Source organism: Streptomyces siamensis (genome assembly GCF_039543605.1).
GTDB classification, from domain to species: domain Bacteria; phylum Actinomycetota; class Actinomycetes; order Streptomycetales; family Streptomycetaceae; genus Streptomyces; species Streptomyces siamensis.
Genome location: NZ_BAABKB010000002.1, coordinates 57,672 through 115,342 on the forward strand (window position 1 = coordinate 57,672; position 57,671 = coordinate 115,342).

At 71.3% G+C, this 57,671-nt stretch carries 46 protein-coding genes, 1 tRNA gene and 1 other RNA gene (1 of these 48 only partly in view); 38 read left to right on the forward strand and 10 right to left on the reverse strand.

The features are described from left to right. The 4 genes from ftsX to ssrA form a co-directional block, all read left to right on the forward strand. A protein-coding gene (gene ftsX / locus ABEB03_RS03010; RefSeq protein WP_345640753.1) for a permease-like cell division protein FtsX crosses the window boundary here: on the forward strand, positions 1–82 show its end. 836 nt of this gene lie to the left of the window's left edge; the window shows 82 of its 918 coding nt (coding positions 837–918); its start codon lies beyond the left edge, outside the window; its stop codon occupies positions 80–82. 67 nt (positions 83–149) lie between these two features. Further along, a complete protein-coding gene (locus ABEB03_RS03015) occupies positions 150–1,325 on the forward strand; it encodes a S41 family peptidase (RefSeq protein ID WP_345640757.1) in 1,176 nt (391 codons plus the stop codon). Between the two features lie 69 nt (positions 1,326–1,394). Continuing rightward, positions 1,395–1,940, forward strand: a complete 546-nt coding sequence (gene smpB / locus ABEB03_RS03020) for an SsrA-binding protein SmpB (protein WP_078629443.1) — start codon at positions 1,395–1,397, stop codon at positions 1,938–1,940. 127 nt (positions 1,941–2,067) lie between these two features. After that, positions 2,068–2,437: a transfer-messenger RNA gene (gene ssrA / locus ABEB03_RS03025) on the forward strand. A 112-nt stretch (positions 2,438–2,549) separates the two neighbouring features. On the opposite strand, the gene ABEB03_RS03030 is transcribed toward ssrA, so the two are convergent. The 7 genes from ABEB03_RS03030 to ABEB03_RS03060 all read right to left on the reverse strand — a co-directional run bounded on the left by ABEB03_RS03030 (position 2,550) and on the right by ABEB03_RS03060 (position 13,514). After that, the gene (locus ABEB03_RS03030) at positions 2,550–5,459 is read right to left on the reverse strand and encodes a glycoside hydrolase family 3 C-terminal domain-containing protein (RefSeq protein WP_345640764.1); all 2,910 of its coding nucleotides are present in this window, start codon (positions 5,457–5,459) and stop codon (positions 2,550–2,552) included. Positions 5,460–5,505: 46 nt separating this feature from the next. After that, positions 5,506–6,516, reverse strand: a complete 1,011-nt coding sequence (locus ABEB03_RS03035; protein ID WP_345640766.1) for a LacI family DNA-binding transcriptional regulator — start codon at positions 6,514–6,516, stop codon at positions 5,506–5,508. Further along, positions 6,516–8,771 (reverse strand): alpha-xylosidase, encoded by a 2,256-nt coding sequence (yicI, locus tag ABEB03_RS03040; protein WP_345640768.1) that lies wholly within the window; start codon positions 8,769–8,771, stop codon positions 6,516–6,518. The genes ABEB03_RS03035 and yicI overlap by 1 nt, the downstream gene beginning before the upstream one ends. Before the next feature lie 11 nt (positions 8,772–8,782). Beyond that, entirely contained in the window at positions 8,783–9,649 is an 867-nt protein-coding gene (locus ABEB03_RS03045) for a carbohydrate ABC transporter permease (RefSeq protein ID WP_345640772.1), read from the reverse strand. Continuing rightward, positions 9,646–10,614 (reverse strand): carbohydrate ABC transporter permease, encoded by a 969-nt coding sequence (locus ABEB03_RS03050; protein ID WP_345640775.1) that lies wholly within the window; start codon positions 10,612–10,614, stop codon positions 9,646–9,648. The genes ABEB03_RS03045 and ABEB03_RS03050 overlap by 4 nt, the downstream gene beginning before the upstream one ends. Beyond that, a complete protein-coding gene (locus ABEB03_RS03055) occupies positions 10,611–11,906 on the reverse strand; it encodes an ABC transporter substrate-binding protein (protein ID WP_345640778.1) in 1,296 nt (431 codons plus the stop codon). The genes ABEB03_RS03050 and ABEB03_RS03055 overlap by 4 nt, the downstream gene beginning before the upstream one ends. Before the next feature lie 222 nt (positions 11,907–12,128). Further along, entirely contained in the window at positions 12,129–13,514 is a 1,386-nt protein-coding gene (locus ABEB03_RS03060) for an MFS transporter (RefSeq protein WP_345640781.1), read from the reverse strand. A gap of 83 nt (positions 13,515–13,597) precedes the next feature. Between ABEB03_RS03060 and ABEB03_RS03065 the strand changes: the two genes are divergently transcribed. The 13 genes from ABEB03_RS03065 to ABEB03_RS03125 all read left to right on the forward strand — a co-directional run bounded on the left by ABEB03_RS03065 (position 13,598) and on the right by ABEB03_RS03125 (position 28,806). Then, the gene (locus ABEB03_RS03065) at positions 13,598–14,587 is read left to right on the forward strand and encodes a LysR family transcriptional regulator (RefSeq protein ID WP_345640784.1); all 990 of its coding nucleotides are present in this window, start codon (positions 13,598–13,600) and stop codon (positions 14,585–14,587) included. A 163-nt stretch (positions 14,588–14,750) separates the two neighbouring features. Next, the gene (locus ABEB03_RS03070) at positions 14,751–15,839 is read left to right on the forward strand and encodes a hypothetical protein (RefSeq protein ID WP_345640786.1); all 1,089 of its coding nucleotides are present in this window, start codon (positions 14,751–14,753) and stop codon (positions 15,837–15,839) included. Then, on the forward strand, positions 15,839–18,049 hold the full coding sequence (locus ABEB03_RS03075; protein WP_345640788.1) for a glycosyltransferase: 2,211 nt from the start codon (positions 15,839–15,841) through the stop codon (positions 18,047–18,049). The genes ABEB03_RS03070 and ABEB03_RS03075 overlap by 1 nt, the downstream gene beginning before the upstream one ends. After that, positions 18,046–19,353, forward strand: coding sequence for an acyltransferase family protein (locus ABEB03_RS03080; protein ID WP_345640790.1), 1,308 nt, complete (start codon positions 18,046–18,048; stop codon positions 19,351–19,353). The genes ABEB03_RS03075 and ABEB03_RS03080 overlap by 4 nt, the downstream gene beginning before the upstream one ends. A 332-nt stretch (positions 19,354–19,685) precedes the next feature. Then, positions 19,686–20,009, forward strand: coding sequence for a hypothetical protein (locus ABEB03_RS03085; protein ID WP_345640792.1), 324 nt, complete (start codon positions 19,686–19,688; stop codon positions 20,007–20,009). Next, on the forward strand, positions 20,006–21,349 hold the full coding sequence (locus ABEB03_RS03090; RefSeq protein ID WP_345640795.1) for a hypothetical protein: 1,344 nt from the start codon (positions 20,006–20,008) through the stop codon (positions 21,347–21,349). Before ABEB03_RS03085 ends, ABEB03_RS03090 begins: the two co-directional genes overlap by 4 nt. Positions 21,350–21,493: 144 nt before the next feature. Then, positions 21,494–22,060 (forward strand): hypothetical protein, encoded by a 567-nt coding sequence (locus ABEB03_RS03095; RefSeq protein ID WP_345640797.1) that lies wholly within the window; start codon positions 21,494–21,496, stop codon positions 22,058–22,060. Between the two features lie 20 nt (positions 22,061–22,080). After that, complete coding sequence (locus tag ABEB03_RS03100) at positions 22,081–22,755, forward strand: hypothetical protein (protein ID WP_345640800.1); 675 nt, start codon at positions 22,081–22,083, stop codon at positions 22,753–22,755. 211 nt (positions 22,756–22,966) lie between these two features. Continuing rightward, complete coding sequence (locus ABEB03_RS03105; protein WP_345640803.1) at positions 22,967–23,623, forward strand: hypothetical protein; 657 nt, start codon at positions 22,967–22,969, stop codon at positions 23,621–23,623. Beyond that, on the forward strand, positions 23,611–24,645 hold the full coding sequence (locus ABEB03_RS03110; protein ID WP_345640806.1) for a hypothetical protein: 1,035 nt from the start codon (positions 23,611–23,613) through the stop codon (positions 24,643–24,645). The genes ABEB03_RS03105 and ABEB03_RS03110 overlap by 13 nt, the downstream gene beginning before the upstream one ends. 184 nt (positions 24,646–24,829) lie before the next feature. Next, complete coding sequence (locus ABEB03_RS03115) at positions 24,830–25,924, forward strand: hypothetical protein (protein ID WP_345640809.1); 1,095 nt, start codon at positions 24,830–24,832, stop codon at positions 25,922–25,924. A 176-nt stretch (positions 25,925–26,100) separates the two neighbouring features. Continuing rightward, positions 26,101–27,483, forward strand: coding sequence for a nitrate/nitrite transporter (locus tag ABEB03_RS03120; protein ID WP_345640812.1), 1,383 nt, complete (start codon positions 26,101–26,103; stop codon positions 27,481–27,483). Between the two features lie 171 nt (positions 27,484–27,654). After that, complete coding sequence (locus ABEB03_RS03125; protein WP_345640815.1) at positions 27,655–28,806, forward strand: uroporphyrinogen-III synthase; 1,152 nt, start codon at positions 27,655–27,657, stop codon at positions 28,804–28,806. On the opposite strand, the gene ABEB03_RS03130 is transcribed toward ABEB03_RS03125, so the two are convergent. Next, on the reverse strand, positions 28,755–29,315 hold the full coding sequence (locus tag ABEB03_RS03130; protein WP_345640818.1) for an anthrone oxygenase family protein: 561 nt from the start codon (positions 29,313–29,315) through the stop codon (positions 28,755–28,757). The genes ABEB03_RS03125 and ABEB03_RS03130 overlap by 52 nt on opposite strands. Before the next feature lie 236 nt (positions 29,316–29,551). Here ABEB03_RS03130 and ABEB03_RS03135 point away from each other — a divergent pair, with 236 nt between their 5' ends. The 6 genes from ABEB03_RS03135 (at position 29,552) to ABEB03_RS03160 (ending at position 36,904) form a co-directional block, all read left to right on the forward strand. Continuing rightward, a complete protein-coding gene (locus tag ABEB03_RS03135; protein WP_345640821.1) occupies positions 29,552–30,139 on the forward strand; it encodes a CGNR zinc finger domain-containing protein in 588 nt (195 codons plus the stop codon). Positions 30,140–30,526: 387 nt separating this feature from the next. After that, positions 30,527–31,054: a sigma-70 family RNA polymerase sigma factor gene (locus ABEB03_RS03140; protein WP_037766446.1), complete on the forward strand. Its 528-nt coding sequence runs from the start codon at positions 30,527–30,529 to the stop codon at positions 31,052–31,054. 38 nt (positions 31,055–31,092) lie between these two features. Further along, the gene (locus ABEB03_RS03145; RefSeq protein WP_028804710.1) at positions 31,093–31,875 is read left to right on the forward strand and encodes an anti-sigma factor family protein; all 783 of its coding nucleotides are present in this window, start codon (positions 31,093–31,095) and stop codon (positions 31,873–31,875) included. 83 nt (positions 31,876–31,958) lie between these two features. Beyond that, entirely contained in the window at positions 31,959–34,427 is a 2,469-nt protein-coding gene (locus tag ABEB03_RS03150) for a HelD family protein (protein ID WP_345640830.1), read from the forward strand. A gap of 402 nt (positions 34,428–34,829) precedes the next feature. Further along, positions 34,830–36,254, forward strand: a complete 1,425-nt coding sequence (locus ABEB03_RS03155) for an NAD-dependent malic enzyme (RefSeq protein WP_345640833.1) — start codon at positions 34,830–34,832, stop codon at positions 36,252–36,254. A 368-nt stretch (positions 36,255–36,622) separates the two neighbouring features. After that, complete coding sequence (locus ABEB03_RS03160) at positions 36,623–36,904, forward strand: HU family DNA-binding protein (RefSeq protein ID WP_007382399.1); 282 nt, start codon at positions 36,623–36,625, stop codon at positions 36,902–36,904. A 110-nt stretch (positions 36,905–37,014) separates the two neighbouring features. Here the strand turns inward: ABEB03_RS03160 and murA are convergent, their stop codons facing one another. After that, a complete protein-coding gene (gene murA, locus ABEB03_RS03165) occupies positions 37,015–38,355 on the reverse strand; it encodes a UDP-N-acetylglucosamine 1-carboxyvinyltransferase (RefSeq protein ID WP_345640836.1) in 1,341 nt (446 codons plus the stop codon). 281 nt (positions 38,356–38,636) lie between these two features. On the opposite strand from murA, the gene ABEB03_RS03170 reads away from it, so the two are divergent. The 12 genes from ABEB03_RS03170 (at position 38,637) to ABEB03_RS03225 (ending at position 52,123) form a co-directional block, all read left to right on the forward strand. Next, positions 38,637–39,209, forward strand: coding sequence for a YqgE/AlgH family protein (locus tag ABEB03_RS03170; RefSeq protein WP_028804714.1), 573 nt, complete (start codon positions 38,637–38,639; stop codon positions 39,207–39,209). 29 nt (positions 39,210–39,238) lie between these two features. Then, positions 39,239–39,535 carry a DUF3039 domain-containing protein gene (locus ABEB03_RS03175; RefSeq protein WP_028804715.1) on the forward strand — a complete coding sequence of 99 codons (297 nt, stop codon included), beginning with the start codon at positions 39,239–39,241 and terminating at the stop codon, positions 39,533–39,535. 320 nt (positions 39,536–39,855) lie between these two features. Continuing rightward, positions 39,856–41,157: an extracellular solute-binding protein gene (locus tag ABEB03_RS03180; protein WP_425589169.1), complete on the forward strand. Its 1,302-nt coding sequence runs from the start codon at positions 39,856–39,858 to the stop codon at positions 41,155–41,157. A 4-nt stretch (positions 41,158–41,161) separates the two neighbouring features. Next, entirely contained in the window at positions 41,162–42,142 is a 981-nt protein-coding gene (locus ABEB03_RS03185; protein ID WP_345640844.1) for a carbohydrate ABC transporter permease, read from the forward strand. Next, positions 42,139–42,993 (forward strand): carbohydrate ABC transporter permease, encoded by an 855-nt coding sequence (locus ABEB03_RS03190; RefSeq protein ID WP_345640847.1) that lies wholly within the window; start codon positions 42,139–42,141, stop codon positions 42,991–42,993. Before ABEB03_RS03185 ends, ABEB03_RS03190 begins: the two co-directional genes overlap by 4 nt. A 5-nt stretch (positions 42,994–42,998) precedes the next feature. Continuing rightward, positions 42,999–44,648 (forward strand): beta-N-acetylhexosaminidase, encoded by a 1,650-nt coding sequence (locus ABEB03_RS03195; RefSeq protein WP_425589170.1) that lies wholly within the window; start codon positions 42,999–43,001, stop codon positions 44,646–44,648. A 280-nt stretch (positions 44,649–44,928) separates the two neighbouring features. Next, entirely contained in the window at positions 44,929–45,822 is an 894-nt protein-coding gene (locus ABEB03_RS03200; RefSeq protein ID WP_345640850.1) for an FAD binding domain-containing protein, read from the forward strand. After that, positions 45,819–47,315, forward strand: coding sequence for a 2Fe-2S iron-sulfur cluster-binding protein (locus ABEB03_RS03205; protein ID WP_345640852.1), 1,497 nt, complete (start codon positions 45,819–45,821; stop codon positions 47,313–47,315). Before ABEB03_RS03200 ends, ABEB03_RS03205 begins: the two co-directional genes overlap by 4 nt. After that, complete coding sequence (locus ABEB03_RS03210) at positions 47,312–49,618, forward strand: xanthine dehydrogenase family protein molybdopterin-binding subunit (protein ID WP_345640854.1); 2,307 nt, start codon at positions 47,312–47,314, stop codon at positions 49,616–49,618. Before ABEB03_RS03205 ends, ABEB03_RS03210 begins: the two co-directional genes overlap by 4 nt. Beyond that, positions 49,615–49,776 (forward strand): hypothetical protein, encoded by a 162-nt coding sequence (locus tag ABEB03_RS03215; RefSeq protein WP_345640856.1) that lies wholly within the window; start codon positions 49,615–49,617, stop codon positions 49,774–49,776. The genes ABEB03_RS03210 and ABEB03_RS03215 overlap by 4 nt, the downstream gene beginning before the upstream one ends. A gap of 161 nt (positions 49,777–49,937) precedes the next feature. Beyond that, the gene (locus ABEB03_RS03220; RefSeq protein ID WP_345640859.1) at positions 49,938–51,299 is read left to right on the forward strand and encodes an SUKH-4 family immunity protein; all 1,362 of its coding nucleotides are present in this window, start codon (positions 49,938–49,940) and stop codon (positions 51,297–51,299) included. Between the two features lie 164 nt (positions 51,300–51,463). After that, positions 51,464–52,123: an NADPH-dependent FMN reductase gene (locus ABEB03_RS03225; RefSeq protein ID WP_345640862.1), complete on the forward strand. Its 660-nt coding sequence runs from the start codon at positions 51,464–51,466 to the stop codon at positions 52,121–52,123. A 168-nt stretch (positions 52,124–52,291) separates the two neighbouring features. Here the strand turns inward: ABEB03_RS03225 and ABEB03_RS03230 are convergent. Further along, positions 52,292–52,366 (reverse strand) — tRNA-Cys (locus tag ABEB03_RS03230). Between the two features lie 417 nt (positions 52,367–52,783). On the opposite strand from ABEB03_RS03230, the gene ABEB03_RS03235 reads away from it, so the two are divergent. The 3 genes from ABEB03_RS03235 (at position 52,784) to ABEB03_RS03245 (ending at position 57,605) form a co-directional block, all read left to right on the forward strand. After that, complete coding sequence (locus ABEB03_RS03235) at positions 52,784–54,217, forward strand: MFS transporter (protein WP_345640866.1); 1,434 nt, start codon at positions 52,784–52,786, stop codon at positions 54,215–54,217. A 294-nt stretch (positions 54,218–54,511) separates the two neighbouring features. After that, the gene (locus tag ABEB03_RS03240; RefSeq protein WP_345640869.1) at positions 54,512–56,311 is read left to right on the forward strand and encodes a DEAD/DEAH box helicase; all 1,800 of its coding nucleotides are present in this window, start codon (positions 54,512–54,514) and stop codon (positions 56,309–56,311) included. 652 nt (positions 56,312–56,963) lie between these two features. Continuing rightward, on the forward strand, positions 56,964–57,605 hold the full coding sequence (locus ABEB03_RS03245; RefSeq protein ID WP_028804724.1) for an IclR family transcriptional regulator: 642 nt from the start codon (positions 56,964–56,966) through the stop codon (positions 57,603–57,605). Positions 57,606–57,671 lie beyond the last annotated feature (66 nt).

The following is a 57,671-nucleotide window of genomic DNA, read 5'->3' on the forward strand; positions in this document are numbered from 1 at the left end:
GCTGCCGCTCATCCTCGCGACAAGTCTGCTGATGCCCGCGCTGGCCGCGTTCTTCGCGTTGCGCAAGTACCTGAAGGTGTGACACATGCCAAGAGGGCCGTACCGTCAACCGGCGGTGCGGCCCTTCGCCTTGTCCTAGACTCACCGGCATGTCAGGCCGTGACCTGTTCTGTGAGCCCCGCCGCATCCGCCGCGGGGCGGCCCTGACATTGGTGTTCGCGAGCGTCCTCGTCGCCGGAGCGGCGACCGGATCCTTCTCCGACGCCGGCCGCGGACCGCGCACTCCCGGCTCCTCCGACGCCCGTTCCACGCCGGCCGCCCACCACGAGGACGTCACCGCGGCCGCCGCCGAGGCGATGGCCGACGGCAAGTCCCCCATGGAGGCCGCCGAGCGCGCCGTCAGCCGCAGCGGGGACCGCTGGGGCGCGGTCTACTCCCAGGGCGAGTACGAGGAGTTCGAGGAGGCGCTCGACGGCCAGTACACCGGCGTCGGGCTGTCGGCCCGGCGCGAGCGCGACGGACACATCGAGGTGACGCGCGTCCGGACCGGCTCGCCCGCGGCGGGCGCCGGCATCCGCGAGGGCGACCGGCTGCGCAGTGTGGACGGCGAGAAGGTCGACGGCCTGCCCGTCACCGAGGTCGTGTCCTTACTGCGCGGCGACGCGGACGACGCGGCGGCCGGCACAGAGGTCTCCCTCGGCCTGGAACGCGGCACCCGCGAATGGACCGAGACCCTGCGCCGGGCCAGGCTCTCCACGGATCCCGTGACCGTGCACCGGCTCCCCGGCGGCGTCGTCGTGATCAAGGTCGCCGCCTTCACCAAGGGCGTCGGCGACCGGGTACGGACCGCCGTCACCCAGGCACCGAGCGAGGCGGGCATGGTCCTCGACCTGCGCGGCAACTCCGGAGGCCTGGTCTCCGAGGCCGTCACCGCCGCCTCCGCCTTCCTCGACGGCGGCCTCGTCGCCACGTACGACGTGGACGGACGTCAGCGCGCCCTGCACGCCGAGTCCGGCGGCGACACCGCCAGACCCCTGGTCGCGCTCGTCGACGGCGGCACGATGAGCGCGGCCGAGCTGCTCACCGGCGCCCTCCAGGACCGCGGCCGCGCGGTCGTCGTCGGCTCCAGGACCTTCGGCAAGGGCTCGGTCCAGATGCCGAGCCGGCTGCCCGACGGCTCCGTCGCCGAGCTGACCGTCGGGCACTACCGCACCCCGTCCGGGCGCGGTGTCGACGGCCGGGGCATCACCCCCGACCTGGAGGCGGACAAGCAGTCGCTGGAGCGGGCCGAGACCGTGCTGAGTGGTCTCGGGGACGCCCGCTGAGCTGCTGCTCGCGGTCCGCGTAATCGGCTTTCCCCCACACCCCTGTGTGGTGCGAAAATGGCCAGCACTATGAGCAAGGGAATGTACGTACCGAAGGAGTCCCAGCCGAAGCAGGGCGGGGGCGGCTCCGCCAAGGCCAAGGACGGCAAGCGCAAGATCGTCGCGCAGAACAAGAAGGCGCGCCACGACTACGCGATCATCGACACCTACGAGGCCGGGCTCGTGCTGACCGGCACCGAGGTGAAGTCGCTGCGCCAGGGACGTGCCTCGCTGACCGACGGCTTCGTCCAGATCGACGGGAACGAGGCGTGGCTGCACAACGCCCACATCCCCGAGTACAGCCAGGGCACCTGGACCAACCACACCGTGCGGCGCAAGCGCAAGCTGCTGCTGCACCGCGAGGAGATCGACAAGCTGGAGTCGAAGTCGCAGGAGACGGGTCACACGATCGTGCCCCTCGCCCTGTACTTCAAGGACGGTCGTGCCAAGGCGGAGATCGCCCTCGCCCGCGGCAAGAAGGAGTACGACAAGCGGCAGACACTGCGTGAGAAGCAGGACCGGCGGGAGTCGGACCGCGCGATCGCGGCGGCCAAGCGGAAGCAGCGGGGCGCCTAGGCCGCCGCCCGCAGGAATAGGCTGGCATCGTCGTGCGTTGGTCACGTACGATGGCAACGCACCTCACAGAGGGTGCGCGGACCGAAAGGTCCAGGGGCCGGAAGGTCCCGGTTTGAAAAAACAACATGGGGATGATCGGTTTCGACAGCGGCTGTTGAAGCAGGGGAAGCGTGTCGAGGAAGCGGCAATGATCTCGTAAACCATATGTCGCAAAAAATAATCGCCAACACCAAGCGCGATTCCTTCGCCCTCGCTGCCTAAGTAGCGACTTGCGAAGTGTCAGCCCGGGGCTGTTCCCGACCCGGATCCTGGCATCAGCTAGGGAACTAAACTTCTGAACCCGGTCGCGGGGTGCAGAAGGAAATCAAACAGTGACTGAGCCCGTCGGCGACTTGTTCGCGTGATCGCCGGGGCTGAGAAAATCACAGCGAACTGCACACGGAGAAGCCCTGATTTTGCACCGTTGGACGCGGGTTCGATTCCCGCCATCTCCACTCATCCCATGTTTGGACACAGAGGAAAGGCCCCGCTGCCACGGCAGCGGGGCCTTTCCTTCAGGTGGCCCGGGCGGCGCCCCCGGACCTCAGCGGATCACCTCGTCGGGCCGGCTCACCGCAGCGTGAACGACGACAGGCGCAGACCGCCGCTCAGTACGAGGTAGACGTCCTCGCGTCCCGTGGCGGCGGCCATGGTGGCGGACACCGTCTCGTAGGAGTACGGGGACGCCGTGCCGTCCGTGTGCGCGGTGCCGAGCAGGGTGCCCGTCGGAGCGCCGAGGCGCACCTCGACCGTGCCCGCCGTCCCGGCCACCCGGGCGGTGAACCGTCCGGTGCCCGGTCCGAGCCGGGCGTCCGCGAACTTCAGCCAGGCACGGTCGCCGGTGGCGCCCACCGCCGTACCGCGCACCTTGGACTCGTCGACCAGCCGCACCCCGGCGTAGTCGTCGAAGTTCTCGGCTCGCGTCGCCCTCGTCAGGTCCCGCGGCGGGATCGTCTCGCCCCGCACCGCGAGCGAGGCACGGGCGCGGATGTCGGACGAGGACGCCCCGACCAGTACGTCGTACGTGCCGCTCTCCACCACCGGGCGCGAGCGCGTGACGTCCCAGTGGGCGAGGTCCTCGGTGCGCAGCCCCAGCCGCACCGTCTTCGTCCCGCCCGGCTTCAGCGACACCCGCGCGTATGCCTTCAGCTGCTTCAGCGGTTGCTTGTCGCGCGAGGTCCGCTGGTGTGTGTACAGCTGCACGACCTCGTCGCCCGCCCGGGCACCGGTGTTCGTGACGGAGACCTCGTAACCGCCGTCGACACGCTTCAGCCCGCCGTAGCGGAACGACGTGTAGGAGAGGCCGTGGCCGAACGGGTAGAGCGGCCGGCCCTTGAAGTACTGGTACGTGCGGTCGGACTTGATGATGTCGTAGTCCAGGATCGACGGGAGGTCCGACTCGGAGGCGTACCAGGTCTGGGTGAGGCGGCCGGCCGGGTTCGCGTCCCCGTACAGCAGGTCGGCGAGCGCGTTGCCGGTCTCCTGGCCCGCGTGCGTCGTCCACAGCACGGCCGGGACCTTCTTCTGGAGGGCGCCGAGCGTGGTCGGGTAGCTGTTCTCGACGACCACGACGGTCTTCGGGTTGGCCGCGCGCACCGCCTCGACCAGGGCTTCCTGCGCGGGTGCCAGACCCATGTCGGTGCGGTCGTGGTCCTCGCGGCCGTTGATCGACGGCATCGAGCCGACCACGACCACCGCGGCGTCCCGGCCCTTCACCGCGGCCACCGCCTCGTCGACGCCGCTGCGCACGACGTCCTTGTCGTAGTGGGCGGCCCGTTCCTTCGGCACCAGGCCGAGGGTGCCGTCGTCGCCGGTCGGACCGAGGTAGACGGGGTTCGACCACCAGGACTCGGCGGTCTCGTATCCCGCGTACCGCAGGAGGCTGCTGCCGTCGTCCTGCCGTTCCAGCACGAACTGCTGCTGCACGTACCAGCCGTTGGGCTGGACCTGGTCGTTGACGAAGCCGGACCAGTTGTAGCCGACGTACTTGCCGTTGGCGGCGGAGCGCAGCGTGACGATGCCGGATCCCCAGTCGAAGACGTCGAACCGGGACGCGGTGCCGTTCTCGGCGCTCTCCTTCAGGGCCGCCCCGTCGGCCGTCGCCCCCGCGGTGACGTACCGGCCGGTCGCCGTGTTCCTGAGGGTGATGCGGTCCGCGCCCTCACTGCTCGCCACCGGGGTGCCGAGCTTCGCCGCGATGCCGTCCTGCGGGGTGACCGCGTACGGCAGCGTCCCCGAGTACCAGTCGGTGTAGAGGGTGTCGGCGAGCGGGCCGACGACGGCGACGTTCCTGGCCGACGCCTTCAGCGGCAGCGTCTTGTCGTTCTTCAGCAGGACGGCGGCCTTCGTCGCCGCCTCGCGGGCCAGCTTCCGGTGCGCCGGGCTGTCGATCACCGAGCTGTCGATCGAGCCGTACCGGCCGCCGCCCGGATCGAACTCGCCGAGCCGGACACGGACGGCGAGGATGTGGGACACCGCCGTGTCCACGTCCGACTCCTTCAACAGGCCCTGTTCCAAGGCGGACTCGACGGCCGTCGTGGTCGGACCGGGGTCGGCGCTGTTGTCGGTGAAACTGTCGATGCCCGCCTTCAGCGCGGCGGCGTCGCCCTCGGTGAGCGTGGGGTAGTAGTCCTGGTTGCCGGGGAGCAGATTGCCGGGGGCGAAGGCGTCGGTGACGTTGAGGAGATCCTTGTCCGTCCAGCCGCGCACGACGTCGTCCAGGTCGGGATCGACCGTGTTGGGACGGCCGTTGACCAGGTTGTAGGAGGACATCACCCCCGTCGCCGCGTCCGCCGCGATCGCCGGCCGGAAGGCCGCCTCGTCGTACTCGTGCAGTACCCGCGGGCGCAGGTCGGACGAGGTCGTCGTGCGGTGCGCCTCGTTGTTGTTGGCGAGGTAGTGCTTGAGGGTGGGTGCCGTCTTGAGGTGGTCGGGGTCGCCACCGGTGAGACCGTCGCCGTACGCGGTGGAGATCGACCCTGTCAGGTACGGGTCCTCGGAGTAGCCCTCCTCGTTGCGTCCCCAGCGCGGGTCGCGCAGCAGGTTCACCACCGGTGCCCACAGGTTCAGGCCCCAGCCGTCGGGGCGCTCCTGCTGGAAGCCGCGCGCCTCGTCGCCGACCGCCGAGCCGACCCGTCCGATCAGGGCCGGGTCCCAGGTCGACGCGAGCCCGACCGCCTGCGGGAACACCGTCGCCTTCCCCAGCCAGGCGACTCCGTGCAGGGCCTCGGTGCCGGTGCGGAACGCCCCGATGCCGAGGCGGGGGATCGCCGGCTCGTACTGGTGCAGCAGCGAGACCTTCTCGTCGAGGGTGAGCCGGGCGAGCAGGTCGTCGACGCGCGCGGCCACCGGGAGGTCCGGGTCGCGGAACGCGGGAGCGGCGTCGGCGTCGGCGTGGGCGGGTGGGCAGACGCCGGGGACCGCGAGCAGGGCCAGCGCCACGACGAGGGCGGCGCCGGGTCTTCTTCTCGTGCCTTTCATGTCAGGGCTCCTTCGGATAGGGCCTTGCACGGGGCGTTCGGGACGTTCAGGGGGCGTTGCGCGGTGCGGTGCTCGCGCGCTCCGTCAGCCGGGGCGCCAGCAGCGTCGCCCCGGGCACGTCGGCGCCGTCCAGCTTCCGCATGAGCAGTTCCACGGCCCGCGCGCCGACCTCGGCGGACGGCAGGGCGATGGAGGTGACGGGCACCCGCAGGCTCTCGGCGACCTCGTCCGGGCAGATGGCGGTGACGGAGAGATCGCCGGGAACCCGCAGCCCGAGCTGCTCGAACGCGTCGATCAGCGGTTCCAGGACCGGCTCGTTGTGGACGACGACGCCCGTCAGCGCCGGGTGCTCGCGCAGCAGTTGCTCGGCGATCCGGCGCGCGGCGGCCGGCGAGGCCTCGCAGGGGTGGACGGACGACGACAGACCGTTGCGGTGTGCGGCGGCCGTGAACCCCTCCACCACCCGCTGGGCGAACGCCGTCCCCCGCACGTACACCTCGGGCGGCGAGCCGACCAGCGCCACGACCCGGTGCCCGAGCCCCGCCAGCCGCTCCACGCAGAGCTCGCCCGCCGCCTTGAAGTCCAGATCGATGCAGGTGAGCCCCTCCGCGGCGGCGGGGAAGCCGATGAGCACGGAGGGCCGGTCGAGCGCGCGCAGCAGCGGCAGCCGGGCGTCGTGCAACTGGACGTCCATCACGATCAGCGCGTCCACCAGAGCGGTGTCGGCGACCCGCCGCAGCCCCTCCTCGCCCTCCTCCTGGGTGAGCAGCAGGACGTCGTGGTCGTGCCGGCGGGCCGCCGTCACCACGGACACCGCGAACTGCATCACGACCGGCACATGGATGCCCGTCCGCAGCGGCACCACCAGCGCCAGCACGTTGGAGCGGCTGCTGGCCAGCGCCCGCGCGCCCGCGTGCGGCCGGTAGCCCAGCTCGCGGATGCTGGCCTCGATGCGCTGCCGGGTCTCCTCGGAGATCGGGCGCTTGCCGCTCAGGGCGTAGGAGACGGTGCTCGGGGACACCCCGGCGTGCCGCGCCACATCGGTGATCTTGACCATCAGTCGGACTCCAGCTCCAGCGACAGGAACCCGGTGCCGGCCCGCGCCCGCACCTCGCGCCCCTGCGCCGCGAGCCCCCAGGGCGCCGCCGGATCGCTCGACGAGGCGCGGAGTGTGTTCCCCTCCCGTACGACGGTGAAGGTGACGCCGCCGACCGCCACCGTGACCTGGGTGCCACGGCCCAGGCCGTACGCGCGCAGGGTGACGTCGTCGGCGTGGTCGTACTCGGGCCGGTCGTCCACGGCGCCCACCGGGATCACCGCACCGGGCCGGACCAGGAGCGGCACGCTCAGGAACCCGTGCCGCTCGCGCACCCAGCGCGGCCCGGTCACCGTCCGCCCGCTCAGGAAGTGGGTCCAGGTGCCCTCCGGCACGTAGTACGACACGTCGCCGTCGTCGCTGAAGACCGGCGCGACCAGCAGATCGGGGCCGAGCATGTACTGCCGTTCCAGGTGTGCGCACCCCGGATCGTCGGGGAACTCGAGGACCATCGCCCGCATCACCGGCACGCCCTCCGCGTGGGCGGCACGCGCGGCTTCGTACACGTACGGCATGAGGCTGAGCTTCAGCCGTGTGAACAGCCGCAGGACGTCGACGGCCTCCTCGTCGAACAGCCACGGCACGCGGTACGACGACGATCCGTGCAGCCGGCTGTGCGACGACAGCAGACCGAAGGCGATCCACCGTTTGAACAGCGCCGGCGACGGCGTCCCCTCGAACCCGCCGATGTCATGGCTCCAGAACCCGAACCCCGACATGCCGAGGCTGAGCCCGCCGCGCAGCGACTCCGCCATCGACTCGTAGGTCGCCTCGCAGTCGCCGCCCCAGTGCACCGGGAACCGCTGGCTGCCGGCCGTCGCCGAGCGCGCGAAGACGACTGCCTCCGCCTCGCCCCGGTGCTTGCGCAACACCTCGAAGACGGTCCGGTTGTAGAGGTAGGCGTAGTAGTTGTGCATCCGCTCGGGGTCCGAGCCGTCCGCGTACGCCACGTCGACGGGCACCCGCTCGCCGAAGTCGGTCTTGAAGCAGTCGACGCCCTGCGCGAGCAGCGCCTCCAGCTTGGCCGCGTACCAGTCCCGGGCGTCCGGGCTGGTGAAGTCCACCAGCGCCATGCCGGGCTGCCACAGGTCCCACTGCCACACACTGCCGTCGGGCTTGCGGAGCAGGTGCCCGAGCGCCTTGCCCTCCGCGAACAGGGGCGAGCGCTGCGCGATGTACGGGTTGATCCACACGCAGATGCGCAGGCCCTTCTCCTTCAGCCGGGCCAGCATGCCCTGCGGGTCCGGGAAGACCCGGGGGTCCCACCGGAAGTCGCACCAGTTGAACTCGCGCATCCAGAAGCAGTCGAAGTGGAAGACGGAGAGAGGCAGTTCGCGCTCCCGCATGCCGTCGATGAAGGAGGTGACGGTCTCCTCGTCGTAGGAGGTGGTGAACGACGTGGACAGCCAGAGTCCGAAGGACCAGGCGGGCGGCAGCGCGGGACGCCCGGTGAGGGCCGTGTACTTGCGCAGGATGTCCTTCGGGGTCGGGCCGTGGATGACGTAGTACGTCAGCTGCTGGCTCTCCACGCTGAACTGCACCCGGGACACCGCCTCCGAGCCGACCTCGAAGGAGACCCGGCCCGGGTGGTCGACGAAGACTCCGTAGCCCGCGTCGGTCAGGTAGAACGGCACGTTCTTGTAGGCCTGTTCGGTCGCGGTGCCGCCGTCGGCGTTCCACATGTCGACGACCTGGCCGTTCTTGACCAGCGGGCCGAAGCGCTCGCCGAGACCGTAGACGCTGGTGCCCACCCGCAGGCCGAGCTGCTCGCGCAGGTAGTGGGAGCCGTCGGCGTCCCTCATGATGCCCATGCCTTTGGGGCCGCTGCTGGTGAGCGTGCGGCCGTGGGCGAGGAAGTCGACGTGCCAGGATCCGCCGCGGGCGACCCGGACGGACAGCGCGCCGGACGTCAGCGTCGCGTACTCCTCGTCGTACGACACCTGGGCGGCGCCCTCCTCGGCCCGCACCTCGAACTCGGGGCCGCGCGGCTGCTCGCCCTCGAAGTGCGTCAGGGTGACACCGATGACGTCGGGCATCGGCGCATGGGCGGTGATCGTCACGACCGGTCCCTTCAGCAGGTCGCCGCGGTGGCGGATGGGCTGGGTCGGCGCGTGGATCTCCAGGCCGCCGGGTCCGGAGGTCACGTCGAGGACCTCGACCGGATGGGCCGCGGTGACGCCCTCGCGCAGCAGCCAGTAGCCGTCCGTGAACTTCACTGTCGTACCCCTTACTTCACTGCGCCGGCGGCGATGCCGCGGGTGAGGGTCCGCTGGAAGACGAGGAAGAAGACGATGGCGGGCAGGACGCCCAGGAGAGCGGCCGCGTTCGTCATGGTGGCGTCCATCAGGCGCTGGCCCTGGAGGACGCCGAGGGCCACCGACACCGTCTGGTTGTCGTTGGAGATCAGCATGACCAGCGGCAGCAGGAACTCGTTCCACGTCCAGATGAAGAAGAAGACGAGGAGCACGCCGATGGTGGGGCGGCTGACGGGGACGACGATCCGCCACAGCACCTGCCACTTGTTCGCCCCGTCGATCCGGGCGGCCTCGATGATCTCGCGCGGGAACCGGCCGAGGACGGAGGCGAGCAGATAGGTGCCGAAGGCCGCCTGGATCACCGTGAAGACGATGATCACGCTGAGCCTCGTGTCGTACAGGCCGGCCTGCTTGCTCAGGTAGTAGACCGGGTAGACCAGCGCCTCCTGCGGCAGCATGTTCGCCAGCACGAAGAAGGCGAGCACCCAGGTGCGGCCCCTGATCCGGCCGATGCCGATCGCGTAGGCGTTGAGGACGGACAGGACGGCGGCGCCGACCGCCACCGACCCGGAGATCAGGACGGAGTTGACCAGCTTGCGGCCGAAGTCGACGCGGTCCCAGAAGTCCTCGATGCCGTCGAGGTACAGGCCGCGGGGCAGGCTGAGCGGCCCGTTCTCCGCGTACTCGGCGGGCGACTTGACGGCGTTGACCGCCACGACGAGGAACGGCAGCACCATGAACAGGGCCGCGATCACCAGGGCGACGAGGACCGGGTAGCGGGCGAGGACACCGCGGGCGGGACCGCGCGTCCTGACCGCGCCGGTGCGGACGGCTGTCATGTGCGGACCCCTTCCTCCGCGTCCTCCGCGCGGGTCTGGAACTTCAGCCCGGCCAGGGCCAGGACGAGGATGATCACGGTGAGCACGGTGGAGATTGCGGCGCCGTAGCCGACCTGCGTCTTCTCGAAGAAGGTCGTGAAGGAGAAGTACGAGGGGACGTCGGTGGCGCCGCCCGGTCCGCCCTTGGTCAGGACGTACACCGCCCCGAACACCTTCAGCGCGGCGATCGTGCACCACAGCAGCACCACGTAGATCTCGGGCCTGATCTGCGGCAGCGTGACGTGCCAGAAACGCCGCCACCAGCCCGCGCCGTCCAGCTCGGCGGCCTCGTGGAGCTGCGGGTCGACGCGTTGCAGGCCCGCCATGAAGACGACGAGCGGGAAGCCGAGCTGCACCCACACCATCACGCCCATGACGCTGTACAGGGCGAGGTCGGGGTCGCCGAGCCAGTCCTGCTGCCAGGAGCCGAGACCGACGGCCTTCAGCAGTTCGTTGAGCGAGCCGTTGTCCGGTGCGAGGATCCAGCTCCAGACGATGCCGGCGACCGCGATGGGCAGCACCTGCGGCAGATAGAAGCAGGCCCGCAGCACGGAGGCGACCCTGCCGCCGAAGTGCCGGCCGACGAAGTCGAACAGTGCGGCGGCGAGGACCAGGCCGAGCACGGTGGGTACGGCGGCCATGGCGACGACCATGAACAGGCTGTGCCGGAACGACGCCCAGAACTCCGCGTCGTCCATCAGCTCGCGGTAGTTGGCGAGCCCGGACCACCTGGGACTGCCGACGCCCTGCCAGTCGGTGAAGCTGACACCGGTGTTCATCAGGAACGGGACGACGACCACCGCGAGGAAGGCGAGGACGCCGGGCAGCAGGAAGGGCAGGTAGGAGTCGCGGGGGCGGCGCGGGCGCGGTGCGCCGCCGTGCTGCTTGCGGACGACCCGGCCGCCCCGCTCGACGGTGACCGTCATGTCTTCGGTACGCCCTTGTCGTACGCCTTCTGCAGTGCGCTCAGATAGGCGTCCGGCTTCTCGCTCCCGGTGATCAGCTTCTGGGTCTCCGAGACGAGTACGTCGTAGAAGCCGGCGACGGGCCAGTCCGGGTAGAAGGCCAGTCCGTCCTTGCCGGAAAGGGTGTTGAAGTCGGCGATCAGCGTCTTGGCCTGCGGGTCGATGATGGCGGCGGGGTCGGCGGCCACCGGGATGCCGCCCTTGTTGCCGAGCAGGTTCTGGATCTTCTTCGACATGGTGATGTCGATGAAGTCGTAGGCGAGTTCCTTGTTCTTGGCGCCCTTGGGGACGACCCAGAGGTTGCCGCCGGAGCCGAGCGTGAGATTGCTGCCCGGCCACAGGAAGGTGCCCCAGGCGAACTTGTTCTCCTCCTTGAAGCGGCCGTACCACCAGCTGCCGCTGAACAGGATGGGGCTCTTGCCCTGGATGAAGGAGACGCCCGCGTCCTCCGCCTTCACACCCGTCGACTTCTTGCTGATGTAGCCCTTCTTCACCCAGTCGGCGAAGGTCTCGGCGGCATACGTCCAGGCGGCGTCGTGGAAGTCGGTCTTTCCCTTGTAGAGCTCGTACGCGTCGACCCAGGAGCGGTCCGCCTTGGAGAGCGCCAGCTGGTAGAGGTACTGCTGGGCGATGTACTCGGCGCCGCCGTTCGCGAGCGGGGTGACGCCCTTGGCGACGAAGGTGTCCATGGCGGAGGTGAGTTCGCCGAGCGTGGTGGGTTCGGCGACCCCGTACTTCTCGAAGAGGTCCTTGTTGTAGTAGACCATCGTGTACTCGGCGTAGTTGGGCACGCCGTACCACTTCCCGGAGCCCATGACTCCGTCCGTGTCGTACTGGCTGATGGTCCGCACCCCGCCGCTGACCTTCTTGTCCCAGCCGTGCCGGGTGACCTCCGCGGTCAGGTCGGTCAGCAGTCCCTGCTGGGAGAGCTTGCCCGCCGTCGCGTTGCCCTTGTTGTACTCCATGAGGTCCGGCGCGTCGCCGGAGTTGAGGACCATCGGGGCCGTCTTCTGGATCTGTTCGAAGCCCTTCTCCTCGAACTTCACCTTCACGCCCGGGTGTTTCGCCTCGAACTCCTTGATGGCCTCGTTCCAGGCCACTCCCATCGCGCTGTTCGGCGCCTCGTAGTGCCACAGCCGCAGCGTCTTGCCGTCCTCGGCCCCGCTGTCCGAGCCGCCGCAGGAGGCCAGCAGCAGGGAGCCCGCCAGGGCCGCCGCCACCGTCGCCGCCGTGCGCCTTCGTTTCGTCGACATCCATTGCCTCCGGGGGAGTTGGATGGGTCACGGAAGCGTCACGCAGCAATCGTCGAATCGTTTCGATGCGTGACGTCGAAGCGCTTCGACGGGGGAAGGTATGTGGGGGCCGGGGGCGCGTCAATGGGGTGCGCCGGAATTGGGGCGCGGGTTCGACGGGCCGGACGACACGGCGCTCGATCGCGGTCGGGCGGCGTGTCCCGCACGTGGTGGGCCGCCGACCTACGCGTGGTGGGCCGACCCGGCCCGCCGGTGCGCGGCGCGACGCGCGTGCAGGACGGCACCGGCGGCAGCGATCAGGAGCGCCGTCGTCGCCGCGGCGAGCGGAACGCCGTAGCCCGCGGTCGCCGACACACGCTCCACCACCCACCCGCCCGCCGCCGAACCCCCGGCGATCCCGCCCAGCAGACCGGTCACCGCGAGGGTCATGCCCTCGTTCAGCCGGCCCTCGGGCGTGCGGGCCTGGACCAGGGTCATGCCGGTGACCATGGTCGGCGCGGTGGCCATCCCCGCGACGAGCAGCGCGCCCGCGAGGACCGGCAGCGAACCGGTCAGCCAGGCCGCGAGCAGGGGCAGCGTCAGCAGGGCCGCCATCGCGGCGACGCAGCGCGGGAAGAGCCGCTCGGCGGGGCCGGCCGGCCGCACCGTGCCGAACAGCAGACCCGCCACGCACGACCCCGCCGCCTGGAGCGCCAGGACCGCGCCCGCCGCCGACTTGTGCCCCTGGGCGTCCGCGAATGCGATCGTGACCACCTCCATCGAACCGAAGACCGCACCGGTGGCCAGGAAGCACAGCAGCAGTGGGGGCATGCCGGGCGACAGCACCGGGGACGGGGCCTTCGTGCGCCGCTGGGGCGGCGGCTCCGTGGCGCGCTGTGCCGCGAAGACCAGCACGCCCGTGATCAGCAGGGCGCCGCCGACCAGCGTGCCCGCCTCCGGGAAGAACGTCCCGCACAGGAACGCCGCGAGCACCGGCCCCAGCATGAAGCACAGCTCGTCCGCGGCCTGTTCGAAGGAGTTCGCGGTGTGCAGCGCGGCCGGGTCGCCCTTGAGGAGATGCGCCCAGCGGGCCCGGGACATGCCGCCCGTGTTGGGGGTCGTGGCCGTGGCGGCGTACGCGGCGAAGAGCGTCCAGTCGGGTGCGCCGCAGCGCACGCACAGCACCAGCGCGATGCCGCCCAGCAGGGCGAACAGGGTGGCGGGCACGGCCACCCGGGCCTGCCCGTGCCGGTCGACGAGACGCGCGGTCCAGGGGGCGACCACCGCGGTCGCCGCCAGCCCGGTCGCGGTCACCGCGCCGGCCAGCGCGTACGAGCCGCGCGAGCCCGCGATCATGATGACCGCGCTCACGCTGAACATCCCCATGGGCAGCCGGGCCAGCAGGTTCCCGACGGTGAAGGCACGGGCGCCCGGGACGGCGAAGAGACGGTGGTACGGGGTGCGGCCCCGGGGCGTCCGCGTCCGGGCGGACCGGTTCGGCGCGTGGTCGGCGGCGGGCGAAGGCGGCGCGGGCAGGGGGTCGAGGGCGGGCGAAGGCGGCGCGGGCAGGGGGTCGAGGGCGGGCGAAGGCGGCGCGGGCGTCGGACCGGGGGCGGGCTGGTGCGGCATGGATCAACCGTCGCTCGGAGCGGATCACGAGGTCCAACACCTTGTCCGTGGTGATTGACGCACCTGGGTTGTAGGTTCGCGTGATGTCTGTCCAGTCACCCGCCGGCGGTCATCTCGACCCGCGCCTGCTGCACGCCTTCCTCGCCGTCGCCGAGGAGCTGCACTTCACCCGCGCCGCCGCCCGGCTGTACGTGGCCCAGCAGGCACTGAGCCGGGACGTCCGGCGGCTGGAGCGGGAACTCGGCGCGCAGCTGTTCTCCCGGACCACGCGGCAGGTGACGCTGACCGCGGACGGGGAGCGCCTGCTGCCGTACGCGCGACGGGTGCTCGCCGCGCACGAGGCCCTGCTGTCCGCCTTCGCGCGCGGACAGGACCAGCGTCCGCTGCTCGTCGACGTCAACACCCCGGGACTCGCCACGGGCCGCGTCCTCGACCGGGCTCGTGAACTCGCGCCCGACCGTGAGCTGATGGCCCGATTCGAGAGCGGCCTCACGGGCGCGGCGCAGGATTTGCTCACCGGCCGGCTGGACGCGTCGTTCGGCCGGTTCGCCGGGCTCGACCCCGCGGTGCGGGCCCGTCTGGAACAGCAGCCCGTACGGTACGAGCCGATGGCCGTCCTGCTGCCCGAGGACCACCCGCTGGCCGCGCTGGAGGCGGTCCCGCTGGCCGCGCTCGCGGGCGAGACCGTGTACGCGGGGGCGGGCAATCCCCGGACGCTGGAATGGACCGACCTGGCCCATCACCTGTTCGAGGGACGTGGCATCGCGCTCGCGCCGCCCGCTCCGATGGCCGTGGGAGCCGAGGAGTTCCGGCGGATCATGGCCAAGAACCGGAACCCCGTCCTCGCCGTCGTGGAGTTTCCGGCCATGCCTGAAACGGTGCTGAGACCTCTGGTCGACCCCGTTCCCCTGTCACCCCTGTCGCTGGTGTGGCGGAAGGGGCTGGTGCATCCCGGGATCGACGCGCTTCGACGAGCCGCCGTCGAACTCGCGGCCGAGGAAGGGTGGCTGCATCGCCCCGAGAATGGGTGGATTCCGGCCACGGATGCACTCATCATGATGAGCCATACATGAGCTGCAAGCGCACGTCTCCGCCACGTGCGCTACATTCTTCCTCCGGGCACAGTGTGATAAGGGGGGCGCTCGGGCTGGGTGGGGGCCCGGTCCGACGGCGAACGTGGAGTGCCCGGAGTCGTTGCGCACCCGAGAACTGTCCCGTGGGGGGATGTGCGTGCGCGTGGAAAACTGGCGGAAAGATGCCCAACCGGGTCGGCGTGACGTCGATCAGGGCGAGGGGCACGGAACCGATCCGTCACCCGGGGCAGCGGCCGACGACGCCGTCGTCTGGCCCGACGCGGCCGGCAGAACGGCGTCCTGGCCGGGAGCGACCGGCACCACCTCGTCCTGGCCCGCGACCCGCGGTGTCAGCCCGTTCCCGTCCGGCGCCGCGCACTCCATGAGCGACGAGCCGGAGACCCGACGGCTCCCCTCCGCCGCCCCCGGCGGACCGGACCGCCCGCTCACGGCCCGGACCGACGACCGGACGTCCTGGGAACACCCCGACGACCCCGGCCACACCCACGACCCGCACGAGGTCACCGTCCAGCTCGACGGCGCCGGACGGCAGTTGGAGGAGTGGCTCGTCAAGCAGGCCAAGGACGCCCCCGGCGCCCAGGACGGCTCGGACGGTCCCGTCTTCGTCGACGAGTCGGGCCGCCGCAGCCGCCGCTTCCGCCGCCTCGGCATCCTCGTGGGCCTCGCCTGCGCGGTCTACGCCGTCGTCATCGTCGCGACGCTCCTGTCGGGCAGCTCCGACGCGCCCTGGCTCCCCGTGCCGGGCCAGGCGGACGACCCGCCGGCCGGGCAGGTCGACAGCTCACCGCTGCCCACCGGCTCGGTGGACCCGTCCGGCACCGGCAGCGTCTCGCCCGGCGCGAGCGCCACGGCGAGCGACGGCACCACGCCGTCCGCGGGCGTGAGCCCGACGCCGGGCGCCTCGGGCAGCGCGGCCGCCCCCGGCGCGTCCGCCGACCCGGACCCCACGACGTCCACGACCAAGAAGCCGGGCTCCGGCACCAGCACCACCAAGAAGCCGGACCCGGACCCCGATCCGACCGACCCGGTCGTCGAACCCACGACCCCCGGCCCGACGGACACCGGCGGCCCCACAGCCGATCCGACCGAGACCGCCGGCGGCGCCGGTGCCGGCACCGACGCCGTCGCCCACGGTGCTCCCGCGTCCCTCGAACAGACCTCCCCGGAGCTCGGGCAGCAGGCTGCCGACAGCTCCTCGTACGCCTTTTCGTCCCCGGAGAACGTCCTCTGATGGCATCCCGCACCAGCCGTCACGGCCCCGCACGCACCTCGCGTCGCGCGGCCCCCCAAGCCCGGCGCCGCCGCATTCCCCTGCGCCTGCTGCTGCCGCTGCTCCTCCTCGTCGCCCTGATGGCGATGCTGATGCTGCGCGGCTACGTCCACAGCGAGATCCTCGCCGACCACCGCGTGCGGCCCGAGGCCGCCACCGACAAGGTGCCGGAGAAGATCCTCGAGGGCGGCCCGGTCATCGACACCCGCAGCGGCCGCGAGACCAGCATGAGCGTGCCGGACCACCGGCTCGTCCTCACCTTCGACGACGGCCCCGACCCCGAGTGGACGCCCAAGGTCCTGGACGTCCTCAAGGCGCACCACGCGCACGCCGTCTTCTTCGTCACCGGCACGATGGCCTCGCGTTATCCCGAACTCGTGCACCGCATGGTGGAGGAGGGCCACGAGGTCGGCCTGCACACCTTCAACCACCCCGACCTCTCGTACCAGTCCAAGAAGCGCATCGACTGGGAGCTGTCCCAGAACCAGCTGGCGCTGGAGGGCGCGGCGGGCATCCGCACCTCCCTCTTCCGCCCGCCGTACTCCTCCTTCGCCGACGCCATGGACAACAAGTCCTGGCCGGTGACGCAGTACATCGGCACGCGCGGCTACATCACCGTCGTCAACAACACCGACAGTGAGGACTGGCAGAAGCCGGGCGTCGACGAGATCATCCGCCGGGCCACCCCCAAGGGCGGCAAGGGCGCGATCGTCCTGATGCACGACTCCGGCGGCGACCGCCACCAGACCGTGCAGGCGCTCGACCGGTTCCTGCCTCAGCTCCAGAAGCAGGGCTACGAGTTCAAGAACCTCACCGAGGCGCTCAACGCGCCCAGCGCGCACACCCCGGTCACCGGCCTCGACCTGTGGAAGGGCAAGGCGTGGATCTTCCTGGTCGGCGCCTCCGACGGGATCACCGACGCCCTCGTCGTCGGCATCGCGATCACCGGTGTCCTCGTCTTCACCCGCTTCGGCCTGATGCTCCTGCTGTCCGCCGCGCACGCGCGCCGGGTGCGGCGCCGCACCTTCCGCTGGGGCCCGATGCCGATCACCGAACCGGTCTCGGTCCTGGTCCCGGCGTACAACGAGGCCAAGTGCATCGAGAACACCGTGCACTCACTGATGGCGAGCGAGCACCCCATCGAGGTCATCGTCATCGACGACGGTTCGAGCGACGGCACGGCGCGGATCGTCGAGAACCTGCGCCTGCCGAACGTACGGGTCGTGCGCCAGCTCAACGCGGGCAAGCCCGCCGCCCTCAACAGGGGTCTCGCGAACGCCCGGTACGACATCATCGTGATGATGGACGGCGACACCGTCTTCGAACCGGCCACCGTCCGTGAACTCGTCCAGCCCTTCGCCGACCCCCAGGTCGGCGCGGTCGCCGGCAACGCGAAGGTCGGCAACCGCGACTCGCTGATCGGCGCGTGGCAGCACATCGAGTACGTGATGGGCTTCAACCTCGACCGCCGCATGTACGACATCCTGCGCTGCATGCCCACGATCCCGGGCGCGGTCGGAGCCTTCCGCCGCTCCGCCCTGGAACGGGTCGGCGGGATGAGCGACGACACACTCGCCGAGGACACCGACATCACCATGGCGATGCACCGCGACGGGTGGCGCGTGGTGTACGCGGAGAAGGCACGCGCCTGGACGGAGGCTCCCGAGTCCGTCCAGCAGCTGTGGTCCCAGCGCTACCGCTGGTCGTACGGCACCATGCAGGCGATCTGGAAGCACCGCAGGGCCCTGATCGAACGCGGTCCGTCGGGCCGCTTCGGCCGGGTCGGCCTGCCGCTCGTCTCGCTCTTCATGGTGCTGGCCCCGCTGCTCGCCCCCCTGATCGACGTCTTCCTCCTCTACGGCGTGGTCTTCGGCCCGACCCAGAAGACGATCATCGCCTGGCTGGGCGTCCTGGCCGTCCAGGCGGCCTGCGCCGCGTACGCCTTCCGGCTGGACAGAGAACGCATGACACACCTGATCTCCCTCCCCCTCCAGCAGATCCTCTACCGGCAGTTGATGTACGTGGTGCTGCTCCAGTCCTGGATCACCGCCCTCACCGGAGGCCGTCTGCGCTGGCAGAAGCTGCGGCGCACCGGAGTGGTGGAGGCGCCCGGGGCGATCCCGCGGCAGCGGGCGGCACACAGCGGTGACGATCGGAGGCCGGTGGGATGACGACGCACGAGTACACGACGGGAGCCACCCCGACGCCGCCGCTCGGCGCGCCGCGGGTCTCCATCCCGCACCAGCCGTCGCACCAGCAGCCCGGACCCCCGGCGCAGCCGGAGTCGCCGGCACCGTCCGCGCCGCGCCGCCCGGGCCGCGACCGCTACCTGGACCTGCTGCGCTCCATCGCCCTGGTCCGCGTGGTCGTGTACCACCTCTTCGGCTGGGCGTGGCTGACGGTCCTGTTCCCCTCCATGGGCGTGATGTTCGCGCTGGCCGGATCCCTGATGGCGCGTTCGCTGAACCGCCCGGCGTTCAGCGTGATCCGCGGCCGTGTCCGCCGACTGCTGCCGCCCCTGTGGGCGTTCAGCGCGGTGGCGCTCGTCCTGATGTTCGCCGGCGGCTGGAGCGTGACCGAGGACCCCGACCACGGCGGCACCTGGGGCCTGGTCGAGATGATCAACTACGTCTTCCCGTTCGGCGCGCCGCCGTTCCCCTGGCACATCGGGGACAAGGCGGGCCTTCTGGAGGACACGTGGGCGGTCCAGGCGGTCGGCCCGCTCTGGTACCTGCGGGCGTACCTGTGGTTCGTGGTGGCGTCGCCGCTGCTCCTGTGGGCGTTCCGCCGGGTGCCGTGGGCGACGCTGTTCTTCCCGCTCGCCCTCACCGCTGTCGTCGGCACCGGCATCGTGACGATCCCCGGCGAGACGGGCAACACGATCACGGACTTCGCCGTGTACGGCGGCTGCTGGGTCCTCGGGTTCGCCCACCACGAGGGCGTCCTGCAACGTGTGCCCCGCTACGTCGCCGTGTCCTGCTCGGCCCTCGTCATGGCCTTCGGCCTGTGGTGGGCCTCGGGCCACCTCGGCCCGGACGGCTGGGACCTGAACGACATCCCGCTGGCCCAGGCCACGTGGTCGTTCGGCTTCGTCGTCATCCTGCTCCAGTACTCGCCGTCCTGGCAGGAACTCCCCGGCCGCCTGGCCAAGTGGGACAAGCTCGTCACCCTGTCCAACAACCGGGCCGTCACGATCTACCTGTGGCACAACATGCTGATCATGGCCACGGTCCCGATCATCGACCAGGTGTACAACCTCCCCTTCATGGAGAGCGAGCGCGCCACGGCGGCCCTGGACTCGACATACATGCTGTGGATGTTCGTCCTCGTCTGGCCGTTGATCGGTCTGACGATCCTCGCCTTCGGCTGGATCGAGGACATCGCGGCGAAGCGGAGTCCTCGGCTGTGGCCGAACGGGGCGAAGAAGGGCCGCTCCCGGGGCCGGGCCGGCCGCGTGGCCTCGCACCGGGGGTAGGACGGACCCGGCGGTGTGGCCGGGGGCCGGTGTGGCCCGGGGGCGAGGAGGCCCGGGGCTGGGGTGATCTCCGGTCGAGGGGACCGGGGCCGAGATGACCCGGGGCTGAGGTGACCTGGGCCGAGGTGCCCGGGACTGAGATGACCGGATGCCGAGGGGTGGGACGCCATGTCCCGCCCCTCGCTTCGTGTCACCCGATCGAAGGTTTCCCACCTGGTATTACTCGCACTCTGCGGTGAATTGCCCGACTTGTCGTTCGCGTCGACGTGACCTGCTCTGGTGTCGTTCCGCGTGTCCCGAAAGCGGACCCTTCCCGCAGAGAGGAAGCACGCGTGGCGGAGCGGTTGGCTGTCGACGGCGACGAACTGGCGCACTTCATGAAGATGCTCAGGAAGTCGGGCGACTCGCTCAAGGGGCTGCGCAGAGCCCTGGAGGACGCCACGGTCACGGGCCTGGGCACCGACAACCTCGACTCCGCCTGCGAGGACTTCCAGGACGACTGGAAGTACGGCGCCGACCGGATCGGCGAACAGACCGAGGACCTCGCCGAGATCATCGGCAAGAGCAAGGACAGCTACCGCGAGGTGGACAGGGCGCTGGAGGAGGCCCTGCGGAAGTCCCGGACCGGCGGGACCGGCGCCGGGGGCGGGCGATGACGCACGGGCCCGCCGGGGGATCGGGAGCGGCCCTCGACCCGCGCTCCCGGGCCGACCTCGGCCGGCCGCAGGGACTCAAGTCCGCCCCGCGCATCCCCCACCCCGACCATCCGCACCTCGGCTTCAACCCGGTGCCGGGCAGCACCGGCACCGTACGCGGCCTGCGCAAGAAGCTCGGCGGCTGCGCGAAGGTGCTCGAAGAGACGCACGAACTGGTCACCAGGCTCATGGAGGGCAGCTACTGGCAGGGCGACGCCGCCGTCGCCTTCCGCGAGCAGCTCGACGGAGGCCCGCTGCCGCTGAACCTGAAGAACGCCGCGCACTCCATCCGCAAGGCGGCCCGGCAGCTCGACCGCTGGGAGGGCGAACTCGACGACTTCCAGCGCCGGGCGAGGCGGCTGGAGGAGGACGCCGGGGAGGCGCAGGCCGCCGTGGACCGGGCGAAGGGCCACGCCGCCACGGCCGGCACCAGCCCCGACCTGCAAGCAAAGGGTGCCCGCCGGGACGAGGCCCAGAAGGCCCGCACCAAGGCGAACGCCGCCGTCGAGCACGCCGAGGCCGAACTCGAAAAGATCCGCGCCCGCGCCCGGAAGCTCGCCGCCGAACACGAACACCAGGCCCAGCACCGCGCCTTAAAGATCCGCGCCGCGACGAACAAACTCGCCCCTCACGAACCGGGCGCCTTCGATCAGGCGCTGGAGTGGGTGGGCGAGAACCTGCCGGACATTCTCAGCACCGTGGGCGCCGTGATCGGACTGGCGGCCCTGTTCGTGGTGTCGGGCGGGACGGCTGCGGCGGTTTTGTTGATTGCGGCTTCGGTCTTGAGCGGCGCGTCGCTGGCGATGAGGGCGATCGGTGATCCAGCGATGCGCGCTTCGCTGTGGGACGGCTTTACCGAGGGGGAGCTCGACACGGACTTCTGGAGCAACCTGGTCACCGTCGGGGGAGATGCTCTGGGCCTGATGCCTGGGGTCGGCGCGGCGGGCAAAGGAGTCGAGACCGCCCTGCGGGCCACAGGCGAGACGGGGGAGGTTCTCACGCTCGGTCAGCGTCTGGCCCGTGTCGGGAGCAGCACGCTGGAGCAGGCGAAGTCCATCTCGGGCCTGGACAACGCACTGCTCGGCGTCACGGTGCGAGGTGCCCGGGCGGCACAGATCACCAAGGCGATCGAAGCCACCTCCGCCACCACCGGTGTCACCACGGCAGGTTTCGGCCTGGCCATGACCGCCGTGGACACCGACGACGACGGGATCAAGGACGGCTCAGTGGCAGGCGTCGACGGATCCCGGCTCGGCCTCGACGCCGGCGGGATCGTCAGTCTCGCCCGTCATGTCTTCTGAGCTCAGGAACGGAGAGGAGTACGCATGCATCCGACCGAATACCCCTCGGCCTGGCATCATCCACCCACGAGACGGGCGTGGGTACAGCACATGGTCTTGATCGTTGTGCGCTCGGTCGGATGGGTCGCCACTTGGCTGGGAAGCTTGTTCCTCGTTGTGGCCACACCACGCTGGATCGGTTGGGCCTTCCTCCTCCTGCTTGTGTACGCCACCTTCCGCGCCGTCCTCCAACTCGCCCACATCGGACCGTCGATCCAGATGCAGCGGGTCCTCTGGCAGTACCCGTGGCAGTTCCTCACGGATGTTCCCCGTGGCCGCAACAAGCACCCTGGGCTCCAGGACGACGCGATGTGGTTCGAACTGCCCAACCCGGAGGATCCCGAGGAGCGGATTCCGCTGCCGTTCCTGTCGACGATGCGCACCTTCTGGTGGATGCGGCGCTTCGGAACGACCCGTACGAAGCCGGAGCTGAAGGCTCAGATCGAACCGCTCTGGTTCGCCGGAGACCCTCGTTTCGTCGCGGTCGTCGCGGCCCCCGGCCGAGGCGGCAAGGGGCCCAAGAGGCTGCACCTGCTCTATCAGCGCGCGGCTGCGGGCCGCCGGGGTGCAGATCCGGTGCACTGGAACGCCTGCCCCGCCGCACTGGAACGCGCCCGCCGGGCCGGAGCGCACGTGCCCGAATCCGTACCGCCGTTTCCGCGTCCGAACTGATCTGCGATGGACAGGACTTCATGACCACGGCTTCCTTCGTCACCGTTGCCGATTCGGCCAGGGACCCCGATGTCGACGTCTGGTTCGCGGAGCCGGCGGGTTTCGTGGCCGTTCCCATGGGCGCCCTGCTCTCCGCGCCCGACGTCCGCGACGAGAACGTACGCAGGGCCCTCGCGCCCTTTCTCGACGCGGCGCCCGACGAGATGGCTCGCCAAGTGTTCCTCGCCCACTTGGCGCAGGGGCAACAACTGCTGGGCGCGCTGTGCGAGGTCGGCACCGTGCACTGCTCGATCGGCCTGCACCGTGACGATGTCGCAGGGGGTGGCCCGCCGTTGCTGTCCCTCTTCACGGTCTCGTGGAAGCAGACGGCCGTCGCGTCGAGGGGTGCCACGGCGGCACGTGCCGTGGCCACCGCCGAGGGGCACACGCACATCGAGTACGTCGAACTGCCCTGCGGACCGGCGGCGCTGAGCGAGACCACGCTCACTCCTTCTGCTTGCAGTCGCCTCCCCCGAGTAGCGCTGCTCCAGGTTCATGCCTATGTGCCGCACCCGGACTGCAGACGTCTGGTCGTCCTGACGCTGAGCACGACGGCCACGGCCCGCCGGGAGCAGTACCGCTTGATCCTCCGGCAGATGGCGGAGCTGGTCAGTTTCGACGATCCGCTGGAACGAGGGCCGGGCACGACGGAGTGACGGCGCAGCCCTTTGCGGTGGCCAACTCTCCGTCGACGCCTGGTCGTTTACGTCACTCAGGGGGTGGTTTCGGGGCTGCATTGGGCATGGTGCGGGGGACTTTGAGTGGCTTGTTCCCTCCGTGTATGCAATTCGCTCTGGTGTCGCCTCACGCGTCACCGATAGCGTGTCGCTGCTCTCCAGACCCCATACGCCCCATCAGGAGCCCGCTGTGAATCGCCGTCCTCGCCTGCTCACCACAGCCGCCGTCGGTGCGGCTGCGGCTCTCCTCCTCACCGCCTGCGGCGGGAGCGACGGCAGCTCGAAGGACAACGACAAGATCGCCGGGGCCGACACGGGGAGCGAGACGTCGGCGTCGCCGAGCGCGAGCGCCACGGCTGCCGCGGGGCGACCGAAGATCACGTTGCCTTCCGACCTGACGCTGACCTTTGAGACTCCGCAGGGCGGGGACGCCGTCAAGGAAGCCGTGCTCGCCGACAATGCCGAGCGCATGCGGGCGGTCGATGCGGCGATCACCGGGACGGACGCCAAGGGTGAGGCGCTCGCCTACTACAACACGGGTAAGGCACTCGAAGCGGCGCTGACCTGGGTCAAGCAGTTCAAGGATGCCGACGCCACGCTCACCGGCGAGGCGCGCTACTACGAGCGCACCGTGACTCTCAAGAACAAGACGACGGCCTCGCTCACCTTCTGTGCGGACGAGAGCAAGGGCTTCAGCAAGGACAAGGAGACGAACAAGGTCGCGAAGACGCCTGTCACCAAGAACAGCTACGTCTTCTACAACACACGCCTGGACAAGAACTCCGAAGGCGTGTGGCAGACCTCGCAGATCATTTCCACTCGGGGGGCAGCGCAGTGCCAGCCATGACCAGGAACGCCGCTGGAGTCGCTCTGCTCGCCGGCGTTCTCGTGCTCGTCAACTGTTCTAATGCCTGGGCGGACTTCACACCGGGCGGCAAGGGTACGGGTTCCGAGACGCAGGTCGACGGACAGCAGAAGGACAAGACGCTGTCGGCGACCGCCGGAGCCGTGGTGTTCGATCGTTCGAAGAACGGCTCCGGCGATTCCGCTGGACCCGTGGTCTCCACGACGACGTGGACTCCGCCCGCCTGCTACTACGCCCCCAAGTACTCCCCGGACCAGCTCCAGAAGTACCTGGAGCCGATCTGGAGTGCCGAGTCGACCGGCTCTCAGTGGGACTTGGAGCAGCGCAATCGCTATGTGAACGGGGAGCCGTACAAGGACTTCAACAAGGACAAGGCCGACAAGGGCTACTGGTGGGACTCGTACGTCACCCAGGGGCGTGAGGGCGACCCCGGCGCGCTCGACTGCGACAAGCCCATCTTCTGGGTGGACAAGGGCGATCCCCCACCCGCGAACATCCCCGAGGCCATCACGCCCAAGATGCTGGCGCAGCTCGCGTACGCCGAGATCCGGGTCCCGTCGACGAAGGTGGATCTGGCCCCGGCGGGTACGACAAAGGTGAATCTGCCGACCTGGGCATGGCTGGACACGGCGGAGTTCAAGCCGGTGTCCGTCACGGCGCGGGTACCGCTGCTCGGCGTCTCGGCGACCACCACCGCGGAGCCCGTCTCCCTGAAGATCGAACCCGGCACCGAGGACGCCACCACCTACCCGGCCTCCGGTGTCTGCGAGATCAAGGGCGGCCGGATCGGGGAGGCGTACGCGAAGGGGAAGTCGGACGAGACGCCGCCGTGCGGGGTGCAGTACCTGCGCTCGTCGGGCGACGGCTCGTACAAGCTCAGGGCGACCATCACCTGGAAGATCCACTGGACGGGCACCGGCAACACCGGAGACGACCTCCCGGACGGCACGTTCGGCGCGGAACAGGACGTCGTCGTCCAGGAGATCCAGGCCGTCAATCGCTGAGCGAACCGCATCCTCAGACGCGCCTCGTCGGATTCAAAGACGCAAGTCAAGGGCCGGTCAACGTCGTCGGTCCGCTGTTCCGTCGCGGCGCGCCGCTGTGGAAGACTGCCCGAGTTGCGGAAGTGAACAGTGTGACCCGGCGGTGGGGGAGTGAACGCGGGTGAGTAGGCGTCAGGTTCGCAAGATGCTCCAGCTCATGTCCGGCGGAGAGCCCGTGCAGCTCACCAGCGGCATGGCCTCCGTGAAGAAGCTCGCCCGGCTCGCCTTCGTCGCCCAGCAGTTCGGCTACGAGTACGCGGACGTGCGGCAGGGGAGCGGGCGGAACAACGCGCTCACCATGCTCATCGTGCCCGACCACAGCCCCCAGGCGCAGGCGCGCGCCGCGCAGAACCGGGCGCAGTTCCCGAAGGCGGCCGACGGGGAGTCGCTGCCGCCTGTCGTCCCCGACGCGCTGGAGCTGCTCAAGGCCCGGATCAACTTCGATCTGACCGGCAGGCACGCCGAGAAGCGGATGCTGTACGGGGCGGTCGGCGCCACCGTCGGGTGTGTGGTCCTGGGCGTGCGCGCGGGCGGGGACTCCGTCGCGTTCACCGTGGCCGGAGCGCTGTGGGCGCTGCTCATGGTCGTCCTCGGCATCGGCCTGGTCGTCACGCGCAAACGCAACGCGAAGTTCGCGGCCCGGCTCCAGAACGCCGGGTTCACGCCGGTGACGGAGGAGGGCGGCCGGGTCCGGTACCTGCCGCCGGCGCCGTACGCCGCACAGGCCGCGGCAGGGGCAGGGGCATGGACAGGAGCGGGACCAGGCCCCTACGCCCAGGCTCCCGGCGCTTCGTACAAGCCCCAGCCGGGGACCCCGTACCCGTCCCAGCCGGGAACGGGAACCCCGTACGCCCCCCAACCGGGAACCCCGTACGCCCCCCAACCGGGGACCCCGTACGCGCCTCAACCGGGAACCCCGTACGCCGCCCAGCCCGGGACCCCGTACTCCCAGCCCCAGCCCCAGCCCCAGACCCCCGGCCCCTACGGCAGCCCGCACCCGGCCCCCGCCCCGCCCTACCCGGCTCCCGGGGCCCAGCCGGCCACCCCGTACGCCCAGCCCCAGCCCCAGGCTCAGCCGCCCCACTCTCAAGCCCCTGGCGCCCAGCCGGCGTCCCCGTACGCCCAGCCTCAAGCCCCTGGCGCCCAGCCCCCGAACCCGTACGCCCAGCCCCGGTCGCCCCAAGCCTCCCAGCCGCCCCAGGCCCCCCAGCCCCCCGGCGGTCAGCCCCCGCAGGTCTGAGCCGGGCGGGGCCTCACCGCCGGCCCCGGGCGGGGCCTCACCGTCGGCCCCGGCCCCGAGTGAGAGCAAAGTTCCCTTCCGGTCACTCATGGCCACAGGCCGGAAACGCGTCCTCCCTACCTTCGGTTGTCATCCCCAGGACGACACGCGCACCGCACCGGAACCGTGGAGGCGTCATGACAGCCCCTAATACAGCCCCCGCACCGAGCAGGGGAGGCCGTTGGATCGAGCAATGGGATCCGGAGGACGAGGCCTTCTGGCAGGAGAAGGGCGAGAAGATCGCCCGGCGGAACCTGCTCTTCTCGGTGCTCTCCGAGCACATCGGCTTCTCGATCTGGACCATGTGGTCGGTCCTCGTCCTGTTCATGGGGCCGGAGTACGGGCTCACCCCCGCGGACAAGTTCCTGCTCACGTCGGTGGTGACGCTGGTCGGAGCGGCCGTGCGCGTGCCGTACACCTTCGCCGTGGCGATCTTCGGCGGCCGGAACTGGACGATCGTCTCGGCGAGCCTGCTCCTTGTGCCGACGGTCGCCGCGTTCATGGTGATGAAGCCGGGGACGTCCTTCGACACCTTCCTGCTCGTCGGTCTGCTCGCCGGCATCGGCGGCGGCAACTTCGCCTCCAGCATGACCAACATCAACGCCTTCTTCCCGCTGCGGAAGAAGGGCTGGGCGCTCGGCCTCAACGCGGGCGGCGGCAACATCGGCGTGCCCGTCATCCAGCTGGTGGCGCTCGCCATCATCGGGGCGAGCGGCGGACCGCGTGTGCTCCTCGGGATCTACATCCCGCTCATCCTGGTGGCCGCGGTGCTCTCCGCCGTCTTCATGGACAACATCGCCTCCGTCAAGAACGACACCGGCGCTGCCAAGGACGCCGCACGCGACGGGCACACCTGGATCATGTCCTTCCTGTACATCGGGACGTTCGGGTCGTTCATCGGCTACAGCTTCGCCTTCGGTCAGGTGCTGACCAACCAGTTCGGGCGCACGCCCCTCCAGGCGGCGTACCTCACCTTCATCGGCCCGCTGCTCGGCTCGCTGATCCGGCCCGTCGGCGGCTGGCTCGCCGACCGCTACGGCGGCGCCCGGATCACCCTGTGGAACTTCGTGGGCATGGCCGCGGCGACCGCCGTCCTCGTCGTCGCCAGCATGCAGAAGTCGCTCCCGCTGTTCGTCGCGGTGTTCGTCGTGCTCTTCGTGCTCAGCGGGCTCGGCAACGGATCGACGTACAAGATGATCCCCGGCATCTTCCAGGCGAAGGCCCTCGCCCTGGGACTGAGCGCGGAGGAGGCGGCCGCGCACGGGCGGCGGCTGTCCGGCGCGTCCATGGGACTCATCGGCGCGGTGGGCGCGCTCGGCGGCGTCGGCATCAACCTCGCCTTCCGGCAGTCCTTCCTCTCCTACGGCTCCGGCACCGGCGCCTTCGTCACCTTCCTCGCCTTCTACGCGGTGTGCTTCGTGGTCACCTGGGCCGTATACCTTCGCCGCCCGGCCGCCGCCGGGGCGCCGGCCACGGCCACCACGGAGGCGAAGCCCCAGCTCAGCTACGCCGAGGTCTGACGTAACACGCCCGACATCAAGCTGATCCGAGCCTGTCACGGCACGTTGACAGGCTCGGATCAGCCACACGCGGACGGCAGCGGGCCGCCGCGGACGAGAACGGGCCGCCGGGACGACGGCACCGGGCAGCACATCCCCGCACGACGACTCGACGAGCGCGAGACGAGAGCCATGTACGACGAACAGCAGCGACCGGACAACGGTCCCCTCGCCGGATTCACCGTGGGCGTGACCGCCGCGCGCCGGGCCGACGAGCTCAGCGCGCTGCTCCAGCGCCGCGGTGCCTCGGTGGTGCACGCGCCCGCCCTGCGGATCGTGCCGCTCGCCGACGACAGCGAACTGCTCGCCGCCACCAAGGAACTGCTCGACCAGGCACCCGACGTCGTCGTGGCCACCACGGCCATCGGCTTCCGGGGCTGGATCGAGGCCGCCGACGGATGGGGCCTCGGCGAGGACCTGCTGGGCAGACTGCGCGGAGTGGAGCTGCTCGCCCGAGGCCCCAAGGTGAAGGGCGCGATCCGGGCCCAGGGCCTGACCGAGGAGTGGTCCCCGTCGTCCGAGTCCATGGCCGAGGTTCTGGACCGGCTGCTGGAGGAGGGCGTCGAAGGTCGGCGCATCGCCATCCAGCTGCACGGTGAGCCGCTGCCCGGGTTCGTGGAGTCGCTGCGTGCCGCGGGCGCGGAGGTCGTCGGCGTCCCGGTCTACCGGTGGCTGCCGCCGGAGGACCTCGGACCGGTCGACCGGCTGCTGGACGCGGCCGTCACCCGCGGTCTGGACGCGCTCACGTTCACCAGCGCGCCGGCCGCCGCCTCCCTGCTGACGAGAGCGGAGGACCGGGGGCTGCTGCCCGAACTCCTCGACGCCCTGGGCCACGACGTGCTGCCCGCCTGCGTGGGGCCCGTCACCGCCCTGCCGCTGCAGGCCCGCGGCATCGACACGGTCCAGCCCGAGCGCTTCCGGCTCGGCCCCCTCGTCCAGCTGCTGTGCCAGGAACTCCCGTCGCGCGCGCGATCGTTGCCCATCGCCGGGCACCGGGTGGAGATCCGCGGGCACGCGGTGATGGTGGACGGCACGCTGCGGCCCGTGCCGCCCGCCGGGATGTCGCTGCTGCGGGCGCTGTCGCGGCGGCCCGGCTGGGTGGTGGCCCGGGCCGAGCTGCTGCGCGCGCTGCCGGGCGCCGGGCGGGACGAGCACGCCGTCGAGACGGCGATGGCCCGGCTGCGTACCGCGCTCGGTGCTCCCAAGCTCATCCAGACGGTGGTCAAGCGCGGTTACCGGCTCGCGCTCGACCCGGTCGCGGACTCCAAGTACGCGGACGTGTGAGGCCTGCGGCACAGGAAGAGGGCGCGGGCGAGGAAGGCGAGCGCGAGCGTCGACAGCACCGCCCGTACGGCGTTCCACGCGACCCAGGTGTCCTCGAACTTCTCCCGTACGGCGGCCGGATCGCCGATCTTCGCCGGGTCGCCGGCGTTCGCCAGGTCGTCGTTGAGCGGGATGTTCACGGCGACGGTGACCAGGAAGGCCAGTCCGTAGGCGAGGAGGGCGGCGAGCACCCAGCGGCGCGCGCCGCCCTTCGTGCCCCGCAACTGCCATGCGGAGATGGCGGCGAGCACCGGCGCACCCAGGAAGCTCACGAAGAACACCGGGTTCTGGATCACGTCGTTGATGTTCTGCATGACCTCGATGAAGACGCGGTCGTCGCTGCGCGCCAGCGACGGCATGATGTCGCAGGCGAAGATGTAGAAGACCCCGGCGATCAGGCCCATCGCGACCGTGGCCGCACCCAGTACACCCCCGGCGGAGCTGTGCCGCCCTGTGCTGTTGTCCGTCATGTCCCTCAGTCAACCGGTGCCGCGGAACAGGTGACATGGCCCAGGCGCGCGGCCGCATAAGCGGGCGTCCAGCCCGTGCCGGTGCCCGGTCCGGCGCGGGCCGGGGGAGCCGGCGCCGTGTGGACGCGGTAAGGGAGCGGTACTGAGTCTTCCGGCCGGGCGTGCGGGCATGCACTGTAGGGGGTACGACCCTCACCGGCCCCTCACGGCGGTAACCCCAAGGCGGTGACAGGCACATGGCATCGGGCATGGCCACGGCCTCGTACGAGCTGCGGTTCGACTCCGGGCGGATCTGCCTGGACCTGACGGCGACGACCCATCCCGAGGAACGGCTCGACTCGACCGCCCGGCTGCGGGCCTGGATCGCCGCCTCCGAGCTGGTCCCCGCGGGAACCCCGCTGGGTTCGGCCGACGCGGCCTGGCTCCTCGCCTTCAGGGAACTGCGCGGACACGTGGCCCGGTTGGTGCGCGGAGAACTGGACGGCCGGCCGGCCGACGCGGCACTCGCCCGCGTCAACGCGGCCGCCCTCGCCGCTCCGCCCGCCCCCTGGGCGGCGCGCGCGGAGGACGGTTCGCTGCACCGCAGGCTGCACGCCCCGCCGGGCTGCGCCGAACTGCTCTCCGTCGTCGCCCGGGACGCACTCGACCTGGTCACGGATCCGACGGCACGGGCGAGTCTGCGGCAGTGCGAGGGCGACAACTGCCCGATCGTCTACCTCGACACCTCGCGGGGCCGGCGCCGGCGCTGGTGTTCCAGCGAGGTGTGCGGAAACCGCGAGCGGGTGGCCCGGCACCGGCGCCGGGCGGCACTCGCCCGCGCCTGAGCAGAAGCCCGCCCCGGGTTTCGTCGCGCGGGGTGCCCGTCACCTCGCCGTACGCGACAACGGCCCCCGCTGAGTGGCAGGTCCGGACGTCCGGGACGGTGTGATCCTGCCCACTCCGGCGCCGGGCTGCCCTTCCGGCCGCGGACCGGAGTGCGGCCGGCAGATGACCCGTACGTGACCCCCCGACCGCAACCAGTTTTCAGAAAGCCCTTCAACTCCCCTTTCAAACCCCGATCAAGAAATATGTGCGGTCACTTTGAACACACGCACGCCAGTGCACGTACCCGGGGATGAGCGACCGACTGGGGGAACCCCCGGACACCGGAGGTAGGCGTGCGCAAGGATTCCGCCGTGGCTGATGAACGAAGGCCAAGGGCCCGACATCGCATGTCCCAGTCCTCGTCGACCGAACCCGACGAGGAGCTGATGCGTGCGCTGTACCGGGAACACGCGGGGCCCCTGCTGGCGTATGTCCTGCGACTGGTCGCCGGAGACCGCCAGCGCGCCGAGGACGTCGTGCAGGAAACGCTCATCCGTGCCTGGAAGAACGCCGGTCAGCTCAATCGAGCAACCGGTTCGGTACGCCCCTGGCTGGTGACGGTCGCCCGGCGCATCGTCATCGACGGCCACCGGAGCCGGCAGGCCCGGCCTCAGGAGGTCGACCCGTCGCCGCTGGAGGTCATCCCCGCGGAGGACGAGATCGACAAGGCGTTGTGGCTGATGACACTGTCGGACGCGTTGGACGACCTGACCCCTGCTCACAGGGAAGTTCTGGTCGAAACTTACTTCAAAGGGCGTACGGTCAATGAGGCGGCCGAAACCCTCGGCATCCCCAGCGGCACCGTGCGCTCACGGGTGTTCTACGCCCTGCGCTCGATGAAGCTGGCTCTGGAGGAGCGGGGGGTGACGGCATGAACACATACGGGGGATACGGAACGGGTGGTCCAGGAGCCATGCAGGGTCCACGGGGACAGCAAGGCCCCGGCGACATTCACGAGACCGTCGGCGCCTACGCCCTCGGCATCCTCGACGACGCCGAGGCGACCGCCTTCGAGGCACACCTCGCCACTTGCGAGTGGTGCGCCCAGCAGCTCGACGAGCTGGCCGGGATGGAGCCGATGCTCGCCGCGCTCGCGGACCTGCCCGCCTCCCAGGGCAGCCCGGCCATCGCCGAGTCCCTGTCCGCGCGCCCGAGCCCACGGCTCGCGGAGCGGCTGGTCGACGAGGTGTCCGAGCGGCGCGCCAAGAAGCGCCGGCGCGGTATGTACCTGGTGGCGGCGGCCGCGGCGCTGATCATCGGCGGCCCGCTGACCGTGATGGCGGTCAACGGCGGCAGCGACACCGGGACGAACATGCCGCAGGCGCACGCCACCAGCCCCGCCAAGGCGGCCTTCGAGGTCATGACCGACAAGAAGGAGGCGACGGACCCGAAGACCCAGGTCAACGCCGTCGTCGCCGTCGAGAAGAAGGACTGGGGCACCCACGCCGTCCTCCAGCTCAAGAACGTCACGGGCCCGCTCAAGTGCTCCCTGATCGCCGTCGGCAAGAACGGCGAGCGCGAGACGGTCACCTCCTGGGCGGTCCCGAAATGGGGCTACGGCATCACGAACGCGAAGACCGAAGAGGCGAAGAACCCGCTCTACGTGCACGGCGGGGCGGCCTTCTCGCCCAACCAGATCGATCACTTCGAGGTCATGACGTTCGACGGGAAGCGCCTCGTGGAGGTGGCCGCCTGAGCGAACCCCGGGCGCGCACGTAGCCTGCCGGGGTCCCCTTCGCGTACGGTTGACGGCTGCCCAGCACGTCAGAAGGGGGCCCGGTGGCCGCTCAGGCTCAGCAGGAAACCGCGCTCGGCTCGGTCCACGAACCCGTAGGGGACTCCGCGCAGGAGGACTCCCTACGGGACGACTCCGTACGGGACCGGGAGATCAGCGTCGAACAGGAACATCTGGACCGGGTGTACCGGCGCCTCGAGGAGAAGATCGACGAGGCGGAGTTCCTGATGAACGACGCCGCCCAGCGCGGGCAGGTCGGTACGCCGGGCGCGCTCGCCGAGCGGGACGCCCAGGTGTTCCGGGCGGGTGTCCACCTCAACCGCCTGAACAACGAGTTCGAGGACTTCCTCTTCGGCCGGATCGATCTGCTGCTCGGCAAGGACGGCAAGAAGGGCCCGGACGGCGCGTACACGGCGGTCGAGCCCGCCGAGGGCGCGGTCCGTGAGGACGCGACCGGGCAGTACGCCGACATCGCGGAGACGCTGCACATCGGCCGGATCGGTGTCCTCGACGCGGAGTACGCGCCGCTGGTCATCGACTGGCGGGCGCCCGCCGCGGCCCCCTTCTACCGCTCCACCCCGGTCGACCCGGGCCGTGTCGTGCGCCGCCGGGTCATCCGCTCCAAGGGCCGCAAGGTGCTCGGTGTCGAGGACGACCTGATGCGCCCGGAGCTGAAGGCCTCTCTCGACGGCCGGGAACTCCCGGTGATCGGCGACGGCGCGCTGATGGCCGCGCTCGGCCAGGCCCGCAGCCACACCATGCGGGACATCGTGGCGTCGATCCAGGCCGAGCAGGACCTGGTGATCAGGGCGCCCGCCGCCTCGGTGACGTACGTCGAGGGCGGTCCGGGCACCGGCAAGACGGCGGTGGCCCTGCACCGGGCCGCGTACCTGCTCTACCAGGACCGCCGCCGCTACGCGGGCGGCATTCTGATCGTCTCCCCGACCCCCTTGCTGGTCGCCTACACCGAGGGCGTCCTGCCCTCCCTCGGCGAGGAGGGCCAGGTCGCCATCCGCGCCATCGGCTCGCTGGTCGACGGCGTCGAGGCGACCCTGTACGACTCCCCGGCGGTGGCCCGGGCCAAGGGCTCGTACCGGATGCTGAAGGTGCTGCGGAAGGCGGCGCGGGGCGCGCTGGAGCCGGCGCCCGCCCAGGGCGGGCGGTCCGGCCCGGCCGGCCGTTTCGCGCGGGGCGGCGCCGAGGGCGCGGGCGGCACCGGGCAGCTCGCCTTCGGCGAGGAGCCCGGGACGCGGGACGACGCGGCGACGGCACCCACCCGTCTGCGGGTCGTCGCCTTCGGCCGCCGGCTGGAGCTGGAGACGGCGGAACTGGACCGCATCCGGCGCAACGCGCTGGGCGGGACCGCGCCCGTCAACCTGCTGCGCCCGCGCGCCCGCAAGCTGCTGCTCGACGCGCTGTGGGCGCAGTCGGGGGCCGGGGCCCGGCACACGGACCCGGAGCTGGCCGCCGAGCTGAGGTCGTCGTTCGACGAGGACATCATGTCCGAGGACTCCTTCGTCTCGTTCCTGGACGCCTGGTGGCCGGAGCTGACGCCGCGGGGCGTGCTGGCCGCCATGGCCGACGAGCGGCGGCTCGGGCGCTGGGCGCGGCGCATCCTGAACCCCGGCGAGGTGCGCCGGGTGGCCCGCTCGCTGAAGCGGGACGGGCTGTCCGTGCACGACGTGGCGATGCTGGACGAACTGAACGCGATCCTCGGCACCCCGGCCCGGCCCAGGAAGCGGCGCGAGCTCGATCCGCTGGACCAGCTCACCGGTCTGGAGGAGCTGATGCCGGTGCGCGAGGAGTCGCAGCGCGAGCGCGCCGAGCGGCTCGCCCAGGAGCGGACCGAGTACGCGCACGTCATCGTCGACGAGGCGCAGGACCTCACGCCGATGCAGTGGCGGATGGTGGGCAGGCGGGGCCGGCACGCCACCTGGACCGTGGTCGGCGACCCGGCCCAGTCCTCCTGGTCCGACCCCGACGAGGCCGCCGAGGCGCGCGACGAGGCCCTCGGAACCCGCCCGAGGCGCCGTTTCACCCTCACCGTGAACTATCGCAACCCGGCCGAGATCGCCGAGCTCGCGGCCAAGGTCCTCGCCCTGGCCATGCCCGGCTCGCAGTCCCCGTCGGCGGTCCGCTCCACCGGTGTGGAGCCGCGCTTCGCGGTCGTGGAGGAATCGCTCGCCCGGACGGTGCGTGCCGAGGCCGCACGGCTCCTCGACCGCGTCGACGGCACCGTGGGCGTGGTCGTCGCGATGAACCGGCGTGAGGAGGCGGCCCGCTGGCTCGCCGGTCTCGGCGACCGCGTGGTGGCTCTCGGCAGCCTGGAGGCGAAGGGACTGGAGTACGACGCGACGGTCGTCGTCTCGCCCGCGGAGATCGCCGACGAGTCGCCGGCCGGCCTGCGTGTGCTGTATGTCGCGCTGACCCGTGCGACCCAGCAGCTCACGCTCGTGTCGGGCGAGCGGGACGAGCCGGACGCGGACGGGGTGCCGGACCTGCTGCGTGACTGAGCCCACGGGACCCCGTATGAACTTCCGGCGCGGGAATGGCCTTACGGGATCTGTTTGTTAGCCTTGGTGTGGCACCGGCCCGATCCAAGCCCCCGGGCCCAACCTTCGTCGCTACGAGCGACCACTTGCCGCGAGGCGAGCATGGCGGGTCGGTGTCACTGAACGGAGCACCACCGAAGAGGCCCACGTCATCCAGTGACGTGGGTCTCTTTGCTGCGCCCGCAACTTCTCGTATGGTGGAAACAAGTTTCCGAAAGCGTGCGGCAGGTCGCGAACAAAACGTTCGCAATCCGGGGCGGCTACCGCGTACTCGGCGGTAGGTGCGACGATCGGACGGCATGACGCGACCCGGCAAGGCCGCGCAGTACACGCAGTACACGGTGAAAGCAGAGGAAGTCGGCCATGGCAACGGCGCCCAGCGTCTCCTACTCGATGACGGTCCGGCTGGAGGTGCCCGCGAGCGGAACCGCGGTCTCCCAGCTCACCACGGCCGTGGAGTCCTCCGGAGGCTCGGTGACCGGCCTCGACGTCACCGCCTCGGGGCACGAGAAGCTCCGCATCGACGTCACCATCGCGGCGACGTCCACCGGTCACGCCGACGAGATCGTCGAGAAGCTCCGCGGCATCGAGGGCGTCACCCTCGGCAAGGTCTCCGACCGTACGTTCCTCATGCACCTCGGCGGCAAGATCGAGATGCAGTCCAAGCACCCCATTCGCAACCGTGACGACCTCTCCATGGTCTACACGCCCGGTGTGGCCCGCGTCTGCATGGCGATCGCCGAGAACCCCGAGGACGCCCGCCGCCTCACCATCAAGCGCAATTCCGTTGCGGTCGTGACGGACGGTTCCGCCGTGCTCGGTCTCGGCAACATCGGCCCCAAGGCCGCGCTGCCCGTCATGGAGGGCAAGGCGGCCCTCTTCAAGCGGTTCGCCGGCATCGACGCCTGGCCGCTGTGCCTCGACACCCAGGACACCGACGCGATCGTCGAGATCGTGAAGGCGATCGCCCCCGGCTTCGCGGGCATCAACCTGGAGGACATCTCCGCGCCGCGCTGCTTCGAGATCGAGGCCCGGCTGCGCGAGGCCCTCGACATCCCCGTCTTCCACGACGACCAGCACGGCACCGCCATCGTCGTCCTCGCCGCCCTGACCAACGCACTTCGCGTGGCGGGCAAGGCGATCGGCGACATCCGCGTCGTGATGTCCGGCGCCGGTGCGGCCGGTACGGCCATCCTCAAACTGCTGCTCGCCGCCGGTGTGAAGAACGCCGTCGTCGCCGACATCCACGGCGTCGTGCACGCGGACCGCGCCGACCTGGTGGACGCCGCCACGGACTCGCCGCTGCGCTGGATCGCCGACAACACCAACCCCGAAGGCCTCACCGGCACGTTGAAGGAAGCCGTCCGCGGCGCCGACGTCTTCATCGGCGTCTCCGCCCCGAACGTGCTCGACGGCGACGACGTGGCCGCCATGGCCGACAACGCCATCGTGTTCGCGCTCGCGAACCCCGACCCCGAGGTCGACCCGGCAATCGCCCGCCAGACGGCGGCAGTTGTCGCCACGGGACGCTCCGACTTCCCCAACCAGATCAACAACGTCCTGGTGTTCCCGGGCGTCTTCCGCGGACTCCTCGACGCCCAGTCGCGTACCGTCAACACGGAGATGATGCTGGCCGCCGCGACCGCCCTGGCGGACGTGGTGACCGAGGACGAGCTCAACCCGAACTACATCATCCCCAGCGTCTTCAACGACAAGGTCGCGGGAGCGGTCGCCGGAGCGGTGCGCAACGCCGCGAAGGCGGCGGGCACGGCGCCCGCCGCCGAGTAGGCGCCCGGCACCCCGCTACCGGGTCCACGCCCGGTGTTCCGGGGGCTGTGACGATAGCCACGGCCCCCCTCGCACCGGCGCGTCGCGGGACGCCGGGCTTGTGGGCGCCCCCTAAGGTGGCGGCCAGGTTCAGGCCTCGCAGGCCTTTTCGTGTGACTCCCAAGGGTGTTCGTGTGACTCCCAGGGGTGCCGGATTGGCTTTCCCGCCGCAGGTGGGGGCAGGATGCGTCTTCGGGCGCGAGGGTCTGGCCACGGACCCGGGTGCGGGGACCGAACGAGGACCCTGGCAGCATCGGCTTAGACGTGCCCGACATGCGGCTCCGCCGCGTGGCACGCCTCAATGGCAAGAAGAACACGGGAGTAAGAACATGAACCGCAGTGAGCTGGTGGCCGCCCTGGCCGACCGCGCCGAGGTGACTCGCAAGGACGCCGACGCCGTTCTGGCCGCGTTCGCCGAGACCGTCGGCGAGATCGTCGCCAAGGGCGACGAGAAGGTCACCATCCCCGGCTTCCTGACCTTCGAGCGCACCCACCGTGCCGCTCGCACCGCGCGCAACCCGCAGACCGGCGACCCGATCCAGATCCCGGCCGGCTACAGCGTGAAGGTCTCCGCGGGCAGCAAGCTCAAGGAAGCCGCCAAGGGCAAGTAAGCCCGCTTGTACGTCCTGTACGCCACGGGACGCGTACGAGGCGCAGCAACGCCAATGGGGCGGCCCCCCTTTCACCGGGGGCCGCCCCATTGGCGTACGTACGACGGTGACTAGCCGAGCGCCTTGCCCGGCAGCTCCACCTTCGCGCCGAGCTCGACGAGCTTCTCCATGAAGTTCTCGTAGCCGCGGTTGATCAGGTCGATGCCGTGCACCCGGGAGGTGCCCTGCGCCGCCAGCGCCGCGATGAGGTACGAGAAGCCGCCGCGCAGGTCGGGGATGACCAGGTCGGCGCCCTGGAGCCGGGTCGGGCCCGAAACGACGGCCGAGTGCAGGAAGTTGCGCTGGCCGAAGCGGCAGTCCGAGCCGCCGAGGCACTCGCGGTAGAGCTGGATGTGCGCGCCCATCTGGTTGAGCGCGGACGTGAATCCGAGACGGGACTCGTAGACCGTCTCGTGGATGATGGACAGGCCGGTCGCCTGCGTCAGGGCGACGACCAGCGGCTGCTGCCAGTCGGTCTGGAAGCCCGGGTGGACGTCCGTCTCCAGCGCGATCGACTTGAGCTGGCTGCCCGGGTGCCAGAAGCGGATGCCCTCGTCGTCGATCTCGAACGCGCCACCCACCTTGCGGTAGGTGTTCAGGAAGGTCATCATCGAGCGCTGCTGGGCGCCGCGGACGTAGATGTTGCCCTCGGTCGCCAGCGCCGCGGAGGCCCACGAGGCGGCCTCCAGGCGGTCCGGGAGGGCCGCGTGGGTGTAGCCGCCGAGGCTGTCGACACCGGTGATGCGGATGGTCCGGTCGGTGTCCATCGCGATGATCGCGCCCATCTTCTGCAGTACGCAGATGAGGTCCTCGATCTCCGGCTCCACGGCCGCGTTGGACAGCTCGGTGACGCCCTCCGCGAGCACCGCGGTCAGCAGCACCTGCTCGGTCGCGCCGACGGACGGGTACGGCAGCTTGATCTTGGTGCCGCGCAGTCGCTGCGGAGCCTCCAGGTACTGGCCGTCCGCGCGCTTCTCGATCCGCGCGCCGAACTGCCGCAGCACCTCGAAGTGGAAGTCGATCGGACGGCCGCCGATGTCGCAGCCGCCGAGGCCCGGGATGAAGGCGTGGCCCAGCCGGTGCAGCAGCGGGCCGCAGAACAGGATCGGGATGCGCGAGGAACCGGCGTGGGCATCGATGTCGGCGACGTTGGCGCTCTCGACGTGAGACGGGTCGAGCACCAGCTCGCCCGGCTCCTCTCCCGGACGGACCGTCACACCGTGCAGCTGGAGCAGCCCGCGTACGACTCGCACGTCGCGGATGTCGGGAACATTGCGCAGCCGGCTCGGCGCGCTGCCCAGGAGGGCGGCGACCATGGCCTTGGGTACGAGGTTCTTCGCACCGCGGACACGGATCTCGCCCTCGAGCGGGGTTCCGCCGTGGACAAGCAGGACATCGTCATTGACGGTCATGTATCTCGCGTTCCGATGAGTTGGGCAGGTGTGAGCGGTCGGCAGGCCCGTCGTGCAGGAGCCGAGAGGCTAGGGTAATCGCCGCCCACCCCCCCTCAGAAAGCCCAAGGACCACTCAGGTCCGTCATAGCTTTGCCACAACACGAACCGTTCCGAATCGGGCACACGGGGTCACCGGAACCGGCGTGCGCGGGGGGCGCTCCTCTGCGCCCTGAGCTGCATTCACTCCCTTACGGGCATTGGCTCCCCATGTGGAGGGAAGATGCGGGATCATGTCTGGCATGACCGAGGTGTCCTCGCTCACAGGGCGGCTGCTCGTGGCCACGCCCGCCCTGGCGGACCCGAACTTCGACCGCGCGGTGGTGCTGCTCCTCGACCACGACGAGGAGGGCTCGCTCGGTGTCGTCCTCAACCGGCCCACTCCTGTGGACGTCGGCGACATCCTGGAGGCGTGGGCCGACCTGGCCGGCGAGCCCGGTGTCGTCTTCCAGGGCGGACCGGTGTCGCTGGACTCGGCCCTCGGCGTGGCGGTGATCCCGGGCGGCGGGGCCGGCGAGCGCGCGCCCCTGGGCTGGCGGCGCGTGCACGGCGCGATCGGTCTGGTGGACCTGGAGGCCCCGCCCGAGCTGCTCGCCTCGGCCCTCGGCTCGCTGCGCATCTTCGCGGGATACGCGGGCTGGGGTCCCGGCCAGCTGGAGGACGAACTCGTCGAGGGCGCCTGGTACGTGGTCGAGTCGGAGCCGGGCGACGTCTCCTCCCCGTCGCCGGAACGCCTGTGGCGCGAGGTCCTGCGGCGCCAGCGCAACGAGCTCGCGATGGTCGCGACGTACCCGGACGACCCTTCGCTCAACTGATGCCCGTGCGCTTCAGTACCCTTGCACTCATGAGCACTCTTGAGCCTGAGACCCAGCCCCAGCGAGGCACGGGGACGGGGACCCTCGTGGAGCCGACGCCGCAGGTGTCGCACGGCGACGGGGACCACGAGCGCTTCGCCCACTACGTCCAGAAGGACAAGATCATGGCGAGCGCCCTCGACGGCACGCCCGTCGTGGCCCTCTGCGGCAAGGTGTGGGTCCCGGGCCGTGACCCGAAGAAGTACCCCGTGTGCCCCATGTGCAAGGAGATCTACGAGTCCATGGGCGCCGGTGGCGACAAGGGCAAGGACGGCGACAAGAAGTAGCACCGCCGCGCCCCGGGCGCGGCAGGTCGCGCGCTGAGCAAGGCCGCGGCACCCCGAGACGGGGTGCCGCGGCTTTGTCGTGCCCGGGATCGGGCGTGCCGTCGCGCCGGGCGCCGGTCCGGGGATCGGGGCGCCGGGGACCGGCGCCCCCGCCCGGGGCCGGCCGGGGGGCATCGCGGTCCGGCGTTGCACGGAGTGCGTCCCGTGGTCACAGAGTGGTTGAGACCTCTTGTGGGCATGTTCATGTACTCCATAGCCTCCGTGTGTTGTACAGAGCGAAACCGCCATTGCGCATGTTGCAACGCGCCCCCCATCGGAGGATGCTCGTGAAGCTCTCTGTCCGAACGGCCGCCGCTGTCGCGGCCCTTGCCGTCGCCACCGCCTGCGCCCCCCAGACCTCGGGCGGCTCCTCCTCCGGCAAGGACGAGAAGACGGGCACCCTGCGCGTCTGGCTCTTCCAGGAGGTCGACAACGCGCCGAAGCAGAAGGTCGTCGACGCGGCCGTCGCCGCCTTCAAGAAGACGCACGAGGGCGTCAAGGTCAATGTCGAGTACATCCCCGTGGAGACCCGCGCCCAGCGCGTCAAGGCCGCCTTCAACGACCCGAAGAGCGCCCCCGACGTCATCGAGTACGGCAACACGGACACGGCCGGCTATGTGAAGGACGGCGGACTCGCCGACATCACGAAGGAGTTCAACGGCTGGAGCGAGGCCAAGGACACCGACCCGACCGCCCGGCAGTCCGTGACGGTCGACGGGAAGATCTACGGCGCCCCGTACTTCGTCGGCGTCCGCGCCCTCTACTACCGCACCGACGTCCTCAAGGACCTCGGCCTCGAAGTCCCGAAGACGCAGGACGAGTTGGCCGAGACCGCCCGGAAGATCCACGCGGCCAGGCCCGACCTGTACGGTCTCGCGGTCGGCGGCGCCTACACCTACGGCGCCATGCCGTTCATCTGGTCCCGCGGCGGTGAACTCGCCGAGGGCAAGGGCGGCTCGTACTCCTCCACCATCGACAGCGCACAGGCACAGAAGGGCATCAAGGCCTACACCTCGCTGTTCGGCTCCGCGAACTGTCCCGCCGCCAAGTGCGCGGGCATGGGCGGCAACGACACGGTGACCGCCTTCGCCTCGGGCAAGGCCGGCATGGCCATCGGCGGCGACTTCAGCCATGCGGCGATCGAGGCCGGGAAGGTCAAGGGCAAGTACGAGGTCGTGCCGCTGCCCGGAGTGAAGCCCGGCTCGGTGGCGCCCGCCTTCGCCGGCGGCAACAACATCGGCGTACTGAAGAGCACCTCGCACCGCACGCTGGCGGTGGACCTGATGAAGCAGTTGGCGTCCAAGAAGACCCAGGGCGCGCTCTTCGACGCGATGGGCTTCCTGCCGACCTACACCGACGTGAGGCAGCAGGTCGCGGCCGAGGAGCCCTTCGTCGAGCCCTTCGTCAAGACACTCGCCTCGGGTGCCAAGTTCGTACCGGCCTCGCCCGCCTGGGCGCAGATCGACGCCTCGCTCGTCCTGCCGACGATGTTCCAGGAGGTCATCAGCGGCAAGAAGGACGTGGCCGCCGCCTCGAAGGACGCGGCCGAGAAGATGAACGACGCCTTCAGCTCCGTGGGCTGATCCGATGACGCACGACGCACTCGCCGAGCGGGCCGCGCGCGCCCCGGTCACCGAGGCGGCCCCACGCCGTCCCGGGCGCCGGGGCGGCCCGCCCGCCCGGTCCCGGCGCACGGGCAGCCGCTGGACTCCCTGGCTCTACCTCGCCCCCGCCCTCGCCGTCCTCGGCGGCCTGCTCGTCTACCCGATCTACCAGCTCGGCCTGATCTCGTTCCTGGAGTACACCCAGGCGCAGGTCAGCGGCGGTGAGCCGACCACGTTCCAGGGGTTCGACAACTACGCGACGCTCTTCGCCGACGACCAGTTCTGGCAGGTACTCCTCGCGACCGTGCTGTTCGCGGCGGCCTGCGTGCTGGCGACGCTGGCCGCCGGCTGCGCGCTCGCGGTGCTGCTGACCCGGGTGCGGGCGGTGCCGCGGCTGGCGCTGATGCTGGCCGCGCTCGGTGCCTGGGCGACACCGGCCGTCACGGGCTCCACGGTCTGGCTGTTCCTCTTCGACCCCGACTTCGGCCCCGTCAACCGTGTCCTCGGGCTCGGCGACCACTCGTGGACGTACGGACGGCTCAGCGCCTTCGCGCTCGTACTGCTCGAAGTGGTCTGGTGCTCCTTCCCGTTCGTGATGGTGACCGTGTACGCGGGCATCCGCGCGGTGCCGGGCGAGGTGCTGGAGGCCGCCGCCCTGGACGGCGCCTCGCAGTGGCGGATCTGGCGCTCGGTGCTGGCGCCGATGCTCCGGCCGATCCTCGTCGTCGTCACCATCCAGTCGGTCATCTGGGACTTCAAGGTCTTCACACAGATCTACGTGATGACCAACGGCGGCGGCATCGCGGGCCAGAACCTGGTCCTGAACGTGTACGCCTACCAGAAGGCGTTCGCCGCCTCGCAGTACAGCCTCGGCTCCGCGATCGGCGTGGTCATGCTGGTGCTGCTGCTGGCGGTCACGCTGGTGTACCTGCGGCTGCTGCGCAGGCAGGGGGAGGAACTGTGAGCATTCTGCGCGGAGTCGTCCGGCGTCCCCGCCGACCGTGGAGGCTCGCCGCCGAGGCGTCCGCACTGCTGATCGCCGTCGTGGTCGCCTTCCCCCTCTACTGGATGGTGCTCAGCGCCTTCAAACCGGCCGGGGAGATCGAGTCCACCGAGCCGCGGCCCTGGACGCTCTCGCCTTCGCTGGATTCCTTCCGACGCGTCTTCGGGCAGCAGGAATTCGGCCGCTACTTCCTCAACAGCCTTGCCGTGGCGGGAACCGTCGTCATCGTCTCGGCGCTCGTGGCGTTTCTCGCGGCGACGGCCGTGACGCGATTCCGCTTCCGGTTCCGGACCACCCTGCTGATCATGTTCCTGGTCGCGCAGATGGTGCCCGTCGAAGCCCTGACGATCCCCCTCTTCTTCCTCATGCGGGACCTCGGCCAGCTGAACACCCTGGGCTCGCTGATCCTGCCGCACATCGCCTTCTCGCTGCCCTTCGCCATCTGGATGCTGCGCGGTTTCGTAAAGGCCGTGCCCGAGGCGCTGGAGGAGGCCGCCTACATCGACGGGGCGAGCCGCGCGCGATTCCTCTGGCGGATTCTGTTCCCCCTCGTCTTCCCGGGCCTGGTGGCCACGAGCGTCTTTTCCTTCATCTCGGCCTGGAACGACTTCCTGTTCGCCAAGTCCTTCATCATCAGCGACACCTCGCAGTCGACTCTGCCGATGGCGCTTCTCGTGTTCTACAAGCCGGACGAGCCGGACTGGGGCGGCGTCATGGCCGCCTCCACGGTGATGACGATTCCGGTACTGATCTTCTTCGTACTCGTACAACGACGACTCGTCTCCGGACTCGGCGGAGCGGTGAAGGACTGACTGACGTGAGCGATGTGATCCCGGCGCCCCGCGCCGTCGACGAATCCGTGCCCGGCGAGGTCCGCCTCGACGCAGACACCACGCTGTGGGCCGCGCCCGGCACGGGCACCACCGAACGCTGGCTGCGTTCCACCCTCGGCGCGGCGCTCGGTCTGGGCCTGCCACCAGGGCCGCAGGACGCCCGCAACGCCGTACGGCTGGTCCTCGACGACACCCTGGAGCCGGAGGCCCACCGGCTCCGCGCCGTCGCCGGGGAGGGCGTGGAGATCCGTGGCGGCGACGCGGCCGGCGTCTTCTGGGGGGCGCAGACGCTGCGTCAGCTCCTCGGTCCCGACGCCTTCCGCCGCGCCCCCGTCCGGCCCGGCACCACCTACGCCCTCGCCCAGCAGGTGATCGAGGACGCGCCCCGATTCCCCTGGCGCGGCGTCATGCTCGACGTCTCACGCCACTTCCTGCCCAAGGACGCGGTGCTGCGCCATCTCGATCTGATGGCCGCCCACAAACTCAACGTCTTCCACTTCCACCTCACCGACGATCAGGGGTGGCGTGTCCAGATCAAGAAGTACCCGAGGCTGACCGAGGTCGGATCCTGGCGGGCGCGCACGAAATTCGGTCACCGCGCCTCACCGCTGTGGGACGAGAAGCCGCACGGAGGCTTCTACACGCAGGACGACATCCGGGAGATCGTGGCGTACGCGGCCGAGCGGCATATCGCCGTCGTCCCCGAAATCGACGTGCCGGGCCACTCGCAGGCGGCCATCGCCGCCTATCCGGAACTCGGCAACACCGACGTCGTCGACACGGCCTCCCTGAGCGTCTGGGACAACTGGGGTGTCTCCGAAAACGTACTCGCCCCCACCGACAACACACTGCGGTTCTACGAGGGGGTGTTCGAGGAACTCCTCGACCTGTTCCCGGCGGACCCCGCGTGCTTCCCGCGGTTCTCGGAGTTCTTCCACATCGGCGGGGACGAGTGCCCCAAGGACCAGTGGCGGCAGTCCCCGGCGGTCCAGGCCCGCATCGAGGAACTCGGCCTCGCGGACGAGGACGCGTTGCAGTCCTGGTTCGTCCGGCACTTCGACAAGTGGCTCTCCGCGCGCGGGCGTCGGCTCATCGGCTGGGACGAGATCCTTCAGGGCGGGCTCGCCGAGGGCGCGGCCGTGTCCTCGTGGCGCGGCTACGAGGGCGGCGTCACGGCCGCCCGTGCCGGCCACGACGTCGTCATGTGCCCCGAGCAGCACGTGTACCTGGACTACCGTCAGGACGGCGGCGAGGACGAGCCGGTGCCCATCGCGTACGTCCGCACCCTGGAGGACGTCTACCGCTTCGAACCGGTGCCGGCGGGTCTCACGCCCGAGCAGGAACGCCATGTGCTGGGCACTCAGGCGAACGTGTGGACCGAGGTGATGGAGGACCGGGCACGCGTCGACTACCAGGCGTTCCCGCGGCTCGCGGCCTTCGCCGAGGTCGCCTGGAGCGCCCTGCCCGCCCCCGCCGCACGGGACTTCGCCGCCTTCGAGCGGCGGATGGCCGCCCACTACGGGCGGCTCGACGCCCTGGGAGTTGCCTACCGCCCGCCCACCGGACCGCTGCCGTGGCAGAAGCGACCGGGTGTGCTCGGACGTCCGATCGAGGGGGCGCCCCCAAACGTGTGAGGTGACTCCCCACCGGTGTGTCACACGACGTTCACCCCGGCACCGCGGCCTCACGAGGAAAAAGGCCCCCAAGGATCACCGAAGAGTGGCAATTCGCTCTCATTGGCGATGCCGTACGAAAACGGACCATCTCGCTGGTGAGGGGGGCGAATGCCTCCTAGCGGACCCCCGCGTCGAGGTCCGGGGAAGATGTGCCAGAGTTGCCACGTCCGCCCTGTCAGCACGTACCGTACGGCAGCACAGGTGGGACCAGGTGGGGCAGCGGGAAGGGGCAGCCGGTTTGACCACGCACGCACCGCAGGCGGCGCAGGCCGTGACGCTGCCCGCCTCGCTGGACGAGGCGGTCGCGGCTCTGGCCGCCATGCCCGCCGCCGTCCCCGTCGCCGGCGGCACCGACCTCATGGCCGCCGTCAACTCCGGACAGCTGCGGCCCGCCGCCCTCGTCGGCCTCGGCCGGATCAGCGAGATCCGCGGCTGGCAGTACCAGGACGGCCACGCGCTGCTCGGCGCCGGCCTCACCCACGCCCGCATGGGGCGCCCCGACTTCGCGGCGCTCATCCCGGCGCTGGCGGCCGCCGCGCGCGCGGCCGGACCGCCGCAGATCCGCAACGCCGGCACCCTCGGCGGCAACATCGCGAGCGCCGCGCCGACCGGCGACGCGCTGCCCGTGCTGGCCGCCCTGGAGGCCACGCTGATCGTCGCGGGCCCGGGCGGAGCCCGCCGCGAGGTCCCCGTCTCGCACCTGCTGGCCGGCATGGAGATGCTCCGCGGCGGCGAGCTCATCGGCTACGTGCGCGTGCCGCTGCTGCACGCCCCCCAGGTCTTCCTCAAGGCGACCGGACGCACCGGGCCCGGCCGCGCCGTCGCCTCGGTGGCACTCGTCCTCGACCCGGCGCGACGCGGCGTGCGGTGCGCGGTCGGGGCCATAGCGCCGATGCCGCTGCGCCCCCTGGACGCCGAGGCGTGGGTCGCCCAGCTGATCGACTGGGACAACAGCCGCTCGATCGTGCCCGAGGCGCTCCACGCGTTCGGCGAGTACGTCGCCGCGGCCTGCATCCCGGATCCGGGGCCCGCCGAGGACGGCTCCCCGGGGCAGCTTCCGCCCGCCGTACTGCACCTGCGGCGCACCGTCGCCGCGCTGGCCCGACGAGCACTGGGGAGGGCGCTGTCGTGACCGACGACCAGCACGGAGAGGGCACCCCGCAGAGCGGGGGCCGCTGGGACCCGCTGCCCCAGGGCGACTACGACGACGGGGCCACCGCCTTCGTCAAGCTCCCCGAGGGGGGCATCGAAGCCCTCCTCGCCGAACGGGAGAGCCCGCTCGCGGCCCCCGGCCACGGCTACGTGCCCCCGCAGATCAGCGTGCAGCCGGCGACCCCGGGCGCCACCGACCCGGCCGCCACCGGGACCTGGAACGTGCCGGCCGGGAACGCGGACTGGCCGGAGCCGGGCACCGGGGCCCAGGAGGCTCCGGACGACCGGTTCTCGTACCAGCCGCCCGCCACCGGACAGTGGGACTTCAGCGAGGCCGCCCAGGAGGGCACCGCCCCCGGCCACGACGTGACCGGGCAGTGGTCCATCCCCGTCGCCGGAGGCGACCTCCCGGACGAATCGGGCGAGTTCACCACGTCGGCGCTCGTCGAGCAGTGGGGCGGGAACCCGCCCGCCACCCTCCCCGGCGGTGCCGCCGCGCCCTGGGCGTCCGAAGTCATCGGCCAGGCGTGGACCGCCGAGCCGCCGCAGGGGCCCGCTGGGGGCTCCGGGAGCACCTCGACGCACCCGCACCCGCACGGGCCCGCCCAGGACGCCCAGGAGCCCGCCGGGCCCGCGCACGAGGCCCCTGAGGAGACCGGCACGGCCGACCCCGCCGGGCCGGCGGAGCACGCGCAGGACCGGGCGCACGAGGCCGCCGCGGCACCCGACGACGACCGGACCGCTACGCCCGCCCCCGAGGCGGACACCGAGACCGGTCCGGCCCACGACGCAAAGCCCGCCGCACCCTCGAACGACGAACACCCCCTCGCCTCGTACGTCCTGAGCGTCAACGGCGCGGACCGCCCCGTCACCGACGCCTGGATCGGCGAGTCGCTGCTCTACGTCCTGCGCGAACGCCTCGGCCTCGCCGGCGCCAAGGACGGCTGCTCGCAGGGCGAGTGCGGCGCCTGCAACGTCCAGGTCGACGGCCGGCTCGTCGCCTCCTGCCTGGTGCCCGCCGTCACCGCGGCGAGCAGCGAGGTGCGCACCGTCGAGGGCCTGGCCGCCGACGGACAGCCCTCCGACGTGCAGCGCGCGCTGGCCAGGTGCGGCGCCGTGCAGTGCGGCTTCTGCGTGCCGGGCATGGCGATGACCCTGCACGACCTGCTGGAGGGCAACCCGGCGCCGACCGAACTCGAGACCCGTCAGGCACTGTGCGGCAACCTCTGCCGCTGCTCCGGCTACCGGGGCGTCCTGGACGCCGTCCGCGAGGTCGTCGCCGAACGCGAGGCGCACTCCGCCACCGATGCCGCACCGGACGTCGACGAGGCACGCATCCCGCACCAGGCGGGCCCCGGAGCGGGCGGCGTCAACCCGGCGGCCTACGAAGCGGGCTCCTTCGAGGACACTTCTCCGTACGACCCCCAGGCGCCGCATGAGCAGCCGTACGGCCAGGACGGAGGCCAGGCGTGAGCAACGAGACCGTCACCGCGACACCGGCGGTGCCCCAGACGGGCCCCGAGCCCCTGCCGCACGGGATCGGCGTCTCGCTGCCCGCCGCGGACGCCCGCGCCAAGACCGAAGGCACCTTCCCGTACGCCGCCGACCTGTGGGCCGAGGGCCTGCTGTGGGCCGCCGTGCTCAGGTCGCCGCACCCCCACGCGCGCATCGTGTCCATCGACACCAGCCACGCGCGCGAGATGCCCGGCGTACGCGCGGTCGTCACCCACGAGGACGTGCCCGGCAACCCGCTGCACGGCCGCGGCAGAGCCGACCGCCCGGTGTTCGCCTCCGAGGTCGTCCGCCACCACGGCGAGCCCATCGCGGCCGTCGCCGCCGACCACCCCGACACCGCCCGCATGGCCGCCGCCGCCGTCATCGTCGAGTACGAGGTGCTCGACGCGGTCACCGACCCGGAGCTCGCCTTCGAGGCCGAACCCCTGCACCCCGACGGCAACCTGATCCGCCACATCCCGCTGCGCCACGGCGACCCGGACGCGGTCGGCGAGATCGTCGTCGAGGGCCAGTACCGCATCGGCCGCCAGGACCCGGCACCCATCGGCGCGGAAGCCGGCCTCGCCGTGCCCCGCCCCGACGGCGGCGTCGAGCTCTACCTCGCCTCCACCGACCCGCACACCGACCGCGACACCGCCGCCGCCTGCTACGGCCTGGAACCCGAACGCGTGAAGGTCGTCGTCACCGGCGTCCCCGGCGCCACCGCCGACCGCGAGGACCAGGGCTTCCAGCTGCCCCTCGGCCTGCTCGCGCTGAAGACCGGCTGCCCGGTCAAACTCACCGCCACGCGCGAGGAGTCCTTCCTCGGCCACGCCCACCGGCACCCCACGCTGCTGCGCTACCGGCACCACGCCGACGCCGAGGGCAAGCTGGTGAAGGTCGAGGCGCAGATCCTGCTCGACGCCGGCGCCTACTCCGACACCTCCGCCGAGTCGCTGGCCGCCGCCGTCGCCTTCGCCTGCGGCCCCTACGTCGTCCCGAACGCCTTCATCGAGGGCTGGGCCGTACGCACCAACAACCCGCCCTCCGGCCACGTGCGCGGCGAGGGCGCCATGCAGGTGTGCGCCGCCTACGAGGCGCAGATGGACAAGCTGGCCAAGAAGCTCGGCGTCGACCCGGCCGAACTGCGCCTGCGCAACGCCATGGCCACGGGCGACGTGCTCCCGACCGGACAGACGGTGACGTGCCCGGCCCCGGTCGCCGAACTGCTCCAGGCCGTACGGGACCATCCGCTTCCCGCGCTCCCCAAGGACACGCCCGAGGACGAGTGGCTGCTGCCCGGCGGGCCCGAGGGCGCGGGCGAGCCCGGCGCCGTGCGCCGCGGCGTCGGCTACGGCCTCGGCATGGTCCACATGCTCGGCGCCGAGGGCGCCGATGAAGTCTCGACGGCCACCGTGAAGGTCCACGACGGCGTCGCCACGGTGCTGTGCGCTGCCGTGGAGACCGGCCAGGGCTTCACCACGCTGGCCCGGCAGATCGTCCAGGAGACGCTCGGCATCGACGAGGTGCACGTCGCACCCGTCGACACCGACCAGCCCCCGGCCGGCGCGAGCTGCCGGGGCCGCCACACCTGGGTGTCCGGCGGAGCGGTGGAGCGCGCGGCCAAGATGGTCCGCACCCAGCTGCTCCAGCCCCTGGCGCACAAGTTCGGGATGTCGACCGAACTGCTCCAGATCACCGACGGCAAGATCACCTCGTACGACGGGGTGCTGTCCACCACCGTCACCGAGGCGATGGACGGCAAGGAGCTGTGGGCGACCGCGCAGTGTCGCCCGCACCCCACCGAGCCGCTCGACGAGGCCGGCCAGGGCGACGCCTTCGTGGGCCTGGCCTTCTGCGCGATCCGCGCGGTCGTGGACGTCGACATCGAGCTCGGCTCCGTACGGGTCGTGGAACTGGCGCTCGCCCAGGACGTCGGCCGGGTGCTCAACCCGGCGCAGCTCGCCGCCCGCATCGAGGCGGGCGTCACCCAGGGCGTCGGCGCCGCGCTGACGGAGAACCTGCGCACGGCGCGTGGCCTCGTCCGCCATCCCGACCTGACCGGCTACGCCCTTCCCACCGCCCTGGACGCCCCCGACATCCACATCGTCAAGCTCGTCGAGGAGCGCGACGTCGTCGCCCCCTTCGGCGCCAAGGCGGTCAGCGCGGTACCGGTCGTGACGTCCCCGGCGGCGGTCGCCTCCGCCGTACGGGCGGCGACGGGCCGTCCCGTCAACCGCCTGCCGATCCGCCCGCAGGCGGCCGTGGTGACGGGCGCGTGAGCGCGCCCGGGCCGACGGCGGGCGACCCCGCGCAGGCCCCCGGGAACGAGGAGCCGCGCTACGAACCCGCGCCCGGCGTCGGGAAACTGGCGCTCTGGGTGCTGCTGTTCGTCCTGGCCGCCGTGGTCGTCGTCGCGGGCGGCGTGTACTTCGGCTGAGCGACGGACCGTCGCTTTGTGCCGTGGGCGGCTCGTTCCTGGGAGTTTGAGGCGTTGTCAGTGCCGCGGCGTATGGTTCTCGGACATGGGGAACCGCCGCGGGACGCGGAGCTGTTTCCCCACAGGGGGAAGCACGATGCGTTCACATGCGCGGGGGAGCCATGAGCACGACTGACACCGGCGTCGGCGGTGCGATCACACTGACGGACGACGAGCTGGACCCGTACGTCACGCACACGGGGACGCGGCACCTGCTGACCGGCCCCGGACTGCCCCACGACGGCGCGCTGCTGGCGTTCGGCGCACTACGCGAGCACGGCCTGCGGCGGCTCGCGGACCTGGCGGGCGACGCCGACAGACTCGCCGGGGAGCTCCGGGACCAGGTCGTCGTGGGAGCCCTGCGCAGTCTGGACCGGGACCTGGAGTCCATCGTGCTCGACGGCACGACCGGGGAGATCTCCACGACGTACATCGGCGGCCACCCCGCCCTCATGGACCTGACCCCGCTGGCCCCCTCCCTGGAGGCCCTGCTGCGCTTCGCCGCGGTCACGGAGGAACTGTCCGCGCCCCGCGGCCGGTTCGGGCCCAGTACCGCCTTCGCCCTGGAGACGAGCCCGGCGGCCCCTGTTCCGTCCCGCGGGCGGTTCGGCAAGAGAACCACCGCGACCGACCTCGTGCCGCAGGACGGCGGATCCGAGGCGGTGGCGACTGAACTCTCCTCTCCTCGTGGCCAGTTCGACTTCGGAACAGCCGCGACCGAACTCGCTTCGTCCCGCGGCCGGTTCGGCCCCAAGGCGGTCACGGAGGCCTCGGAGCGGCTCAGCGCCGTCTTCGCCGAGGCCGCGGGGGACCGGGTGCCGCCGTTCTGGCGGATGGCCGCGCTGATCCGCCCGCTCACCCGGATCGCGGGCCCCGGCGACGGACTCGTCCTCGACCTGCCGAAGCGGCTGCTGGACGAGGAGTTCGGCGCGGGCGGGATCATGCGGTTCGAGGACGTCGACTTCCCGTCCGCGCTCACCCACGAGCCGACCCGCCGCTTCCTTCGCGAGACCGGGCTGCCCGAGGACGGCTTCCTCTTCCAGCTCGACACGGAGGTGCCGCTGCCGGCCCTCACCGAGTACTACGCGGACGAGCGCCCCGGCGAGTTCTCCGCCGACGAACTCCCCGCCGGCGCCGACCGGCTGATACGCCTCGGCCACCTGGTGGAGGACATCAGCCTCGTGGTGGACGGCGGCACGGGCGCGGTCCTCGCCTGGAGCGAGCCGGACCTCACCCTCCGCCCGCTCAACGCCGACATCTCCACCCTCGCCTTCACGCTCTGGCTGCTGCACCGGGAGAAGGCCCTCGACGCGGCCCACGACCTCAGCGACGCCTACGAGCAGCTCGCCGCCACGATGTCCCAGACCCTCGCCACGGTCGACCCCGTCGCCTGCGACCCGACCCCGACCCTGCCCGGCGACGACGGCCACCGCTACTGGCCGGAGGCCTTCGACGACCAGGCGGGGGGCGTGCTGTACGCGTGAGGTCCGGGGACGTTCCCTCACGCCCGACCGAAGCTCCCTGAACGTCGTGGCCGCCGTCGGCCCGGCCGGCTCCGGGCTGTCGGTCGCGTGTTGTCCCTCGCGGAACCACACTGGTCAGTGAGGCTGCCGCTGGAGGAGCGTGCCCACGACGGAAGGACGGACCCATGCCCACGGACACGCATCCCGGCCCGCTCCGATTCCTGGTCTTCGGGGCGGCACTGCGGTCCGATTCGGCCAACGCCCGCCTCGCCTCCCTCGTGGCCCGGCTCATCTCCGACACCGGTGCCGCTGTCGACCTCGCCGCAATGCGCGACTTCGACATGCCCTTGTACGACGGTGACACCGAGGCGACCGAAGGGCTGCCGCACGGTGCCCTCGCCCTGCGTGACCGACTCGAGCAGAGCGACGCCTTCGTCATCTCCTCGCCCGAGTACAACGCCTCCGTGCCGGGAGTACTGAAGAACGCGATCGACTGGGTCTCCCGTGTCCGGCCGCAGCCGTTCAAGACCAAGCACGCGATGCTCGTCTCCGCGTCGCCGTCCCTGGTCGGCGGCAACCGCGGGCTGTGGGCCCTGAGGATTCCCCTGGAGCACCTGGGCACCCGTGTCTACCCGGACATGTTCAGCGTGGCCAACAGTTACGAGGCATTCACCGAGGACGGAACGCTGGCCGACCCGGGGCTGCAGCAACGCCTCACAGAGACCGTGTCGGGTTTCCTCAGCCTCGTCGAGGCGGACGTGCGCTACGTCTGCCTGGAACGCCGGTGGTACGAATTCCTGGGAGACCGCACCGAGGCAGCCATCACCCAACGGGCCGAGGCATGATGCCGGGAGGCCGGGAGGCCGGGAGGCCGGGAGGCCATGAGGCACTGCGCGCCCGGAGCGGCGGTACGGGGGAGGCTGATCCTCGGTGTCCCCGAGCGGGCCACGGACCGACTGAGGGGCGGCACCCACGTGGAGTGCCGCCCCTAACGTTTTGCCTGGCCAGGCAGGTGGAGGCCGTGGCGGGAATTGAACCCGCGTAACTCGCTTTGCAGGCGAGCCCCTGAGCCACTCGGGCACACGGCCGGAATCAGGTGCGGCACGGCTCACTCGTTCCGAACCCGATGAGTCGACCGTAGGGGCGGGTGAGGAGGGGGCTCAAGGGCTGCGGGGGCGCTGCAACGCGACTGCCACACGCCGTTCATGAACGGGCGGGCGGCACGCGAGGAGGCGTCCCGGCGGGCGCCCCGCGGCGCACCGAGCGGCGGGCGGTGCGGCGGGCCGAGCGGCGAGCGGCGAGCGGTGCGATGGGCGGTGCCCCAATGCGGGCCCTGTGGACGGGCCCTGGTACAGGCCCAGTGGACGGGCCCTGATGCGGCCCCAGTGGACGGGCGTGCGGGCCCGGTGGGCGCGTGGAACGTGCTGGTCGTACGACCAAAGGCCCAGTGGATCACCGTCCTCGGACAGGGGCCAGGGCGGTGCCCGGACTCCTACGCTGACGCCATGACCGCCCTGGAAGCCCGCGATGCCACGACCGCCCCGTCACCGGACGAGGGCGGCGTGCTGAGCCGGCCCCACCGGGCGCTCAGCATCGGCATCGTGTCCGTGGTGCTGGTGATCGCCTTCGAGGCGACGGCCGTCGGCACGGCGATGCCCGTGGCGGCGCGGGACCTGGACGGGGTGTCGCTGTACGCGTTCGGGTTCTCGGGGTACTTCACGACGAGCCTGTTCGGGATGGTCCTCGCCGGCCAGCTGTCCGACCGGGACGGCCCGCTGGCGTCGCTCACCGCCGGGATCGCGTCCTTCGCGGCGGGGCTGCTCGTGTCCGGGACCGCCGGGAGCATGTGGGTCTTCGTCCTGGGCCGGGCCGTGCAGGGCTTCGGCGGCGGCCTCGTCGGCGTCGCCCTGTACGTCGTCGTCGGGCGGGCCTACCCGGAACGGCTGCGGCCGTCGATCATGGCGGCGTTCGCCGCGGCCTGGGTGGTCCCCTCGGTGGTCGGACCGCTCGCCGCCGGTGCGGTCACCGAACATCTCGGCTGGCGCTGGGTGTTCGTCGGCATCCCGGCCCTGGTCGCCCTCCCGCTGGCGCTCGCCCTGCCGGAGATGCGGCGACGCGCCTCAGGAGGGGAGCGGCCCCCGGGACGGGCCGGCCGCGCCCGCCTCGACCGGCGCCGCATCCGGCTCGCGCTCGGCATCTCCCTGGGGGCGGGGCTCCTCCAGTACGCCGCCCAGGACCTGCGCCCGCTGTCCCTCGTCCCCGCCCTCGTCGGCGCCGCGCTGCTCGTCCCGGCCGTGCTCGCACTGCTGCCCCACGGCACCTGCCGGGCGGCCCGCGGTCTGCCGTCGGTGGTGCTGCTGCGCGGTGTCGCGGACGGCACCTTCATCGCCGCCGAGTCCTTCGTGCCGCTCATGCTCGTCACCCAGCGGGGCCTGTCCCCGACGCTCGCCGGGCTCTCGCTCGCCGCGGGCGGCGGCTCCTGGGCGCTGGGGTCCTACGTGCAGTCCCGGCCGCGGACGGAGCCGTACCGGGAGCGGCTGATGTTCCTCGGCATGGTCCTGGTCGCCGCGGCCATCGGCACCGCGCCCACCGTGCTGATCCACGCCGTGCCCGTGTGGGTCGTCGCCGTCGCCTGGGGCTTCGGCTGCTTCGGGATGGGGCTCGTGGTCGCCTCCACCAGTGTGCTGATGCTCCGGCTGTCGCCGCCCGCGGAGGCCGGCACCAACTCCGCCTCCCTCCAGATCTCCGACGCCCTGTCGAACGCCCTGCTGCTGGCCGCGGGCGGCGCGGCCTTCGCGGCGCTGGGCGGCGGCTCGATCACGGAGGTCACGGCCTCGGCGGACGGCTCCCGCCCGGCCGCCTTCGCCGCCGTGTTCCTGCCGATGGCGGCCCTCGCGCTGCTGGGGGCCTGGGTGACGACACGCCTGCGGGAGCGGTGACCGGGAGCGGTGACCGCCGGTCGCCCGCCCGGAAACGCGGTCCCGCGCCGGCCGCGGCCGCGTGACCTCGGTCCTCTCCGCGGTGCCCGCACGAAGGTTTCCCCGGCATCGTCAGCGCGAGCTGTGACCTCAGTCCCATCCACGGGTGACCCGGCACCGTCCGCGCGTTGACACGAGGGGCGCGCCGGTAGGGTGGCCCGGTTGTCATACGTAGCCGAGCCGCCCGCCCGTCTCCCCCCACCGATCCGTCCGACGTCCGGCGCGCGGCCTTTGATTCGACCACCCACGGAGACCGTGACTACCACCGCCGCCAGTGCCTCCTCGTCGCACCACCTCTCGCCCGCCTTCCCCGGCCGCGCCCCCTGGGGCACCGCCAACAAGCTGCGTGCCTGGCAGCAGGGGGCGATGGAGAAGTACATCCAGGAGCAGCCGCGCGACTTCCTCGCCGTCGCCACGCCCGGCGCCGGCAAGACGACCTTCGCGCTGACGCTCGCGTCCTGGCTGCTGCACCACCACGTCGTGCAACAGGTCACCGTGGTCGCGCCGACCGAGCACCTGAAGAAGCAGTGGGCCGAGGCCGCCGCGCGCATAGGGATCAAGCTGGACCCCGAGTACAGCGCGGGCCCGCTCGGCAAGGAGTACCACGGCGTCGCCGTGACGTACGCCGGTGTCGGTGTGCGGCCGATGCTGCACCGCAACCGCAGCGAGCAGCGCAAGACCCTCGTCATCCTCGACGAGATCCACCACGCCGGTGACAGCAAGTCCTGGGGCGAGGCCTGCCTGGAGGCGTTCGAGCCGGCCACCCGCCGGCTCGCGCTCACCGGCACGCCCTTCCGGTCCGACACCAACCCCATCCCCTTCGTCACCTACGAGGAGGGCAACGACGGGATCCGCCGGTCCGCCGCCGACTACACGTACGGATACGGATCGGCCCTCGGCGACGGGGTCGTGCGGCCCGTCATCTTCCTCTCCTACAGCGGCAACATGCGGTGGCGTACGAAGGCGGGCGACGAGATCGCGGCGCGGCTCGGGGAGCCGATGACGAAGGACGCCGTCTCACAGGCCTGGCGCACCGCGCTCGACCCGCGGGGCGAGTGGATGCCCAGCGTGCTGCGCGCCGCCGACCAGCGGCTGACCGAGGTCCGCAAGGCCATTCCGGACGCGGGTGCGCTCGTCATCGCCTCCGACCAGGACTCGGCCCGCGCCTACGCCAAGCTGATCCGTGAGATCACCGGGACGAAGGCGACGCTCGTGCTGTCCGACGACGCCGGCGCCTCGGACCGCATCGACGAGTTCAGCCACAACCAGGACCGGTGGATGGTCGCCGTCCGCATGGTGTCCGAAGGCGTCGACGTGCCCCGGCTCGCGGTCGGGGTGTACGCGACCACGATCTCCACGCCCCTCTTCTTCGCCCAGGCCGTGGGACGTTTCGTGCGGTCCCGCAGGCGCGGCGAGACCGCGTCGGTCTTCCTCCCGACCGTCCCCGACCTGCTGACCTTCGCCAACGAGATGGAGGTCGAGCGGGACCACGCGCTCGACAAGCCCAAGAAGGAGGGCGAGGAGGACCCGTACGCCGAGTCCGAGAAGGAGATGGAGGAGGCGAACCGGGAGCAGGACGAGGACACCGGAGAGCAGGAGCAGTTCTCCTTCGAGGCGCTGGAGTCCGAGGCCGTCTTCGACCGGGTGCTGTACGACGGCGCCGAGTTCGGGATGCAGGCCCACCCGGGGAGCGAGGAGGAGCAGGACTACCTGGGGATCCCGGGGCTCCTCGAACCCGAGCAGGTGCAGCTCCTCCTCCAGAAGCGGCAGGCGCGGCAGATCGCGCACAGCCGCAAGAAGCCCGACGATGAGGCCGACCTGCTGGAGCTCCCCGCCGAGCGGCGGCCCGTGGTCACCCACAAGGAACTCCTGGAGCTGCGCAAGCAGCTCAACACGATGGTCGGCGCGTACGTCCACCAGAGCGGCAAGCCGCACGGAGTGATCCACACCGAGCTGCGCCGCGTGTGCGGCGGTCCGCCGAGCGCGGAGGCGACGGCGGGTCAGCTGCGGCAGCGGATCGCCAAGGTGCAGGAGTGGGCCACCCGCATGCGGTGACCCCGGGTGCGGGGTGCCGATCCGCCGGCGTGGGTGCCGCACCCGTGGGTGCCGCTGCCGGGGCCGGGTACGGGTCCGAGCGCCGTCATCGGGTACGGGCGCGGGCGCCGCTTCCGGGTGCCGGGTGCCTGCTGCCAGGTGCCCGCTTCCGGATTGTCGGCTGAGGGCGCGGGCGTCGGGCAGGGACCCGTCGCGCCACGGCCCCGCTCTTGCGCGCCCCCGCTCTTGCGCGGCCGAGTACGCGCGCGGCCGAGTGCCGGTGCGCCGCGCCCCCCGAGTCCGGCTCCGCGCCGGTACGCGGCCCCTCCGCGTCGCGGCCCCCGCCGGTGCGCGGCGGCGCATGTGCGCCGGGCGTGCGCGCGGTCCGCTTCGGGCGCCGCACACCCCATGATTCGGGGCAAACGGAATCAGTCCGTACCAGCCGATGCCCGGATTCTGGACGGAGACTTCCGCTGAGCGGACCGGCTCGCTACTGTCCCGCTACGCACACGCCCCGTGGCAGCGCCGCCGCGGAGCGCAGCCGTGAAGCGACTCCGCCCGGGATCAGCCGGGTCGCCAGCCGACCGGCGGCCTCTGAAGCGCGTCGCCGACGGGACTCGGTGACGCACAGCCGCGAGGGGGCCGTCGACCTCACCACTAAGGAGTGGGCGTCGTGACCGCGGAGACCTCTCAGACGCTCGACAGGGGACTGCGGGTCCTCAAGCTGCTCGCCGACACCGATCACGGGCTGACCGTCACCGAGCTCTCGAACAAACTGGGCGTCAACCGGACCGTTGTGTACCGCTTGCTGGCCACGTTGGAGCAGCACGCTCTCGTCCGCCGCGACCTGGGCGGTCGCGCCCGGGTCGGGCTCGGCGTGCTGCGACTGGGCCGTCAGGTGCACCCGCTGGTGCGGGAGGCCGCGCTGCCGGCCCTGCGCGCGCTGGCGGAGGACATAGGGGCGACCGCTCATCTCACGCTCGTCGACGGGACGGAGGCGCTCGCCGTCGCCGTCGTCGAACCGACGTGGACGGACTACCACGTCGCCTACCGAGCCGGGTTCCGGCATCCGCTCGACCGGGGGGCCGCGGGGCGGGCGATCCTCTCCGCCCGGCAGGCGTCGGCGGAGGAGCCCGGGTACACCCTCACGCACGGCGAACTGGAGGCCGGGGCCAGCGGTGCCGCGGCACCGCTTCTCGGTGTGACCGGGGTCGAGGGGAGCGTGGGCGTCGTCATGCTCGCCGACTCCGTGCCGGAGAGGGTCGGGCCCCGCGTGGTCGACGCCGCGCGCGAGGTCGCCGACGCACTCCGCTGAACCCGGACGCCACGGCGCGGGCTCAGCGCCGCGCCGAGCCCGGCCGACGCCGGGTGCGTACGTCGC

Excerpts from the sequence above, each read along its gene's own strand:
- ABEB03_RS03015 (WP_345640757.1), top strand. The coding sequence starts at position 150 with ATGTCAGGCCGTGACCTGTTCTGTGAGCCCCGCCGCATCCGCCGCGGG.
- smpB (WP_078629443.1), top strand. The coding sequence starts at position 1,395 with ATGAGCAAGGGAATGTACGTACCGAAGGAGTCCCAGCCGAAGCAGGGC.
- ABEB03_RS03030 (WP_345640764.1), bottom strand. The coding sequence starts at position 5,459 with ATGAAAGGCACGAGAAGAAGACCCGGCGCCGCCCTCGTCGTGGCGCTG.
- ABEB03_RS03035 (WP_345640766.1), bottom strand. The coding sequence starts at position 6,516 with ATGGTCAAGATCACCGATGTGGCGCGGCACGCCGGGGTGTCCCCGAGC.
- ABEB03_RS03045 (WP_345640772.1), bottom strand. The coding sequence starts at position 9,649 with ATGACAGCCGTCCGCACCGGCGCGGTCAGGACGCGCGGTCCCGCCCGC.
- ABEB03_RS03050 (WP_345640775.1), bottom strand. The coding sequence starts at position 10,614 with ATGACGGTCACCGTCGAGCGGGGCGGCCGGGTCGTCCGCAAGCAGCAC.
- ABEB03_RS03055 (WP_345640778.1), bottom strand. The coding sequence starts at position 11,906 with ATGTCGACGAAACGAAGGCGCACGGCGGCGACGGTGGCGGCGGCCCTG.
- ABEB03_RS03060 (WP_345640781.1), bottom strand. The coding sequence starts at position 13,514 with ATGCCGCACCAGCCCGCCCCCGGTCCGACGCCCGCGCCGCCTTCGCCC.
- ABEB03_RS03065 (WP_345640784.1), top strand. The coding sequence starts at position 13,598 with ATGTCTGTCCAGTCACCCGCCGGCGGTCATCTCGACCCGCGCCTGCTG.
- ABEB03_RS03075 (WP_345640788.1), top strand. The coding sequence starts at position 15,839 with ATGGCATCCCGCACCAGCCGTCACGGCCCCGCACGCACCTCGCGTCGC.
- ABEB03_RS03080 (WP_345640790.1), top strand. The coding sequence starts at position 18,046 with ATGACGACGCACGAGTACACGACGGGAGCCACCCCGACGCCGCCGCTC.
- ABEB03_RS03090 (WP_345640795.1), top strand. The coding sequence starts at position 20,006 with ATGACGCACGGGCCCGCCGGGGGATCGGGAGCGGCCCTCGACCCGCGC.
- ABEB03_RS03100 (WP_345640800.1), top strand. The coding sequence starts at position 22,081 with ATGACCACGGCTTCCTTCGTCACCGTTGCCGATTCGGCCAGGGACCCC.
- ABEB03_RS03115 (WP_345640809.1), top strand. The coding sequence starts at position 24,830 with ATGCTCCAGCTCATGTCCGGCGGAGAGCCCGTGCAGCTCACCAGCGGC.
- ABEB03_RS03120 (WP_345640812.1), top strand. The coding sequence starts at position 26,101 with ATGACAGCCCCTAATACAGCCCCCGCACCGAGCAGGGGAGGCCGTTGG.
- ABEB03_RS03125 (WP_345640815.1), top strand. The coding sequence starts at position 27,655 with ATGTACGACGAACAGCAGCGACCGGACAACGGTCCCCTCGCCGGATTC.
- ABEB03_RS03130 (WP_345640818.1), bottom strand. The coding sequence starts at position 29,315 with ATGACGGACAACAGCACAGGGCGGCACAGCTCCGCCGGGGGTGTACTG.
- ABEB03_RS03135 (WP_345640821.1), top strand. The coding sequence starts at position 29,552 with ATGGCATCGGGCATGGCCACGGCCTCGTACGAGCTGCGGTTCGACTCC.
- ABEB03_RS03140 (WP_037766446.1), top strand. The coding sequence starts at position 30,527 with ATGTCCCAGTCCTCGTCGACCGAACCCGACGAGGAGCTGATGCGTGCG.
- ABEB03_RS03145 (WP_028804710.1), top strand. The coding sequence starts at position 31,093 with ATGCAGGGTCCACGGGGACAGCAAGGCCCCGGCGACATTCACGAGACC.
- ABEB03_RS03155 (WP_345640833.1), top strand. The coding sequence starts at position 34,830 with ATGGCAACGGCGCCCAGCGTCTCCTACTCGATGACGGTCCGGCTGGAG.
- ABEB03_RS03160 (WP_007382399.1), top strand. The coding sequence starts at position 36,623 with ATGAACCGCAGTGAGCTGGTGGCCGCCCTGGCCGACCGCGCCGAGGTG.
- murA (WP_345640836.1), bottom strand. The coding sequence starts at position 38,355 with ATGACCGTCAATGACGATGTCCTGCTTGTCCACGGCGGAACCCCGCTC.
- ABEB03_RS03170 (WP_028804714.1), top strand. The coding sequence starts at position 38,637 with ATGACCGAGGTGTCCTCGCTCACAGGGCGGCTGCTCGTGGCCACGCCC.
- ABEB03_RS03175 (WP_028804715.1), top strand. The coding sequence starts at position 39,239 with ATGAGCACTCTTGAGCCTGAGACCCAGCCCCAGCGAGGCACGGGGACG.
- ABEB03_RS03180 (WP_425589169.1), top strand. The coding sequence starts at position 39,856 with ATGCTCGTGAAGCTCTCTGTCCGAACGGCCGCCGCTGTCGCGGCCCTT.
- ABEB03_RS03185 (WP_345640844.1), top strand. The coding sequence starts at position 41,162 with ATGACGCACGACGCACTCGCCGAGCGGGCCGCGCGCGCCCCGGTCACC.
- ABEB03_RS03220 (WP_345640859.1), top strand. The coding sequence starts at position 49,938 with ATGAGCACGACTGACACCGGCGTCGGCGGTGCGATCACACTGACGGAC.
- ABEB03_RS03225 (WP_345640862.1), top strand. The coding sequence starts at position 51,464 with ATGCCCACGGACACGCATCCCGGCCCGCTCCGATTCCTGGTCTTCGGG.
- ABEB03_RS03235 (WP_345640866.1), top strand. The coding sequence starts at position 52,784 with ATGACCGCCCTGGAAGCCCGCGATGCCACGACCGCCCCGTCACCGGAC.